Annotated in this window: 42 protein-coding genes; 23 read left to right on the top strand and 19 right to left on the bottom strand. The window is 62.5% G+C overall.

From position 1 onward, the window contains the following. From ACVOMF_RS08990 to ACVOMF_RS08965, 6 genes are all read left to right on the top strand, one after another. The coding region (locus ACVOMF_RS08990; protein WP_481508969.1) for a cadherin domain-containing protein at positions 1-2,053 on the top strand (2,053 nt) is incomplete at its 5' end. 115 nt (positions 2,054-2,168) lie between these two features. Beyond that, the gene (locus ACVOMF_RS08985) at positions 2,169-2,984 is read left to right on the top strand and encodes an OmpA family protein (protein ID WP_481508968.1); all 816 of its coding nucleotides are present in this window, start codon (positions 2,169-2,171) and stop codon (positions 2,982-2,984) included. Positions 2,985-3,178: 194 nt separating this feature from the next. Continuing rightward, the gene (locus ACVOMF_RS08980) at positions 3,179-4,567 is read left to right on the top strand and encodes a TolC family outer membrane protein (RefSeq protein WP_481508967.1); all 1,389 of its coding nucleotides are present in this window, start codon (positions 3,179-3,181) and stop codon (positions 4,565-4,567) included. Continuing rightward, a complete protein-coding gene (locus ACVOMF_RS08975) occupies positions 4,564-6,846 on the top strand; it encodes a type I secretion system permease/ATPase (RefSeq protein WP_481508966.1) in 2,283 nt (760 codons plus the stop codon). The genes ACVOMF_RS08980 and ACVOMF_RS08975 overlap by 4 nt, the downstream gene beginning before the upstream one ends. Next, entirely contained in the window at positions 6,843-8,027 is a 1,185-nt protein-coding gene (locus ACVOMF_RS08970; RefSeq protein ID WP_481508965.1) for a beta-barrel domain-containing protein, read from the top strand. Before ACVOMF_RS08975 ends, ACVOMF_RS08970 begins: the two co-directional genes overlap by 4 nt. A gap of 572 nt (positions 8,028-8,599) precedes the next feature. Next, a complete protein-coding gene (locus ACVOMF_RS08965) occupies positions 8,600-10,000 on the top strand; it encodes a sensor histidine kinase (RefSeq protein ID WP_481508964.1) in 1,401 nt (466 codons plus the stop codon). 393 nt (positions 10,001-10,393) lie between these two features. Here the strand turns inward: ACVOMF_RS08965 and ACVOMF_RS08960 are convergent, their stop codons facing one another. Further along, positions 10,394-11,344: a LysR family transcriptional regulator gene (locus ACVOMF_RS08960; protein WP_481508963.1), complete on the bottom strand. Its 951-nt coding sequence runs from the start codon at positions 11,342-11,344 to the stop codon at positions 10,394-10,396. Between the two features lie 103 nt (positions 11,345-11,447). Between ACVOMF_RS08960 and ACVOMF_RS08955 the strand changes: the two genes are divergently transcribed. Then, positions 11,448-12,665 (top strand): FAD-dependent monooxygenase, encoded by a 1,218-nt coding sequence (locus tag ACVOMF_RS08955; RefSeq protein WP_481508962.1) that lies wholly within the window; start codon positions 11,448-11,450, stop codon positions 12,663-12,665. Between the two features lie 156 nt (positions 12,666-12,821). Here ACVOMF_RS08955 and ACVOMF_RS08950 read toward each other — a convergent pair whose 3' ends face one another. From ACVOMF_RS08950 to ACVOMF_RS08910, 9 genes are all read right to left on the bottom strand, one after another. Beyond that, positions 12,822-13,331 carry a lipocalin family protein gene (locus ACVOMF_RS08950; RefSeq protein WP_481508971.1) on the bottom strand — a complete coding sequence of 170 codons (510 nt, stop codon included), beginning with the start codon at positions 13,329-13,331 and terminating at the stop codon, positions 12,822-12,824. 38 nt (positions 13,332-13,369) lie between these two features. Then, a complete protein-coding gene (locus tag ACVOMF_RS08945; RefSeq protein WP_481508961.1) occupies positions 13,370-14,446 on the bottom strand; it encodes an SAM-dependent methyltransferase in 1,077 nt (358 codons plus the stop codon). After that, positions 14,443-15,228, bottom strand: a complete 786-nt coding sequence (locus ACVOMF_RS08940; RefSeq protein WP_481508960.1) for a DUF1295 domain-containing protein — start codon at positions 15,226-15,228, stop codon at positions 14,443-14,445. Before ACVOMF_RS08940 ends, ACVOMF_RS08945 begins: the two co-directional genes overlap by 4 nt. After that, entirely contained in the window at positions 15,225-15,773 is a 549-nt protein-coding gene (locus ACVOMF_RS08935; protein WP_481508959.1) for a DUF2878 domain-containing protein, read from the bottom strand. The genes ACVOMF_RS08940 and ACVOMF_RS08935 overlap by 4 nt, the downstream gene beginning before the upstream one ends. Position 15,774: 1 nt before the next feature. Further along, positions 15,775-17,034: a class I SAM-dependent methyltransferase gene (locus ACVOMF_RS08930; RefSeq protein ID WP_481508958.1), complete on the bottom strand. Its 1,260-nt coding sequence runs from the start codon at positions 17,032-17,034 to the stop codon at positions 15,775-15,777. After that, entirely contained in the window at positions 17,031-17,798 is a 768-nt protein-coding gene (locus ACVOMF_RS08925; RefSeq protein WP_481508957.1) for a DUF1365 domain-containing protein, read from the bottom strand. The genes ACVOMF_RS08930 and ACVOMF_RS08925 overlap by 4 nt, the downstream gene beginning before the upstream one ends. Continuing rightward, a complete protein-coding gene (locus ACVOMF_RS08920; RefSeq protein WP_481508956.1) occupies positions 17,795-19,072 on the bottom strand; it encodes an NAD(P)/FAD-dependent oxidoreductase in 1,278 nt (425 codons plus the stop codon). The genes ACVOMF_RS08925 and ACVOMF_RS08920 overlap by 4 nt, the downstream gene beginning before the upstream one ends. Before the next feature lies 1 nt (position 19,073). Continuing rightward, positions 19,074-20,030 carry an acyl-CoA desaturase gene (locus ACVOMF_RS08915; protein ID WP_481508955.1) on the bottom strand — a complete coding sequence of 319 codons (957 nt, stop codon included), beginning with the start codon at positions 20,028-20,030 and terminating at the stop codon, positions 19,074-19,076. A gap of 77 nt (positions 20,031-20,107) precedes the next feature. Beyond that, a complete protein-coding gene (locus ACVOMF_RS08910) occupies positions 20,108-20,881 on the bottom strand; it encodes a hypothetical protein (RefSeq protein ID WP_481508954.1) in 774 nt (257 codons plus the stop codon). A 132-nt stretch (positions 20,882-21,013) separates the two neighbouring features. On the opposite strand from ACVOMF_RS08910, the gene ACVOMF_RS08905 reads away from it, so the two are divergent. From ACVOMF_RS08905 to ACVOMF_RS08895, 3 genes are read left to right on the top strand one after another with little or no spacing between them, the layout of a single operon-like run. Then, the gene (locus ACVOMF_RS08905; RefSeq protein ID WP_282266405.1) at positions 21,014-21,637 is read left to right on the top strand and encodes a sigma-70 family RNA polymerase sigma factor; all 624 of its coding nucleotides are present in this window, start codon (positions 21,014-21,016) and stop codon (positions 21,635-21,637) included. Next, positions 21,634-22,308 carry a ChrR family anti-sigma-E factor gene (locus tag ACVOMF_RS08900; RefSeq protein ID WP_481508953.1) on the top strand — a complete coding sequence of 225 codons (675 nt, stop codon included), beginning with the start codon at positions 21,634-21,636 and terminating at the stop codon, positions 22,306-22,308. Before ACVOMF_RS08905 ends, ACVOMF_RS08900 begins: the two co-directional genes overlap by 4 nt. Positions 22,309-22,328: 20 nt before the next feature. After that, positions 22,329-23,012 carry a Rossmann-fold NAD(P)-binding domain-containing protein gene (locus tag ACVOMF_RS08895; protein WP_481508952.1) on the top strand — a complete coding sequence of 228 codons (684 nt, stop codon included), beginning with the start codon at positions 22,329-22,331 and terminating at the stop codon, positions 23,010-23,012. A gap of 39 nt (positions 23,013-23,051) precedes the next feature. Here ACVOMF_RS08895 and ACVOMF_RS08890 read toward each other — a convergent pair whose 3' ends face one another. Both ACVOMF_RS08890 and ACVOMF_RS08885 read right to left on the bottom strand, forming a co-directional pair. Beyond that, positions 23,052-23,537: a TspO/MBR family protein gene (locus tag ACVOMF_RS08890; protein ID WP_481508951.1), complete on the bottom strand. Its 486-nt coding sequence runs from the start codon at positions 23,535-23,537 to the stop codon at positions 23,052-23,054. A 208-nt stretch (positions 23,538-23,745) separates the two neighbouring features. Continuing rightward, positions 23,746-25,281: a TerC family protein gene (locus ACVOMF_RS08885; RefSeq protein ID WP_481508950.1), complete on the bottom strand. Its 1,536-nt coding sequence runs from the start codon at positions 25,279-25,281 to the stop codon at positions 23,746-23,748. A 440-nt stretch (positions 25,282-25,721) separates the two neighbouring features. Here ACVOMF_RS08885 and ACVOMF_RS08880 point away from each other — a divergent pair, with 440 nt between their 5' ends. Next, a complete protein-coding gene (locus tag ACVOMF_RS08880) occupies positions 25,722-26,987 on the top strand; it encodes a glutamate carboxypeptidase (protein ID WP_481508949.1) in 1,266 nt (421 codons plus the stop codon). An 80-nt stretch (positions 26,988-27,067) separates the two neighbouring features. On the opposite strand, the gene ACVOMF_RS08875 is transcribed toward ACVOMF_RS08880, so the two are convergent. Genes ACVOMF_RS08875 through ACVOMF_RS08860 form a run of 4 tightly spaced genes read right to left on the bottom strand, consistent with a single transcriptional unit; the run spans position 27,068 to position 29,962 of the window. Further along, on the bottom strand, positions 27,068-27,826 hold the full coding sequence (locus ACVOMF_RS08875) for an ABC transporter permease (RefSeq protein WP_481508948.1): 759 nt from the start codon (positions 27,824-27,826) through the stop codon (positions 27,068-27,070). 2 nt (positions 27,827-27,828) lie between these two features. Further along, on the bottom strand, positions 27,829-28,590 hold the full coding sequence (locus ACVOMF_RS08870; RefSeq protein ID WP_481508947.1) for an ABC transporter ATP-binding protein: 762 nt from the start codon (positions 28,588-28,590) through the stop codon (positions 27,829-27,831). Further along, complete coding sequence (locus ACVOMF_RS08865) at positions 28,580-29,428, bottom strand: SAM-dependent methyltransferase (RefSeq protein WP_481508946.1); 849 nt, start codon at positions 29,426-29,428, stop codon at positions 28,580-28,582. Before ACVOMF_RS08865 ends, ACVOMF_RS08870 begins: the two co-directional genes overlap by 11 nt. A gap of 42 nt (positions 29,429-29,470) precedes the next feature. Beyond that, the gene (locus tag ACVOMF_RS08860; protein WP_481508945.1) at positions 29,471-29,962 is read right to left on the bottom strand and encodes a hypothetical protein; all 492 of its coding nucleotides are present in this window, start codon (positions 29,960-29,962) and stop codon (positions 29,471-29,473) included. A gap of 166 nt (positions 29,963-30,128) precedes the next feature. Here ACVOMF_RS08860 and ACVOMF_RS08855 point away from each other — a divergent pair, with 166 nt between their 5' ends. Continuing rightward, entirely contained in the window at positions 30,129-30,479 is a 351-nt protein-coding gene (locus tag ACVOMF_RS08855) for a helix-turn-helix domain-containing protein (protein WP_481508944.1), read from the top strand. 198 nt (positions 30,480-30,677) lie between these two features. Here the strand turns inward: ACVOMF_RS08855 and ACVOMF_RS08850 are convergent, their stop codons facing one another. Beyond that, entirely contained in the window at positions 30,678-31,109 is a 432-nt protein-coding gene (locus ACVOMF_RS08850) for a CBS domain-containing protein (protein WP_481508943.1), read from the bottom strand. Between the two features lie 591 nt (positions 31,110-31,700). Beyond that, a complete protein-coding gene (locus ACVOMF_RS08845) occupies positions 31,701-32,546 on the bottom strand; it encodes a universal stress protein (protein ID WP_481508942.1) in 846 nt (281 codons plus the stop codon). Between the two features lie 151 nt (positions 32,547-32,697). Here ACVOMF_RS08845 and ACVOMF_RS08840 point away from each other — a divergent pair, with 151 nt between their 5' ends. Both ACVOMF_RS08840 and ACVOMF_RS08835 read left to right on the top strand, forming a co-directional pair. Next, the gene (locus tag ACVOMF_RS08840) at positions 32,698-33,318 is read left to right on the top strand and encodes a TetR/AcrR family transcriptional regulator (RefSeq protein ID WP_481508941.1); all 621 of its coding nucleotides are present in this window, start codon (positions 32,698-32,700) and stop codon (positions 33,316-33,318) included. Between the two features lie 191 nt (positions 33,319-33,509). Next, positions 33,510-33,836: a hypothetical protein gene (locus ACVOMF_RS08835; RefSeq protein ID WP_481508940.1), complete on the top strand. Its 327-nt coding sequence runs from the start codon at positions 33,510-33,512 to the stop codon at positions 33,834-33,836. Between the two features lie 44 nt (positions 33,837-33,880). On the opposite strand, the gene ACVOMF_RS08830 is transcribed toward ACVOMF_RS08835, so the two are convergent. Beyond that, positions 33,881-34,285 (bottom strand): ribonucleotide reductase subunit alpha, encoded by a 405-nt coding sequence (locus ACVOMF_RS08830; protein WP_481508939.1) that lies wholly within the window; start codon positions 34,283-34,285, stop codon positions 33,881-33,883. 195 nt (positions 34,286-34,480) lie between these two features. Here ACVOMF_RS08830 and moaA point away from each other — a divergent pair, with 195 nt between their 5' ends. The 9 genes from moaA to ACVOMF_RS08785 all read left to right on the top strand — a co-directional run. Then, the gene (moaA, locus tag ACVOMF_RS08825; RefSeq protein ID WP_481508938.1) at positions 34,481-35,461 is read left to right on the top strand and encodes a GTP 3',8-cyclase MoaA; all 981 of its coding nucleotides are present in this window, start codon (positions 34,481-34,483) and stop codon (positions 35,459-35,461) included. 8 nt (positions 35,462-35,469) lie between these two features. Beyond that, the gene (gene moaCB, locus ACVOMF_RS08820; RefSeq protein WP_481508970.1) at positions 35,470-36,468 is read left to right on the top strand and encodes a bifunctional molybdenum cofactor biosynthesis protein MoaC/MoaB; all 999 of its coding nucleotides are present in this window, start codon (positions 35,470-35,472) and stop codon (positions 36,466-36,468) included. Continuing rightward, the gene (locus tag ACVOMF_RS08815; RefSeq protein ID WP_481508937.1) at positions 36,465-37,727 is read left to right on the top strand and encodes a molybdopterin molybdotransferase MoeA; all 1,263 of its coding nucleotides are present in this window, start codon (positions 36,465-36,467) and stop codon (positions 37,725-37,727) included. The genes moaCB and ACVOMF_RS08815 overlap by 4 nt, the downstream gene beginning before the upstream one ends. Continuing rightward, a complete protein-coding gene (locus tag ACVOMF_RS08810; RefSeq protein ID WP_481508936.1) occupies positions 37,724-37,984 on the top strand; it encodes a MoaD/ThiS family protein in 261 nt (86 codons plus the stop codon). Before ACVOMF_RS08815 ends, ACVOMF_RS08810 begins: the two co-directional genes overlap by 4 nt. Before the next feature lies 1 nt (position 37,985). Beyond that, positions 37,986-38,486, top strand: a complete 501-nt coding sequence (locus ACVOMF_RS08805) for a molybdenum cofactor biosynthesis protein MoaE (RefSeq protein WP_481508935.1) — start codon at positions 37,986-37,988, stop codon at positions 38,484-38,486. Next, complete coding sequence (mobA, locus tag ACVOMF_RS08800) at positions 38,458-39,030, top strand: molybdenum cofactor guanylyltransferase (protein WP_481508934.1); 573 nt, start codon at positions 38,458-38,460, stop codon at positions 39,028-39,030. The genes ACVOMF_RS08805 and mobA overlap by 29 nt, the downstream gene beginning before the upstream one ends. Next, on the top strand, positions 39,027-39,398 hold the full coding sequence (locus ACVOMF_RS08795; RefSeq protein ID WP_481508933.1) for a DUF7009 family protein: 372 nt from the start codon (positions 39,027-39,029) through the stop codon (positions 39,396-39,398). Before mobA ends, ACVOMF_RS08795 begins: the two co-directional genes overlap by 4 nt. Before the next feature lie 148 nt (positions 39,399-39,546). After that, on the top strand, positions 39,547-40,965 hold the full coding sequence (locus ACVOMF_RS08790; protein WP_481508932.1) for a NarK family nitrate/nitrite MFS transporter: 1,419 nt from the start codon (positions 39,547-39,549) through the stop codon (positions 40,963-40,965). A gap of 69 nt (positions 40,966-41,034) precedes the next feature. Continuing rightward, positions 41,035-44,445: nitrate reductase subunit alpha (locus tag ACVOMF_RS08785; RefSeq protein ID WP_481508931.1), on the top strand; the 3,411-nt coding region annotated here is incomplete at its 3' end.

Below are 44,445 nucleotides of genomic sequence, written 5' to 3'. Positions count from 1 at the left end.
CTTCACCCCGCCGGGCACCGATGGTGCAGGCAACCCGACGCCGGCCAGCTACACGGTCAGCTACAACGAGAACACCGCAGCAGGCGTCGAGCTGGGCCAGGTCCAGGCCGGTGACGTGGATGGCGACAACGTGACCTTCGCGATCAGCGCGGGTAACGACAACGGCTGGTACGCGATCGATCCGGCCACGGGTGTGATCACGCTGACGCCGGCCGGTGCCGCCTCGCTGGCAAACGACTACGAGAGCACGGGCAACAGCCACCAGATCACGGTGGTGGCCAGCGACGGCAATGGCGGCACGACCACCATCACCGTCACGCTCAACGAGCTGGACGTGGATGACAGTTCGCCGCTCATCATTGACGCTCAGGCGGCGGTGTATGAGGAGGGACTGCCGGGTGGCTTCCCGGACGGAAACAACAGTCCGACCACCGCGACCGGTCAGGTCGACATCAACGACCCCGATACCGTAGGCGGTCCGCTGACGGTTACTTTGGCTGGCCCGGTTGGCCTGACCTCTGGTGGCGAGGTGGTGACTTGGAGTGGTACCGGTTCCGTGGGCGATCCGTTGATCGGCACGGCAGGTGGCGAGGAGGTTATCAATGCGACCATCGACAACGAGGGCAACTACACGGTCACCTTGCTGAAACCGCTTGATCACTCGGGCAGCGAGGACCAGGCCCTGGATATCGACCTGACGGTAACCGCTGACGATGGCGTCAATCCTCCAGCTACTGGCACCCTGACGGTGACGGTGCACGACGATGCACCTGTTGCCAACCCGGGTTCGGTGGACGTGGTGCTGCCTGAGCAGGACACCAACGTCATGTTGATCCTGGATATCTCAAGCAGCATGACCGCTAGCAGGGTTGCCGGCATGAAGGCGGCAGTAACCGAACTGCTCGATACCTATGCAGGGCTCGGAAATGTCGCGGTACAGATCGTGGTGTTCGGCACCGCTGCAGGCACCCAGGCCTGGGGGACTTCATGGGGTGACATCGACGCGGCGAAGGCATATGTCAATGGCATCAACGCAAACAGCCCTGGAACCAACTATGACGCTGCCCTGCTCAAAGCGATGGACGCATTCGATGATCCAGGCAAGATCGCTGGAGGCAAGAATGTCTCCTACTTCCTGACGGATGGTGAGCCAAATCAGAACAGCAACTGGGGCATTCCTGGTTCAGCTGGAAACGGCATCAATGATGCGGAAGAGGCCGCATGGAAAGACTTCCTGGAAGCCAACCAGATCCTCTCCCAGGTATTTGGCATGGAGGTTCCGACGGGTCAGCAGGCCAATGCACGCGGCAACATGGACCGCATCGCCTATGACGGTATCAACAACGAAGACACCGATTCCGTCTTTGTGAATGATATCGACGACCTGCCGCCCATCCTGCGCGACTCAGCCATTGATGCTTCCAAGGGTGCAGTGGTGGATATGGACGGCACTCTGGGCGGGAACTCTGGTCTTGGTGCCGATGGCGGCGGATTGCTCGACATCACCGTCAACGGCCGGACCTACCATGACGACGGAAGCGTGACGGGTGGTGCTGCCAACGGCTTGTTCGATGCGGCGACCAACACCTGGAACATCCTCACCGAAGGTCCAAATGGCTCCGTCAATACCGGAGGCCGGCTGATCGTCAACATGGAGACGGGGGAGTACAGCTACACCCCGCCGATCATCGATTCGGGCACTCGGGTCGAGGACATCGGCTTCACACTGATCGACAACGATGGCGACACGGCGTCGTCGACGTTGACCATCACGGTCCATCCGGTGGGCACCGTCCTTCCGAATAGTGCAGATGGCGGAACGTCATTCGCCTTCCATGGTGACGAAAGCATCACGGGAGTGACGGGCGAACAAGCGCATGCCTTGCCGGCGTTGAGCGATCTGGTCGTGTCGTACGGGAGTGGAAGCCTGGATGCATCGCTGCCTGGCGGCGACATGCAGACCTTCTCCGGTCCGCTTACGCCGGTCGCGATGCCATTGCCCCTGGTGCATCCGCTGGATGAGCTGTACCAGCATCATCAAGCGATGGTGTGACGCATCTGGAGCCGGGTTGGCCAGCGGCCCATCCGGCTCCATCGGAATTGATGGCGCGGTACGCGCCCCGCAAGGGCTGGACGTTCCCGCTTTCCTGAAGAATCGAGGTCAAGAAATGAACAAGAAACTCCTGACAAGCATGCTGGCGGTTGCACTGTTGGCTCCGTTTGCGAGCCATGCCCAAAGTCGCAGCAGCGCGGCGGATATCAATCCGAACGGGCTGGATTACAGTGACGTGACGATGGAAGTCCCCGACTACGACGAACCATTCCAGCGCGACGGACGGCGCGTTCCAACTGCTCAGATCCTGAGCGTGAAGCCGGGGATCAACGAAGGGCAGGTACGCGAGCTGCTGGGTGCGCCGCTGTCCACCGAGAGCGGTGAGCGGGGGTCTGAATGGAACTACAACCTCAAGCTAGACGTGGCTGATGAAGATTTCATCGTTTGCCAATACAAGGTGGTGTTCGAAGCCGACGGAACAACCGTGCGGGAGACCTCCTGGCGGCGTTACCAGTGCAGACTGGCGATGGCGGCATTGGCCCCGCAGACGAAGCCAGCGACGCCTGAACGGATCGATCTGTCGGGCGATTTCCTGTTCGACTTCGATAAGGACCTGCTCAGTGTCGAGGGCACGCAGGTTCTCGACGGCGTAGCCGCCAAGCTGCTTGGAAACAACAGCAAGGCCGACATCGTTGGCCATACCGACCGGCTTGGTAGCGCTGCCTACAACCAGCGATTGTCCGAGCAGCGTGCGCAAGCGGTGGCTGCGTACCTGGTGGATCGTGGCATCGCCGTCGACAGAATTACCGCGTCTGGACGTGGTTTGGCTGAGCAGGTCAAACAGTGCGAAGGGGAGCGTTCCACCCCCGAGCTGCGCGCCTGCCTCAAGCCCAACCGCCGCGTCGCCATCACCATTGCACCGGTCGATTGACCGAGATTGGAACGGGGATGGAAGCACGCAGATCCTTCCTTGTTGCGGGCCGCCACAGCGGCCCGCTCTTTTTGTGTTGGATGTCGAATCCGACGGCTGTTGATGGCGGCGCCCGAATCGGGAAGTTGCCGGGCGGACGTCGGCGTTCGGTGTGTTCATCAGCCAATCCTCGACTGTAAAAACAAGTATCTGAAATGAAGAATCTCTTTATGGATCGCCATGCGTTGGCTCGATGGGTGGCAGTCCTGCTTGTCGTCCTGACCAACGCCGCACCGGCAGCGGAGCTGACGCGTTCTGTCACGCCGGGGCAGCAGGACTTGGCGGGCCCATCGCTACCGATGGTGCTGGAGCTTGGCCAGGCAGTGGAAATGGCCGTGAGCTGGCATCCGAGCATACGCAATGCCGCGGGCTACCTGATGGAGTCGGACGAAGCGATCCGGGTGGCGCGCGCCGGCTACTACCCGCAACTGCGTGCAGGGCTGGGCTCGGACTGGCGCAACCGCGCTCTGTCGGGATACGACAGTCGCAGCGTTCATCAGCTGACCGTCTCCGCCTCCCAGATGCTCTACGACTTCGGCAAGGTCTCCAGCGATGTTGATCGTGCACGAGCCGACCGCGAGGGTTCACAGGCGAGAGTCCTGATGGCGATCGATCAGCTTGTGCAGGAAACCGCGCACGCGTGGATCGAAGTCAGTCGTTACGAGGCGCTGTTGGAACTCGCCAAAGCACAGCGTTCGGGTGTGGGGTCGATCGCTGATCTGGCACGCGAGCGTCGCGCGAAGGGAGCCAGTCCGTTGTCTGATGAACTGCAGGCTCAAGCACGTGAAGAAGCTGCATCCGCCAATCTTCTGGACGTCACCGCTCAGTTGGAACGTTGGCGTCTGCAACTGCGGCAGCTCACCGGTGCGCCACGATTGCCCGTAACGGAAGGCCTGGCGGACACGCAACTCGCAGGTGCCTGCGACACCGTTGGGGGCGATGCCGGGCCGCAGTCAGTGCCGGCGGTACTGATCGCTCAGGCGCAACTTCGCGCGGCGCAGGCGGATGTGGAAAATGCTCGCGCACAGAGCCGGCCGACCTTGTCCGTGGATGGCGCTGCAAGCCGCGGCCTGAATGCTGACTCACGCATCAACAGGCCCTACGACGCGTCGATCTCGCTGAACGTGACGGCACCTCTTTACCAAGGTGGCGGTAACGCCGCGCGGCGACGGGCATCTGGCCATTCGCTGTCAGCGGCAGAGGCGGCACTGGAGCATGTTCGGTTGCAGGCCAGTCAGGAACTGACAGACGCGCGGTCACGCGCGAAGGGTTATGCAGGCCGCAGAAGCGTGTTGGACGAGCGTACCGGCAGCATCGAACATACGCGGGACCTGTACCGGCAACAGTACCTTGATCTGGGAACACGTTCCTTGTTGGACCTGCTCAATGCTGAGCAGGAGTTCCATGGTGCGAAGGTGGAAAGCGTGAACAACATGCTCGATCTGCAGCGCATGCAGGTGGATTGCCTGGCTGCAGGTGGAGGTCTGCGTCGTGCTTTCCGTCTGGATGGCCACACGCTGGCTGGCGTGGAGCTGACCCCATGAGCGTTTCCGCAGGAGCCGGGGCAAACGTCCCGCAAGACATGAACGGCTGGGTCGATGCGATCCTGTGCGTGGCGAATCACTACCGCATCGATTGCTCGTCTGAAGCGATTCGTATTGCCGCGGCATGGGATGGCAAGGTCGGTGAGCGGCGGCCGGTGGAGCAGCGCGTGCCGCAGCTGGCACGCCAGGTTGGACTGGCGTTGCGCTGGGTGGCGCCGGAACCCAGCCGCCTGACCCCATGGCGCCTGCCTTTGATGGTGCAGTTGAACGACGGACAGGTCGGTGTTGTGACGGCCATGACGGCGACGGGGTTCACCCTGGAGCTTGGTGGCGATAACGGCCTGCTCACCACATTGGATGCTGCGACGCTGGGCTCGGCGGTGGTCCGCATGGCAGTGGCACGCCCGATGCGCTCGGTGCCGGACAGTCGCGTCGATGAGTACATCAAGCCGTTCGAACCGGGCTGGTTGCGCCAACTGGTATTGGCCGACATGCGGCCATACTGGCACATTCTTCTGGCATCGCTGGTCACCAATGTTCTCGGTATCGCCAGCATCCTGTTCTCGATGCAGGTGTACGACCGGGTTGTACCGGCCCAGTCGATGCCAACGCTGTACGTGCTGTTCGGCGGAGTGCTGCTTTCAATGGTGTTCGCTTACGTGTTGCGGCAGGCACGTACGCGGATCACCGATGTATTGGGAAAGCGTGCTGATCTGCGTGTGTCGGACAAGGTGTTTGGCCACGCACTTCGCGTGCGTAACGCTGCCCGGCCAAAATCGACGGGTACGTTCATATCCCAGCTGCGCGAGTTGGAGTCCGTGCGTGACATGCTGACCTCCACGACCATCGCTGCCGTGGCCGACGTACCATTCTTCCTGCTTTTCTGCGTGATGTTCTGGTACATCGCCGGTAGCCTGGTGTGGATTCCGGTGTTGGCAGCGGTGTTCATGGTGTTGCCGGGAATCCTGTTGCAGAAGCGCCTGCGCGCACTGGCACAGGAGGGCATGCGCGAGTCGTCGCTGCGCAATGCGATGTTGGTCGAGGCGGTGCAGGGGATAGAAGACATAAAGCTGCTGCAGGCAGAGTCCAGATTCCAGACGCATTGGAACCATTACAACGAGATCAATGCCGATACCGGCATGAAGCTGCGCGACCTGACAAGCACACTGAGCAACTGGTCCCAGATCGTCCAGACCGGTGTGTTCACCGTCGTGGTGTTCGTGGGGGCACCCATGGTGATGGAGGGCGACATCACTACCGGCGTGCTTGTGGCTGCCTCGATGCTATCAAGCCGCATGTTGGGCCCGCTTGCCAGCCTGACCCAGATCCTCAGCCGCTGGCAGCAGGCGCGCATTGCGAAGGAAGCATTGGATAACCTGCTGCGGATGCCGGTGGACACCCCGGACCACGGCAAACGCATCCATCGCGCGTCGCTGGCTGGCAGCTACGTGTTCACCAATGCGCTATTCAGCCATGACGGCCAGCAGCCGGCACTGAAGATTGGGGGGCTGAGAGTCCGGCCCGGCGAACGGATCGCGATCCTTGGTCGCAATGGTGCTGGCAAATCGACGTTGCTGCGGGCGTTGTCCGGAATGATGGAGCCCCAGTCCGGTCATGTACTGCTGGACGATACGCCGCTCTCACATATCGATCCTGCGGATGTCCGAAGGGATGTTGGTTTCCTCTCACAGGAGTCCCGTCTGTTCCATGGAACCTTGCGCGAGAACCTGATGATGGGGGCGCCAACAGCGACCGATGAGGAACTGATGATGGCGCTGCGCGCAGGCGGCGCGTGGTCGTACGTCCGCGCCCTGGCCGATGGCCTGGACCACATGGTGCTGGAAGGAGGCCTGGGCCTGTCCGGTGGCCAACGCCAGAGCCTGATGCTGGCACGGTTGCTGGTGCGAAATCCGAACGTGCTACTGCTGGATGAGCCCAGCGCGTCGCTGGATGAGGCGGCCGAACAAGGGGTCATCCAGACACTGGCAGGAATGCCTGAGGCCACGACGATGGTCATTGCCACGCATCGCATGGCGATGCTGCAACTGGTGGAACGCGTGTTGGTGGTCGACAACGGCCAGGTGCTGCTGGATGGGCCTCGCGATGAGGTCATCGAGAAGCTGCGCGGCAAAGCTGTGGGAACCACCAGGGCCTCGCGAGCCAAACCCGCGTACAAGCTCTCGGTGGGGAACGTCAGGATGAGGACCCGGGATGAACAGGTTGCCCAGGGTAGCGAAGGCGCGGATGGCAGCGACGCACCGGAGGAGGGGAAGGCATGAGCGCATGGAAGGCCGATAACCTGTCAGGTAGCGACGAGGTCCGCGCTACGGGTTCCTCCAGGGTAGTGCTATGGATCAGCGGGTTTCTGTTGCTGTTCCTGGCCTGGGCGTGGTGGTTTGAGATCGATGAAGTCTCAAGCGGTACGGGCAAGGTCATCCCGATTTCGCGTGAGCAGATGATTCAATCACTGGAAGGCGGCATCCTGGCTGAGTTGAACGTGGCCGAGGGCGACATCGTCGAGAAAGACCAGGTGCTGGCGCAACTGGATCCTACTCGCGGCGAATCCAGTGTCGAGGAAACAGCGGCGAAGTATCGCGCTGCATTGGCGAGTTCGGTCCGTCTGCAGGCGGAAGTGGAGGGTGCGACGGTCTTGCACTTCCCTGAAGAGCTGGCCTCCGCGCACTCGGAGCTGATTGCCAGCGAAGGCGCATTGTTCAGGTCAAGGCGTGCCAGCCTGGCCGAGTCGCTTGGGGGGCTGCAACGTTCGCTGGACTTGGTGAGCCGCGAACTGCACATCACCGAGTCGCTGCTGGCAACGGGTGCAGCCAGCAGTGTGGAGTTGCTGCGCCTGCAGCGACAGAGTTCAGAGCTGCGTTTGAAGATTGCCGAGGTGCGCTCGGAGTACATGGTGCGCAGCCGCGAGGAACTGGCGAAGGCGAATGCTGAGGTTGAGTCGTTGTCCTCGGTGGTCCGCGGACGCGCTGATTCGTTGACGCGACTGACGCTGCGTTCCCCGGTACGCGGCGTGGTGAAGGATGTCGAGGTAACTACCATTGGTGGCGTGGTGCCGCCAAATGGACAGGCGATGGTGATCGTGCCGTTGGGTGATCAATTGTTGGTTGAAACCAAGGTCTCGCCGCGCGACATTGCTTTCATTCATCCCGGGCAGGAGGCCTTGGTGAAGATCACCGCCTACGACTATGCCATCTACGGTGGGCTCTCCGGCAAGGTTGTCACCATTTCGCCAGATACCATCCGCGATGAGGTCAAACCCGAGGTCGTCTACTACCGTGTGTTCATCCGGACTGATAGCGATGCGCTGCGAAACAAAGCAGGGAAAGAGTTTCCGATCGTGCCGGGCATGATAGCCACGGCAGATATTCGCACCGGTAGCAAAACCATATGGCAGTACCTTGTCAAACCGTTGAATCGTGCTGGCGAGGCGCTGCGTGAGCGTTGATCGCGCAACCATCGTGGCATGGCAACCATGCCTGGGAACGGCACGGTGGGAATATGAGTGGGGAACCCGGCATGTCCATGTCTCTATCTGGGGGCCTCGACGGCAGCGAACTGTTGAAGCCAACCGCGTGCAGATAGTTGTATCAACTGATCGGGCAACCTTGAATGCCTTCTGAAAAGCTGCGCCGTTTGGCTGAACTCATCGACGGTTTCGAGAAGGACGTACCGCTGTTGTCTTCCTGCCAGCGGCATGACCGGCTCACCACCATACTGCGATTCACCATGCGAGTCGGGGTAGTTGGTGATACCCGTGTTGATTACGAGATTGATCGCCTTCTGCTACGGGCATGCAATGCAGCGTTGTCGCCAACGAACTCAGACACTATCGTCGTGTAGGTGGCCAGGATCGACAGGATGCTGCAACGCTTGTGTTGCCCGCGGAGTAAGGTGCTGGCAGACAAACTTACTCCCTTGCAGGAACGGCGGGCACCCAGACGCCGGCTGACTGTTACATTTTAGAAGTTGGAACGTGCGAGCCGACGATGAATACGATTGGGTCAAGGAGGCAGAAGGGTGGATGACAATGTCGCGACGTCCAAGACGAGTCAGCCGGCCAAGGGACTGGGCTCATGGCATCAAGTGTTGAAGTGGTTGCGGAGCGTGCCGATTGCCGACGCGGTCGATCGTAGAAATGCGGCAATGCTTCAGCTTATTTCTTTTCTGCTGGCGGCATTGCCCGCGGGAGCTTGGTGCTATCGGGCTTTCCTGGTGGATATTCCATGGAGGCCGGGTGAGATCGCCAACATGGCGCTGTCCTTGTCGGTGAGCTTCATTTCCGCAATTAGCTTTGTGCTGGTACGCAAGGGAAGATTCAAGGCGGCCTCATACGCACTGTTGTGTGTTTTCGTTGCGACGATCATTCCTGCGTACTTGATCTCGGGTTTTGGCGCACAGCGCTTTGAACAACCGGTGTTGGCAATCTGGATGGCGATTGCTGCGTTGGTTGTGGGGCGTGCGGCGCTATGGACGATGTTCTTCAGTATTGCGCTCGCATTCGCCTTGGGCATAGGTATCGACATCGGGAGGCAGGGCAGCGCGGTCGAGCTCGCTGGCGATGCGGCCTTCAGTACCGCGATGTTCCTGATGATCTCGGTGGTGCTGGATCGGACCTCAGTCGCTCTCCGCGAAAGCCTCCAGGAGGCGAAGGCGCGCGGAGATGCATTGGTTGCGTCCAATCTGCGACTGACCGAGGAGATGGCGGAGCGGGAGCGCACGTTCACTCAGCTGATTCAAGCTCAGAAAATGGAAGCGGTCGGAAGGCTTGCCAGTGGCGTTGCGCATGACTTCGGGAATGTTCTGGCAGTAGCCAGTGGCTACGTACATATCGGACTGCATTCCCGGGATGAAGCGAAGATGCAGGAATCCCTGATGGGTGCGGATCTGGCGATGAAGCGTGCAACATTGCTGAATCGTCGGCTGCTATCGTTGGTCCGGCAGGAGGAAGGGGCGGAAGAGTGGTTCGATCCCGGAGAAGCGTTGAAGGCGCTGTTGCCGATGATTCGGCAATTGATGGGCGCGCGGGTGGAGATAGAAGTCGCAGCGGATGAGGGACTGCCGGCCGTGTTGTTCGACCGACTGCAGTTCGATCTCATGATCCTGAATGTCGCTGCCAATGCGGATCATGCGATGCCTGATGGCGGGGAATTCTTCCTTCGCGCGTACATGGATGACAATCGGTTGGTGTTGGGATTGGCAGACTCTGGAGAGGGCATGGAGGGGGAGGTGCTGGCACAAGCATTCGATCCGTTCTTCACCACCAAGCCGCGCGGAGAAGGGAGTGGACTTGGTCTTTCTGTCGTTCGTGATCTTGTCGAACGGGCTGGTGGTAGCGTGAACGCAGAAAGTCGGTTGGGCATTGGGACAACGATTTTCGTCCGCTTTCCTGATTACCTGTTGGAGCCGAGTCAGGCCTGACATCGGTCCAACAGGGATTTCGAGATTCGAGCGGGCAAGGGTTCGTCACGGTGAGCAACCGTTTGCGCAACAGACGCATTCTGAATTCCCTGCGCTATGGTCGGGGTGCCACCGCCTGGAGGCCATTCGGTTGGTTCGCTCATCTGGTCTGGCGGTAGCTTTGGTGGAGGCGAAGCCTTGCCGACGGCCATCTGCGCCCCGTGATCCGCATTCAGGCGTGGAATGCCGAGTGAGCCGCATACCCCTCCCAAATAGCTGTCGGAGACCTGAGACGGTTCCGCAAGCTTGCGTAGCGGAGCATTCCAGACCGCAGCGTAGGATTCTTTGAAAAGTAGTGCGCTCACTGTCCGGAGGAACTGGGAAATTCTCCATGCCCCACTGTCTAATTGGAATTCAACTTGAACTGCTTCCGATCCCTTGCAATCGGCTCTGCATGAGTTCCAGCAACGCCCGAACCCGCGCGGTGACCGAATGACGGTGACTGTAGGCGCCAAGCAACTGCAGTGGTGCAGGATTCAGATCCAGCTGCACTTCCTGCAATCGGCCCGCGGCAAGATCTTCCTGGCATGGGTAGGCAGCAACGATTGCGAAGCCGAGGCCCTGACGCGCGGCCGCTACCGCAAGTTCCCCACTGTTGACGCGATAGCGGCTACGGACAGGGACCTTCACGATTTCGCCCGTAGTGTCGAGAAACTGCCATGGCTGGCCCTTCAGAGCGCTCAAGGTGGTAATGCAAGGCAAGGACTTGAGTTCGCGCACGTGGCGCGGCATCCCGGTCTGGGCCAGTAAAGCGGGCGCTGCAACCACAATGCTGGGCAAGGTCGCCAGTTCGCGGGTGATAAACGCGCTGTCATCCTGACGACCCCGGTGGAAGACGATGGAGAGGTCCATGTCTTCCCGCAACACTTCCACGCCGGTTGGACGCGTGTCGCATTCCAGTTCAATACCGGGATGAAGACTGCAGAACTCGGCAAGGATCGGAGCCAGCAGCCTCGGCGCTTCATTTGGCATGCACATCCTGAGAGGCCCCTTCAATTCGCGCTGTACTGCGCCGAGCTCCTCCTCCGTGGCGAGCAAAGTGTCGAGTAGCGGTTTGGCGCGCTCGTAAAGCAGCCTCCCGGCTTCGGTCATGCGCAGATGGCGGGTGCTGCGCTCCAGCAAGCGAACTCCCAGTCTTCGCTCCAACGAGGCGACGTGACGACTGACGTTGGACGATGGCAGGGCCAGCAGGCGCGCTGCGCCGGAAAAGCTCTGCTCATCTACTACGGCCACGTAGACGCGGACGGTATTCAGGTCGAGGGTGCTGCGCATGATTATCCCGTTTTGGGTATGAAAGCTGTTCATGCAGGCATGCTAGTTCGCAAAATTGGCAGGGTCTAGGATGCACTCCCGCCCGATGGATGCCCTTCAACGGCGTGTCTGGGCGAATTGAACAGGAGTGACCGGAATGGAAATTGGAATACTTGGTGGCGGAATCGCAGGCTTGAGCGTGGCGCTCGCCCTGCATAAGCAGGGACACACCCTTCGCCTATATGAGCGGCGGTCCGGGCCGGCGACGATGGGAGCTGGGGTGACACTTTGGCCAAACGCTGGCTTCGTGCTGCAGGAGTTGGGGCTGCTGGAGGATGTCGGGGCCGTGGGCGGTCGGCCGTTGTCAGTGAACCGCAAAGACCCCGCTGGTGACTCGTTGGGGGGCCTGGATATCACGCTGCTGGACCAGATCATGGGATACCCGACCCATACGATCCTGCGGCGGGATTTGCAGGCGGTACTGCTGGCGCATGTCGCGCGGGCAGGTATCCCGGTGGAGTTTGGGTATCGAGCGGCAGCGATTGAGTTGGATGCCAGCGGGAGGGCCGTGGCGTGGTTCGAGAACGGGAAGAGTATCCGTCCAGATCTGCTGATCGGCGCCGATGGCCGTATGGACTCGGTGGCGCGCAGGTTCGTTGCAGGCGACAACGCGCCAATCTATCAGGGGTTCGTGAACTGGATTGGCGTTGCACGAGGGAATGATGCGCTGGTGAGCGAGATCGGGATCCAGGATTACTGGGGGTCTGGCGATCGATTCGGTTGCGTCGCGATCCGGAAAAATCTGGTGTACTGGGCGGCCGCGCAGGCGCGGTCATTGCCTCAGGCGACACCCGCGACGGATATGCGCAAAGAGGTCATGGATATTTTTGCAGGATGGCCCGAGCCTGTCGCCCGCCTCATCGAGGCCACGCCGGCGCACTCCATCCAACTGATTGCCGTGCACGACCTGGAGCCGCTGCAGACATGGAGCCGAGCAAATGTACTGCTTGTCGGAGACGCGGCGCACGCGCCGCTGCCAACCTCGGGCCAGGGCGCCTGTCAGGCATTGGAAGATGCCTGGCATCTGGCGCGGTGCCTGGAAGGGAGCGGTGGTCCCCTTGATGAAGCATTGCTGCGATTCGCTGCGGTACGAGGACCCAAGACAAAAAAATTGGCAGAGCAGGGCCGGATGTTCGCGCACGGCCTTTTCGCACAAGACCCCGAGGCCTGCCGCGTTCGCAATGAACGCGCCAAGGCATCGGATGCAGTGCGTGATGCGCAGGCAATGGCGGCAGGATGGTCGCAGGGTTTGCCGATGGGGAGCTGCGCTGGCAGCGTGCCGGTGAACGGCGTCGATAGTCTGTATCGCCTGTGAGGGTGCCAACCGCAGGAAACTGCTGCAGAGTTCAAGCGTGGTGTGGATGAGCAGGCAAGCCATCCGGGTGTGAGCTGCGCCCATAGTGTGGGACTATTGGTTTCCAGCGTCACGGGAAGCAATTTTTTACGTTTCCTGATGAAAGCCGCTGCGAGATCACCGCACCGACTGTGGCACCCGTCGCAGCTTGCTGATGTCATAGCCCATGGCCTTGATGCGCTCCACCGCGTTCTGATAGTCCGCTTCCGAAACCTGCGGGGTGCGCGCCATGTACCAGACGTAGTCGCGTTTGCTGCGGGCGACGATGGTCTGGCTGTAGCCCTCGTCCACCCAGGCGATGATGTATTCGGCCTGGATCGGCCAGATGAACTGCATGCCCCAGACTGCGCCCTTGCCTTCGGCTTCGACCTTGCCGATGGGGTGCATTGATTTCAGCGGCGCCTGGAAACTGCCTTTGCGGTAGGTGAAGGTGATCTGGATACGACCGTCGGGCCGCGGTGCATAACTTTCAACCGCATCGAAGGCTTCGCGTTCCGGTCGCGACGGAATATGCGCGATCACATACCAGTCGCCCATGAAGCGCGGCACATCGACCGATGCGGGGCGCGGGATCGGGCGCGTGTCGAGGTTGCTGCAGCCAGCGCCGAACAAGGCGATGGACAGCATCGACAGCAGCGGGAGGGTTCGCATGCGCGTGTCCTTCTTCAGCGGGGCCGGAACAGGTAGTGCGCCACCAGCCATTGCTGGCCGTCGTCGTAACCGAACAGCTCGGCGCAGGCCATCCAGAACATGCGCCAGCGCTGCCACCAGATACGTGCCGCGGCATCACTGCCGTAGGTCTGCGCCAGCAGCGGCATGAGCTGCTCGCGGGCGGCATCCTGGCGCTGCAGCCAATGGTTGGCGGTGCGTTGATAGTGGCGGCCATCCAGCAGCCAGCGCTGCTGCAGCTGCATGTCACGCTGGAAATGCAGCAGGGTATCGGCAGCCGGCATCAGCCCGCCGGTGAAAAAATGACGCCCCATCCAGTTGTCCTCGCCCATCGTGTCGAACGGATACATATGCGTGCGATGGGCAAAGATATGCACGAACAAGGCGCCATCCGGCTTCAGCCAGCGCGAAATGCGACCGAGCAGGCGCTCGTAGTTGCGTATGTGTTCGAACATCTCCACCGATACACAACGGTCGAAGGTGGCGCTCGGCAGCTGCAGCTGATTGACGTCGATGGTCAGTACCTCGACGTTGGCGAAGCCGCGCGCCTTGCACTGGGCCAGGATGTGCTGGCGCTGGCTATGCGAGTTGGAGACTGCAGTGATGTGTGCGCCAGGATAGCGTTCGGCCATCCACAAGGTCAGCGAGCCCCAGCCGCAACCCAGTTCAAGGATGTGCTGGCCGTTGGCGAGCCCGGCGCGTTGCCCGTACAGCTCCAGCATGGCGTCCTCGGCTTGATCCAAGGTCTCAGTGCCGGTGTCGTAGTAGCAGCTGCTGTACTTCAAACGATGGCCAAGGCAGGCCTGGAAGAAAGCAGCAGGTATTTCGTAGTGCTGGCGGTTGGCAGCATCCACATGCAGGGCGAGTGGACTGCTGGACAACTCGGCGATGCGCCGGCTGAACCGCTCCGATTGCGCTTGCAGGCCTTCCTCCGATTCCTCCTCCAGTCGCTGTGCGCACAGACGGCGGATACCCCAGCGCAGTGCAGCATCCGGTAGCCAACCGCGCTCTGCCCAGCCGGTCAGGCCGGGATCGGCATGGATGGCGGAATCCAGTTGCGTGGCTGCATTCATGGCGATTGCTCCTTGGCAGTGCGAGGAAACCAGGGGAAGAACATCGGGGTGTTGCGCTGGTATGCGCGGTAATCCTCACCGCGGCTGCGTAACGCCTGCTTCTCGGTGAACGGCACGCCGCTCAGGTAGCGCAGGAACAGGTACATCAGCACCGGGCCGGCCCATGCCAGCCACCACAGTGGCGAGCCAATGGCCAGCAGCACGTAGCTGAACCAGTGCAGCCATTCGAAGAAATAGTTCGGATGCCGCGAGTAGCGCCACAGACCCTGCCTGCACGTGCGGCCCTTGTTGGCTGGCACGGTACGGAAGCGCGCAAGCTGACGGTCGGCAACGGACTCGCCGAGCACGCTCAACAACCAGACCAAGCCGGCTGCGATCACCCAACCATAGCCACCGGCGCGCGGATTGCTCGCCACGGCTACAAACGGCAGGGCGAACAGAACTATCAGCAATGCCTGCGCAATGAAGAAGCCGAAGATCTTGCCTTGATGGCCTTGCCAATGCTCGCGCAGATACGTGTAGCGACCATCTTCGGACTCGTGTCGCACGCGCTGCCATAGATGCAGGGCGAGACGGCTTCCCCACAATCCACCGAGCACGGCCAAGCTGATGCGCGACAACACTGCACCATCGCCCAGCCATGCGAGCAATAAAGCGGCAGCCGCCAGTCCTTTGGCCCAGAGCACATCGACGATGCCGATGTTGCGATGGCGGCGCTGCCAGGCCCAGCCCCAGAGCATGATCACCACGGCGTACAACAGCACCCAGCCCAGATTGCTCATGTGGAAGCACCTGTTGGTTGACCTTGTGCAGGACTGCGGCTCCAGCGGCGCGCGCTCGTGACCAGCAGCGTCAGCGCCACGCTCCAGCCAATGCCAAGCAGCAGCAAACCCTGCCAAGCGGGGGCGGGAAAATGCACGACGTCAAAGCCGCGTGCAGCGGATAGATAGGCCAGCGGTGCCAGCAGCAGCCCGAACGTTGCTGGCAGCGCCCAATGCCGTTGCAGGAAGGCCATCGACGAGGTCAGCGTCATTGCAAACGCGGCCCATAGCGCCATGATCCACGGCGGCGGTGCCCAGCCGAACGGCGCAGCGGCGTAGCCGACACGACCGCTTGCCGCTGCAAGCCCATCGACCAGCCAGGCGCAGACCAGCGCGAGCAGCAGCAAGCGCAACTCGACCCGTGGCTGCGCGGCGCTGTAAAGCTGGCTGGCGATGTAGAGCGCTGAAGCAAGCAGCGCCGGCCACTGCCAGCCGCGTCCGGCACCGGCCACGGCACACAGCCAGACCAGTTGGTTGCCCAGCAGGTTGAGCAGGGTCCGGCGCATGTCAGCTGATCTGCCCGGCGTTGGCTGCCGGTTGATATCCGGGGCGGGCCAGCAACAGGTGCGATACGCCGATCGAACGTTCCAGGAAGCCGCCCTCGCAGTACGCAAGATAGAACTCCCAGAGCCGGCAGAAGCGCGCGTCGAAGCCTTGTGCGTGTACTGCAGGCAACTGCGCCATGAAGCGCTGGCGCCAGGCGCGCAGGGTCAAGGCGTAGGAGTAGCCGAAGTCGTGCTGGGCCACCAGCTGCAGATCGCTGGCCCGCGTCTTCGCCGTCATGATGGCGCTGATCGAAGGGATGAAGCTGCCGGGGAATACGAAGCGCTTGATGTAGTCCACGCTGCGCCGTGCCTGCTCGTAGCGATGGTCTTCAATGGTGATCGCCTGCAGAAGCGCAATGCCATCGGGCTTGAGCAGGCGCTGCAGCGTGGCCATGTAGGTGTCCAGATATTCGGCTCCGATGGCCTCGATCATCTCGATTGAAACCAGCTTGTCGTACTGGCCATCAAGATCACGGTAGTCCTGCATCAGCAGGGTTATCCGGTCCTGCAGCCCGGCCTCGCGCGCGCGTTGCGCGGCCAGTGCGTGCTGCTCCGCAGAGATCGTGGTGGTGGTGACATGGCAGCCGTAGTGCTTCGCCGCGTGCAGGGCGAAGCCGCCCCAGCCGGTGCCGATCTCGATCACGCGATCTCCTGCTTGCAACTGCAATTGCTGACAGATGCGGTCGAGCTTGCGCTGCGAGGCTTGCTCCAACGAGGTGTTCTGGTCGGCAAACAGAGCCGACGAATACATCAGGTCCGGCGACAGGAACAGCGCGAAGAAATCGTTGCCCAGGTCATAGTGCGCAGCGATGTTGCGGCGGCTGCCTTCGCGGCTATTGCGGCGCAGCCGGTTCCAGCCGCGCAGCAGCCAGCCGCCGATACGTGCTGGACCGCGTTCCATGCCATCGAGCAGGTCGCGGTTGCGCACCAGGATGCGCACCAGCGTGACCAGGTCATCGCAACGCCAGTCGCCGTTGATATAGCTCTCGCCAGCGCCAACGCTGCCTTGTGCGGCCACCTTGCGGTAGAACGCTGGATCATCGATGGTCACCGTTGCCTGCAGTTGTGCTGCAGCATCGCCGAGCACCACCTCGCCGAGCACGTCGTGCACACGCAGACAGCCCTCACGCAATGGTGCGAGTTCGGCCAGCAGCCGGCGGCGCAGCAGTGCATCCAGCACACTGGGCTGTGGCAGGGCCACCGAGGAAGTCATCTGGTTCATCGCGTTTTCTCGGGGAGGGAAGGATGGTCATGGACCGGGTTGCGCTTGAGCCACAGCCGCAGTGCCTGCCAGTGGATGGCGGCGACCACCTGCAGCGTCATCAGCGGGTAGCAGGCCAGCACCCGCGCCAAGCCGGCGCCATTGAGCGGGTGGCGCTGCATGGACTGGGTGGCGTCGAACTGGCGCAGGCCTTCGCGCCAGACCTGCATATGCACCTGCAGGTCGTCGCCGGGCGCGCTGAGGCGCCAGTCGTAGCGGCAATCCATCGCCATGAACGGCGAAACATGGAAGCACTTGTCGAACTGCCAGCGCAGTGCGCGGCCTTTGCTGAGCGCGGTGGCCGCGGGCAGTACATAGGCGTGGCGTTCTTTCCACGGCGTGTTGGTGATCTCCGCCACGATGCAGTCCAGGGTGATGCCATCGGCCTGGTAGCAGTAGTAGAAGCTGACCGGATTGAACACGTGGCCGGCAACGCGCAGATGCGTGAGCAGGCGCACCGGTCCGGCCGGCCGATGGCCAAGCACGGTGGCTGCATGGGCCCGCACCGCATCTGCCAATGGCAGCGTGGGATCGCCGAAGTAGTCACTGCGGCGGAACTCAGCCAGGTTGCGACGGTTCACCGACCACAGCCAGCGCCCGGCAAAGATCTGCTCCAGTTCGTCCAGGTCCAGCAGCAGCTGGGCGATTGGGTAACGGAAAGCATGCGGGTGCGGCAGGTGCCGACGATGCACCACTTGGCCGATGTAGATGGCGCTTGCAGTCATGTTGCCAGCTCCGCCTGTGGGCGCGGGGAAGCTTTCGGTCTGCGCTCAACCATCGCATCAACCACGCGGCGTGCACTGCGGATACCGTCCTCATGGAAGCCCCAGCCCCAATAGGCACCCACAAACCAGGTACGGCGGCGGCCCTGCACTTCGGCCCAGCGCTGTTGCGCGGCGATGGCAGCGTGGTTGTGTACCGGGTGTGCGTACTGCATGCGGCGCAGCACCTTGGCCGGATCGATCTGCGCGCTGTTGTTGAGTGTCACCACCAGTGGCGTGTGACTTGGCAGGCCCTGCAGCAGGTTCATGCAGTAGCTGACCGTGCATGGCGCGCCAGAACCCCGCGGCACGTGCGCATTCCATGCTGCCCACGCCTTGCGGTTGCGTGGCAGCAGTGATGCATCGGTATGCAGTACCACTTCATTGCGCTGGTAGCCGATGGCGTCCAGCACATCGTGTTCGAGTGGGCTGGCATCGCAGAGCAGCTTCAGCGTCTGGTCGCTGTGACAGGCCATGATCACTTCATCGAAGCTCTCAACACCCGTAGTGCTGTGAACCCGTACTTCCCAAGGTGTGCGTTCGACCTTCAGTACAGGGCACGCAAGCCGCTCTCGTACCTGCCAGCGCGCCCGTAGGGCGTCGACGTAGCGGGCAGAGCCGCCCTTCACAACCCGCCACGGCGCGCGTCCCGTCATCTGCAGCATCTGGTGGTTGGCCATGAACTGGACCAGGTAGCGCGCCGGGAAGTCCAGCACCGTGGCGGTCGGCGAGGACCACAGCGCCGATGCCATCGGCAGCAGGTGTTCCTCGACGAAGGCTTCGCCGTAATGCCGGCTGCGCAGGTACTCGCCCAGCGTGGGACCGGCGCCGCCATCCAGCAGCGCCGGTGCCTCACGGTAGAAGCGGCGCAGGTCGCGCAACATGCCCCAGAAGCGTGGCGACAGCAGGTTGCGCCGCTGGCAGAACAGGCCATCGAGCGATGTCGCGTTGTATTCCACGCCGCTGCGCTCGCTGCGCATCGAAAAACTCATCGTGGTCGGTTGCGATTCCACCCCAAGCTCATCGAACAGTGCGCTCAGCAGCGGGTAGTGCTGCGGGTTGAAGACGATGAAGCCGGTATCCACCGCCATCCGCACCCCGTCGACCTGCAGATCATGGGTGTGGGTGTGTCCGCCAAGATAGTTGTTCGCTTCGAACAAGGTGACGTCATGCGCGCCATCCAGCCACCAGGCGCTGGCCAGCCCGGCAATTCCTGAACCAATGACGGCAATACGCATGTCAGTTCCTCGCCTTGGCCAGCACCCAGGCCGGGATCGGCTTGAGCTCCTTGACCAGGCCCAGCATCGCCATCACCCGCAGGCCATACCAGGTCAGGTCGATCTCCCACCACCGGAATCCCTGGCGCACCGTGCCGGGGAAGAAATGGTGGTTGTTGTGCCAGCCCTCACCGAACGTGAGCAGCGCCAGCCAGAAGTTGTTGCGGCTGTCATCACGGGTGTCGAAGCGGCGGCGGCCAAAACGATGGGCCAAGGAATTGATGGTGACGGTGGCGTGGAACAACACCACGGTGGAGATGAAGAATCCCCAGACCAGCAATTGCATGCCGGAGGTCTGCAGGGCCGGTGCCCAGCGTTCAAGCGCCGCGCCCAATGCATAAAGGGAGGCAGCGAGCAGCAGCGGTACCACGGTGTCGAAGCGGTCCAGCCAGCGTAGTTCCGGAAAACGGGCAAGATCCGGAACGCGCTGCAGGTCGGTGGCGAAGGCTTCGCGGGTCAGGAACCAACCGACGTGGCTGCGCCAGAACCCTTTCTGCTGCGGAGAATGTGGGTCCAGCGGCTGGTCGGCGTGCCGGTGGTGGTGCCGGTGGTGCGCCGCCCACCACAGTGGCCCGCGTTGCACGCTGGACGCACCGACAAGGGCGAACAGGAACTGCACCGCGCGCGATGTCTGGAAGGTGCGGTGGGAAAAGTAGCGGTGATAGAACGCGGTGATCGCGAACATCCGCACGGCATACAGGGCCACCGCGATGCCAATCGCCGTCCACGACACACCCACCCAGATCACCCCCAGGCAGCCGATGTGCAGCAGCGCGAAGGGCAGGGCGCGCATCCAATCGATGCTATCGCCTGGTTGCGCTTCGCCGGCGACATCAGCGCTACCGGCGGTGTCGAACCAGCGCTGGAGCGTACGCAGCAGGGCCACACGTCGGCGGGGAAGAGGCGCTGCGGATGCCATGGCGCGTATCTCGAGAGGTTTTCTACCCTTCTCTACGGCGCGCGGCGCTGATTGGATGCAGCGTAATGAAGATTCCATCAGGATCCGCCCCGCGTGGCGGCACAGCGCGACACCAGCGCCTGCTGCAGCTCGGCCTGCCAATGCGCCGGCGGACGCTCCACTGCCTTCTGTGCGAAGCGCACCGTCACCACCGGGTAGTCACCGCGGGCATCGCGCAGGTTGCTGGTACCGTGGAACTCCAGCAGGCGCCGATCGGCATCGGCGTAGACCAGCGCCAAACGCGGCGCGACCACCCCGTACCAGGCATCCAGCTGCACCTGGATCGACTGGGCATCCAGCCCTTGCCAGCGGATGCTGCCGACACGCTGCACCTGCACCGGGTAGTAGCGCTGGCGGCTGGAGACCAGGAACTGCAGGTTGAGCCGCTCGCCCTGCATCAACTGCTGCCAGTGCGCGCGCACGGCGGCGTCGAACCCGGCATCGATCACCGCATCGGCCGGAAGCGGAAGCCGCTGCGCCCGCGTTTTCGCCGTCGCGTCCTCTTTCCAGTTCAGTTGTACAACGCCTCCCGTCGCAGCAACGCTGGCGGCCTGGCCACTACGGCGATCCTCCCAGCGATAGCTGGGGGCCTGGGCGGAACCGTTGACCTGCATGTGCTTGCGCGCGAAGGGCAGGCCGTCGGGGCACAGGTATTGGACCCAGCGCTCGGCTGCGTCCCCGGCGCCGCGTTGCCAATGCACCTCGCGGTAGGCCACTGCCCCGTCGCGGGTCGTGGCAACGCCTTCACCGCGTAGCAGCGGCGCGGCCGACGCCATGATGGGCAGGAACAGCAACAGGCAGGCCATGCGCATGGGGGCATCCCGGAATGAGCTCTCCCTGCCTACGGGCGAGGCCAGCCGCTGGATGCAGGCACGGCGCTGCATCCAAACGCCGCCACCACGCGTAGGAAGGACACCACATTCACTGCAGCCCTGCCCACGCAGATGTACCCTGATCCCCGCAACCTCCCTTCCCCCTTAGACACCGCCCGGATCGTGTCCAGTTCACAGCAGCTGAGCAAAGAGCCAATGAACTGGGCCGGTGACATGGACGGTGTGGCGCGGCTGCGCGATCGCGACTGCTTCATGCGCATCTACGACCACTTCATGCCGCGCCTGTGCGTCTACCTGCGTGGCCTGGGTGCCCCGGAGGCGGTGGCCGAGGAACTGGCGCAGGAGTGCCTGCTGCGCTTGTGGCTGCGGGCCGCGGAATTCGATCCAGCACAGGGTGCGCTGAGTACCTGGCTGTACCGCATCGCGCGCAACCTGCATATCGATCGTGTCCGTCACGAGCGCAGCTGGACGCTGGTGCAGGCGGCGGTGGAGAACGCGGCCGCGGCCGATGTGCTTGATCGCAGCAGCGCCGAGCAGTTCGCCGATCATGCGAGGTTGCGCCAGCGCATCAACGAGTTGTCGGCGGTGCAGGCGCGGCTGGTACGGATGTCCTATTTCGAAGCAAAGAGCCACGGCGAGATCGCGCAGGCGTTGGGAATGCCCTTGGGTACGGTCAAATCACATCTGCGGCGGGCCTTCCTGCTGCTGCAGTCCAAGGTCGGGGGGGCGTCATGAATCCGCACCACCACCTGCATGAGTCCACCTTGATGAGTTACGCCGCCGGCGCGCTGCAGGCGCCGTTGAGCATTGTTGCCGGTGCCCACCTTGAACAGTGCCCGCACTGTCGCCAGCGCCTGCGTGATGCCGAAGCGTTTGGCTCGGCGTTGCTGGAACAGACCCAGCCCGTGCTCGACGATGCGCGGCGCGACACACTGCGCGCCGCCATGCTGGCCCAGCTAATGGACGTGGACCCGCCCGCGGTGCCGGCACCGGCGCGGCAGGCGCCGCCGGAGCGACCACAGGCCGACCCGGAGTATCTGCCGGCATCGCTGCATCCGTATTTCGGCGACTCGCTGGCGAGCCTGCGCTGGCGCTGGATGGCGCCGGGCGTGCATTGCATCCGTGCACGGCAGATGCCGTCGCTGATCATGTTGAAGATCGCGCCGGGCAAATGCCTGCCCATGCACAGCCATGGCCGCAGTGAACTCACCCAGGTCCTGCGTGGTTCGTACAACGACGCGCTGGGGCTGTTCGCTCCCGGCGATGTGGCGGACCTGGATGCCGAGGTGGAACACCAGCCGGTGACCGCGCCCGGTGTGCCGTGCATCTGTGTTTCGGCGCTGGATGCACCGCTGGTATTCAGTGGCTGGTTGGCACGCAAGGTGCAGCGCTTCGTCAAACTCTAGTTCGTACGGAGGGGCCAACGGTGAACGATGGCGGGCGCCTGAAGATCGTGTTGACCGGAGCCAGTGGGCTGGTTGGTCAAGGCGTCGCGTTGGCCTGCGCTGGCTCCGTGCATGTAAGGCGCACGGTCGCGCTGGTGCGACACGCTGGCGGCCTGGTGACGGCAACCGAGGAGTTGGTGCTGGAAGATTTCCTGCAGGCCCATCGTCGCCAGGCTGACCTGGTTGGCTTCGACGCCTGCTTCTATTGCGCCGGCGCCCCGCCCTTGGGCACAGCGGAAGACGTGTACCGGCGGGTCACGCTGGACACCACACTGGCAGTTGCGCAGACCTGGTTCGCAGCCAATCCACAGGGAATGTTCCTGTATGTATCGGGTGCGCACGCCAATCCAGAAAGCCACTTCATGCCCCTGCGCATCAAAGGCGAAACGGAGCGGGCACTGGTCCAACTGCCTGGACGTACGGTGATGCTGCGGCCGGGTGGCGTACGGCCGGTCGCTGGCACCGGCAGCCGGCATGCGCTGTTGAAGCCGCTGTATGTGGTTGGCGGACCAATGATGCAGCTGGCAACAGCTGTCCTGCCGTCGGTGTTTACCAGCAACCTGGTTCTGGGCCGCGCGATGATCGCGTTGGCACGCATGCGTGATCCGCCTGCCGAGGTGGAATGCTCGCAGATCAATCAGCTCGGGGATGCCGACGCAGCCTAGGCCTGCTGCGGCAGCACGCCGACGCACGGGCTTTACCGTTTACAGCAGCCCGGGATTCGCCTGCCAGACCGCGTAGTTGAGCACGCTGGCAAAGCCCACCCAGGCAAGATAGGGCAGCAACATGCAGGCTGCGGCCTTGTGGATGCGCCAGAACGCAATCAGCGTGGCGACGATCAACACCAATAACAGCAGGATATCAGCGAAAGCCAACGCGCCCTGCTTCCAGCCGAAGAACAGCCAGCTCCACAGCGTGTTGAGGCCGAGCTGCAGCAGGTACAGCGTCAGGGCCGGTGTCGCCGCACGCCAGCCGCGCTCTCGCCAGACGAGGAATGCCGCCAGCGCCATCAGCGCATACAAGGCGGTCCACACCGGCCCGAACAGGCTCGCCGGTGGCGCCCATGCGGGTAGTACAAGGTCGGCGTAGAAACTGGCGGCGGAGATGGAGGCGCGGGCACCAAGCGCAGCGGCGAGGAAGGTGACCAGGAACCAGCCAGAGAAGCCAAGGAGCTGTCTAGGTATCTGCATGGCGGTTGCTCGTCCTTTCCGGCGTGATCAGATGCCGCTTCTACGCAGCAGTGCAGGGTTTGGATGCAGTGACGACAGCCTAATGATGCTGATCGGTGCCTGGATCACCCCGGCAGGCCGATCCACCTGCCTTGCATCCTGGCCTGAATCGGGACGGCTTTCAGGACGCGCACGGCTGCATGTGGCAGCCGTGGCGCCCCGGCGCTGATTACTGCTTGTCGATCGCGGAGATCCGTGTCTTGCCGATTCGCCTGCCTTCCAGATCAATCATCTGCAGGCGCCAGCCAGTCGACTCAACGGTATCGCCAGCCACCGGCAGCCGCTCCAGCGCATGCAGGAACAAGCCGGACAAGCTGACATACATCGGGCTTCGTTCCAGCGTGATGCCGGTGATGCGCTCCACGTCCTCTATCGACATGGAGGCATCGACGATCCAGCTGCCATCCACCTGTTCGGCGCCGAAGTCGGCGTCGCGGGTATCGGCAAGATCGCCTGCAATCGCCGCCAGCAGATCGTTGGCGGTGACCAGGCCCTGCACGCTGCCGTACTCGTCGACCACCACCGCCAATGGAATCGGATGCTGCTTGATCCGCTCCAGCGCACGCAGCGCGGTCGTGCCTTCCGGCAGGGTCAGCGGCTCGCGCAGGTAGTCGGCTAACACCAAGGGCTTGCCGGCGAGCACGCCCGCCAGCAGGTCGCGGCTCTGCACTACGCCTTGCAGGTTATCCAGCTCGCCATCGGCCACCAGCAGGCGGGTATGCGGCGAGGCCATCAGCTGCGCGGTGGTGTGCTCCGGGCCCTTGCCCAGATCGATCCACTGGATATCGGCACGCACCGTCATCACGCTTGCGACCGAACGGTCGGCCAGGGCCAGCACGCCGCGGATCATGTCGTGCTCGGATGCGGCCAGGCCCGATGGCAGTTGATCTTCCAGCTCGGGGTTGTCGCCGGCAGCAGTCTGTGCGGGACGCGAGCCAAGCAGCTTGAGCACCGCATTGGCGGTGCGCTGCCGGAATGAGAAGTTTCGTGCATGCTTCTCGCGGTTGAACTGCGTCCACTGGTTGAAGCCCTCGATCAGGATCGAGAAGGCGATGGCTGCGTACAGATAACCTTTTGGAATCTTGAAGCCCAGGCCTTCGGCCACCAGGCTGAAGCCGATCATCAACAGGAAGCCAAGGCACAGGATAACCACGGTCGGATGGCGGTTGACGAAACTGGTGAGCGGCTTGCTGGCCAGCATCATCACGGCCATCGCAATGGTCACCGCGGCGAACATCACGCCAAGGTTGTCGACCATGCCGACCGCGGTGATCACCGAGTCCAGCGAGAACACCGCATCGAGGATGACGATCTGCGTCACCACCAGGCCGAAGCTGGCGTACACCTTGTTGTCGCCGGTTTCATGCGAGCGCCCTTCAAGCCGCTCGTGCAGTTCCATCGTCGCCTTGAACAACAGGAACAGGCCGCCGACCAGCAGGATCAGGTCGCGGCCAGAGAACGCGTGGTCGAATACGGAGAACAGCGGCGTGGTGAGCCGCATGATCCAGGACAGCGTTGCCAGCAGGCCCAGCCGCATCAACAGCGCCAGGCTCAAACCGATCAGGCGGGCCTTGTCACGCTGGTGGGGAGGAAGCTTGTCCGCAAGGATCGCGATGAAGACGAGGTTGTCGATGCCGAGGATGATTTCGAGAACGACAAGTGTGGAAAGACCCATCCAGATTGTTGGGTCGGATAACCATTCCATGCAGTGTTGGGGTAGCGAAGGGACTTCGATCATCGCACGCTGCGACTCCCTGCTTTGCTTAAACGCGCTGACTTCTGTTGTTGTTCATTTTCATGTTCATTCGTGCACGGGGCACCGCGCTGTCACGGAGCGAGTGACCAAGGCAGCCGCAGGCAGTAGGTCGTCACCTGCCAGATCGCGTCGCGTGTGGTTGTCATGGGCTCCGGCCCTTCTTGGACCGGCTCCAGGTAGCGCTTGGCGATGCCACCAGGAATTCACCTGCTGCTGATAGGCTAGGGCTGCAGTAAACGACGCGCTGGTCACCGTAGGCCGTCGTGCTTTGCTGGCCGGTTCGGGTGCAATGGCAACCGCCCTGACCCGGTGCTGCAGAGCGCGATCTGACCGGAAAGTTATTGGTGGCGGGGCATTTCCCGCCGAGATCGTGATCAAAGGAGTGGCACATGCGGTTTGCACGTACAGCGGTTCTCAGCGGATTTGTGCTGGCAGGGACATTCGGAGTTCACGCGCAGGCAGCACAGCTTGATGCGCAGCTGCGGGCAGCCGCCACCGCCCAGCAGCCGGCCGTGATCGAGACACTACGCGAGCTGGTGACGGTGGAGTCCGGCTCTACCGATCACGAGGGCGTGGCCAAGCTGATGAGCTACCTGGACAAGCGGCTGGTTGCATTGGATGCCAAGGTGGAGCGGATTGCCTCCGCTACCGGCGGGCCAGATCTGGTTCGTGGCACCTTGACCGGCACCGGCAAGTTGAAGGTGATGTTGATCGCACATGCCGATACCGTTTACGACCGCGGCATTCTTGAGAAAGAGCCGTTCCACCAGAAGGGCAACCTGCTGTACGGCCCCGGTATCGCCGATGACAAGGGCGGCATCGCGGTGATCCTGCATTCGCTGGCCCTGCTCAAGGCGCGCGGTTGGAACGATTACGCGACGGTCACCGTGTTGTTCAACCCGGATGAGGAGATCGGCTCGCCGGGCTCGGGCGAAACCATTGCTACCCTGGCGGCCGAACACGATGTGGTGCTGTCCTTCGAGCCGTCGCCGGCCAAGGCTGTGATTGAAAACGAGGGCGTGCTGCTGAGCGCGGCGGGCACCTCGCAGGTTCGGATGACGGTGCAGGGGCTGTCCGCGCACGCCGGCGCCGCGCCGGAACAAGGCCGCAACGCATTGGTCGAGCTGGCCCACCAGATAATCCAGACCAAGGATGTGGCCGCCGGCGTGCCCGGAGCGCAGCTGAACTGGACCACCGCCACCGCCGGCACCGCCCGCAACCAGATTCCCGAACGCGCAGAGGCCGGCGGCGACGCGCGGGTGATGCAGGCCGACAGCAATGCCAATCTGCTGGCGGCGTTGCAGGCAAAGGTCAAGGAGAGCCATGCGGTGCCTGGTACAACCACTACGGTGACGCTGGAGCCTCTACGGCCGATCTACGTGGCGGGTGAACGCGGCCGCGAACTGGCGGATCTGGCACAGCAGATCTATTCCGAACTGGACGGTCGCAAACTGATGATGCATCCCACCACCAACGGCGGTACCGATGCCGGCTTTGCGGGGCGCTCCGGTCATGCAGCAGTGCTGGAAGGCCTGGGGCTGGCCGGCTGGGGTTACCACGCCCGCGATGAATACATCGAAATCGATTCCATCCCGCCACGCCTGTACCTGGCATCGCGGATGCTGATCGAACTTGCCAAGCGTGCGCCGCACTGAATGAGCAGTTTGCAGTTGGCGGCGTTCTATCGTTCTGGTGACGCATGGTTTCCTCTGCTTCGCATCGACGCCATACATCGCTAGGACGCATCGATTCTTGTGAACGCATGCACGCAAAAACTCAGGGAGAGCGTAAGCAGCGCAACATAGACGGCTAGCGAGGTGGGCAGCGAAAAGCTGCCCGCCTGCCCCATTGCATGGCGGATAAGATCCACCAGGTATGTCAATGGATTGAGTCCAGAAAGGCATGCAAGAAGGCCGTGGCGATCGCTTGGTGGGAACGGAAACAGTGCTCCTGACAGGAAGATCAGTGGCATGAGAACGAAACTGATGATGACCTGGATGGCCTGGAAATCATCAATTACCGCGCCACACAGGGCTCCGACGACCGCAAGAAGGAAGCCAACCGCAAAAACGGCAAGCTCGGTTCTCAGTACGATCAGAATGTCTGGCCATTGCGCCAGGGTCAGGTACGCCAACGCCAACACCAGCGAGGCTTGCAGCGCGGAGGTTGTGGCTGCGCCAAGGCAGCGACCAACCACCAATTGCCAACGCGGTGTCGGAGCGATCAGTGTTTCCTTCAAAAAGCCGAATTTCCGGTCCCAAAGCACCGAGAAACCACTGATGAACGACGCGGTGATCACCGCCATCGCCACCACTCCTGGTGACATGAATCGCGAGTAGCTGCCGTGGCCTGCAGCCTGGAACACCTGATCCAGGCCGATGCCCATTGTCACCAGATACATAACAGGTTGAGCGAGACCGCTCACTATCTTCCAGCGACTTCGGCTGAACTTTTTCACGTCGCGCAGCCACAGGCCATAGATCGGTTTGAACATGATCAGGAAGGATCCCCGCTCACCATCCGCAGATAGGCATCAGGAAGTCCCGATGCGCCATCGGTCTCGCTCACGGCATGGACAGACCCGCTGGCGAGCAAACGGCCGGAATTGATAACTGCCACGCTATCCGCGTAGGCCTCTGCCTCTTCGAGATAGTGCGTTGTGAATACGACGGTCAATGCCTCCGTTGCTGCGAGGTACTTCAGGTGTTCCCACATCGTATTGCGGACCAAGGTATCCAAGCCCACGCTGGGCTCATCCAGATAGAGAATCCGCGGCTGATGCAGCAGCGCACGCGCGATCTCAATGCGTCGCTTCTCCCCACCGGACAATGCCTTGACGACATGGTGGGTGTGCGCTGCCATTCCCATCAACTCCAATAATTCGTTTGCGCGACGCCTGGCATCAGCGAGCTGCATCGATTGGATAAGCGCATGCAGATGCAGGTTTTCGCCAACTGTAAGTTCTTCGTCCAGCGAATGGTTCTGGAACACAACGCCGATGTGACGACGGGCGCCCGCAGCGTCCTTGACAACATCATGCCCGGCCACGGTGATCCGGCCCCTGCTTGGGCGTGTCAACGTCGACATCAGGCGGATGGTCGTTGTTTTCCCGGCCCCGTTGGGGCCGAGCAAGGCATAGATGCTCCCGGTAGCGACGGTCAGGGATAGATCGAAAACAGCCGCCTTTTTTCCGTAGTGCTTCTCGACGCGATCGAACGCGATGATAGGCGGGGCAGGGTGGCGCTCGTCACGCAGCACGATTGGTCGCAACTCCACGATAGAGTTTCAGGAACACAGAGTGGGCTGATTGACCGTTCTGGTTTGGCTCGATACCTATCGCGGCAGCGACCTCACGATCGACGGGGAGCGTGGTCGAAGGGGGAATGACCAGCGTGGAAATTCCGTTCACGGGTGCATCCTGCAAGTCTGCAATACGGATGATATCCACACGTGGTTTCCATGCAGGCGAGAAGGACGCCTCATACAGGATCGCGTCGTGGTCTTGGGGGTAGTACTGTAGAAGTCGCTGCTGCAGCTTCTGCATTCCGTCTGACGGAGCGCTCGCTTTGGGGGTGTACTTCAGGTCGCCGATTACCCCAACCTGCCACAGGATCAGCATGCATGACGTAAAAACCGGAATGGGCCTGACCATGAAGCTGGTTGCTTCGTACGAGTGGCAGCCGACGGACGGATCCAGCCCAAGGTCGGACACGATGCAGTCTTCTGCGGATACGCCGGACAGCATGCGAGCTGCGTATCCCTCGCTGCGCGCGACATGGATTGACTTGTGCGATGGGTAGGCGAAAACGCCGGGGTGCCCATAGAAGGCAGCAACCACGCGTCTCCCGTTGCGCACCTCGCCGATGATCCGCTCAACCATGTTGTCGTAGGTGATGATTCGTTGCTGGCCGGCAATATATAGCGGATGAAGATCTTCGGAGTTTTCATTCAGACTGAGGACAAACTTCCTGGCGAAAGGATCCGGAACCAGATAGAACACTTTGTCGGCGCGCTTGATCGCTTCGACCGTCTCCAGGGTTATCTGTCCCGGGGCCTGAATTCCGGTTCCAACGACATACAACGATCCGTTTGACATGTTTTCTTCCTCGTTGGAGTTCGGGGGCGGATGCGCTTCGGCTTACAGGACGATGATGTCGGTAGTCACGGTCTCAAGTACCAGAACGATCAACGCCAGTGCGACCTCGGTTGCATGGATTCTTCCAAGGAACGTGTTCGCGGTTGGCTCGGAGAGCATGGATCTAGCTTCGTCGCTGAGATCGCACTCCTGCAGGAATGCATCCTTGTCTTCATCAAGACGCTCGCGTGCATCAAAATCGAGCGCGAAGCCCATCAGGAACTCAGAGACCTCGTTGGCCGGTATATGAAATGGTAGTGGACTGGTTACTTCATCGACTCTCATCGGAGCTTCCTCTGGATGGGTTGGCGCGCTTGAAAACGGCGGAGGCTTTGTTTGCGCGGCGTGCTTCTGGCGAAGAGCCCTACCGAAGGCATCCAGGTCTGCGGTGGCGGTTGTTCGGTGGGCGTCGCCGATGCCGTGGCTAGTAACGGCTTTCACCAGAATTCGATCAAGCGTCGTGCTGGGCCCTGCACAGCAGAATGCGGGGTACATGATCTTTTCTCTTCAGGTACAGATTGCCCTGTCGCCCATGATCGCGGATGGATGAGGTTTCATTTGGCGGCTGATTTGGCGCTGTGGCGCCTGTGGCATTGACGGCTGTGCAGCGACTGCTGAGAATCCTTGGACGGATCTGGATCAATCCATTCGGAGGTCTATGGTGGACGAAATCCCCAATACGCTCGCAGCCCGAATTCGCTGGGCAAGGGTGAGCGGCGGACTCTCCCAGACAGACCTTGCCAGCGTACTCGGCATCAATCGTTCGACGGTGGCGCACTGGGAGCGAGACGGTGGCTACTCACCGACCATCGATCATCTGCGCGGTATCAGCGTGGCTGTGGGCGTGACTGTTTCATGGCTCATGGATGGTGACAGCCTTCCTTCCACGCCCGTCGGCTTCAGCCAGCGGCCGAATCTCGAAGGAAAGATGCTGGAGCTATCAAGGCATCTTCCAGTTTCATTTCTCGTGAATATCGTTGCACTCATGGAGGCAGCTGAGAGCTACCTTTGAGTGTTCGCTATTCGGTTCTTGCCGTGGATTGGCCGCAGAAAGCTGAAACAGGATTGGATTGCGATCCAATCGACGTGTCAGGCGCTGGCTCAGGGCGCACCTCTGGTCGCCTATCTCGTGCTGTGATCTGGCGCGCGCAGTGAACTGATGCCTGCGATCGATGGATGCGCAGGCTCAGCTTGATCTTCTGCGTATAACTCAGTGTGCGGCAGTGTAGATGTCCTGCAGCACGGCTTTCTCAAGCTCCAGCTCACTGAGCAGGTTCTTGACGATATCGCCGAGGCTGAGGATGCCGACCAGCCTGGAGCCTTCGGTGACCATCAGGTGGCGGTGGCGCGAGTAGGTCATCAATGCCATGGCTTGCTTGAGGCTCGCATCGGGGGCGATGCCCTCCAATCCGGTGGAGGGAAGGGAGGAGATGACGCGGCGTCCTGCCTGCGGGCCATCATCGGCCAGGGTGCGCACGATGTCTTTCTCGGAAATGATGCTTACCGGTGCGTCGTCCTTCATCACCACCAATGCAGCGATCTTGTTCGCGCTCATCTTGTGCGCGGCGGCGCCGATGGTGTCTTCCACATCGATGGTGACTACGGTTTGCTTCTTTGACTGCAGGAGTTCGCGGACGTTCATTGATGTTTCCTGGTGCAGGTTACTCAAACGGGATAGTTCGCCTTGCTACCTGTGTGGTGGTAGCGGTACTGCCGCGATGTCCTCGGCACTTTCGATTCTACGAGTGGAAAAGCCGCGATGTATTTGCGTATTTGGGATGGTTTGTCGCGGATTTACGGGTGATTCATTCCATGTTTGTTTAGACAGAACGGTTGCGTATGACGCTGTGCAGGTGTCGTTGCCGTGTGCGTGCAGCGATGTGCTCCCATGCCTTGATTCGAAGGTTTGTCCGCGCATGTGCGGGTAGCGCCACGACGCGTGTCATGGCGCAGATTGGATACAGGCGTGACGGGCTACGCTCTTGAGAACCATGACCCTGCCGCGTCCACTGTCATCCGCGAAAAGCCGGGAGGCGGGGCTCTACCGCCTCCCGGCGCGGACGTCATCACGACATTCGCGCAGTCCAAGGGACTGCAGGACTCCACGGCCGGGGGAGAGACCGGGAGGCATCTCTGCTGAAGGAGAGTCAGCAGGAGATTGGTTTGGCCCGACACGCACGCTTGATCATGTGTGTCAGGCGATTGGTTGATGCAGGAAGCGTGCGCGTCGCGGCTACTGTGAAACGAACAGTGGGACTGGAACCTCCGCCAGCAGGGTCCGGGTCACGCCGCCGAACAGCGTTTCACTGAGTTTGGGCCGGCTATACGCGCCAAACACCACCATATCGCAATGCGCATTCTGCGCATGCGCAACGATCACGTCGGCGATGGGAACACCTGCGGAGGTGACGCATTGCAGATCAACGCTCACATGATGGCGGGCGAGATAGGCGGCCATGTCGGCGCCCGGTTCGTCGCCGTGCAACTCTGCGTTACGTTCGGCATCGATGATCAGCAAGGTGACTTCTTCGGCCTTGATGAGCATCGGCATCGCATCGGCAATGGCACGGCGTGATTGTCGGCTGCCGTTCCATGCGACCAATGCCTTTTTCCCGATGGGTTTGTCCCCCCAGTCACGCGGCACGATCAGGATGGGGATGCCGGACTGTTGCAGGATCTGCGGTGCGGACCAGGTCAGTGGCGAGGCCGGGATGTTCGGATGACTCACCACCAGCAGGTCGCAGTACAGCGCATGCAGTGAGGACTCACTGCTTGACTCGGCATGGGAGATTATCCGCAGCTCGCCACTTACCGCATGGCGATTCAGTGCGTCGTTCAAATTTTGACCGAGCTGAAGTGCACGCGCGGCCATCACCGACTGGTGGCGGACGATCACTTCATGCAGTGCCTCACCCTTGGCAAAACCTGCCTGCAGGGTGGCCGGTTGCTGGGGTAGTGCGGTAATGCCGATCAAATGCGAAGCATGGCCGCCGGCAAGCCGGGTTGCCGTGTCCAGGATCTGTTGACCGGATTCGCTGGCGTCGAACAACACCGCAATGTCTTTCAGCAGGGTGGTCATGGGCGTGCTCCGTTGTGCTCGGCTCGGGGGCTGGATGGCCGTCCGGGCCTGCGATCAAAACTAGAATGATCGTTCTAGTTAGAATGATCGTACTACAGCGAATGCCCGCGGTCATGCATCAATCCGATCCAGACATCTCCAGGTTCACTCCATGAATGCGAGCAGCAGCGCTCCGGTGGGACAGGAAAAGGGTGAGGCGCGCCGCCAGCAGGTACTGGACGCGGCCAGCGCCTGTTTCCGGCGCAATGGCTTCCACGGCACCAGCATTGCCAAGATCTCGAAGGCGGCCGGGATGAGCCCGGGGCACATCTACCACTACTTCGAGAACAAGGAAGCCATCGTCGAGGCCATTGCCAAGCGCGAGGAACAGAACCTCTCCGAGCTGGCCCGCAAGCTGCAGGAAGACGAGAGCGGCGGCAGTCTGGCAACCCGGGTTGCCAGGCAGGCGAGCGATTCGGTGGACCGCTGCCTGGACCCTGCCTACCTGGAGCTGCAACTGGAGCTCGCCGCCGAAGCCGCACGCAATCCTGCCATCCGCCGCATCCTGCGCCAATCGGACAAGGTGGTGACCGGCGAGTTCATGGCGCTGTCCAATCGGGTCGGGCTGCCAGCCGGGATGGACGCGGCCGAGGTGGAGCTGCGGATGAACATGATTTCGGCGATCTTCAACGGCGTGATGGTGCGCGGTGCGGTGGGGGCGGAGGTCGACCGAAAGCAGGTAAGCCGTTTGGTCGAGAAGTTGGTGCGCTGCCTGCTGGAAGATGCGGATTGAAGAGGCGTGACCAGGTGCTCCGGACGAGTGCCGCCCGTGAACCTGGCGGAGCGACATCCGCTGCAAGCGCGGCGAGCCGGGTGATCACGCAAGGCGATAGCATCTACTGCAACGACTGCCAGCGGATTTGACCCGCCCGCTCGGCAGGCGCAAGCTCGGGCACAGTGCTGCGCAACTCAGGAGTCCCGATCATGACTGCTGTCGGTTCGATGAGTACCCCGGGCGACAAGTCGCCGCCTTCACATTTGTGGCGTGTGTTCTGGCTGCAGGGGGTGATTCCCAGCAACCTGTTATGGGCCGCGGCGCTATGGGCGCTGATGCAAGGAAAGACCAGCTTGCTGCTCGGGCTGTTCGCCGTATTGCTGCTCTATACCGGTTGGATCATCCCCACGGTATGGCGGGCCGCGCCCAGCGCGCACAACCCCAACTATGGCTTGGCCGCACGCGGCCTCACCGTGGCGTGGGGGCTGAACACCGTGCTGTTGATCTTCTTCCTGTTGCTGCAGCTTGCGACCTGAGCGGGCTGCAGGCTGGCGACGCTGCGTGCTGCCGGAAGCGCGGGCTAGTAGAACTGCACCGGCGCGCCGTCGCGGTCAAACGCGGCGAAGCGGCTGATCTGGCCATCGTTGATGGCATTGACCATCAGTCGCAGCGGTTGTGCGGCTTCATCACTGGAGGGAGCAATGCCAGCGCGGCCATCCAGCGAGGCGACGAACACCAGGTCCCAGGCCAGGCCGGTGTTGGCCGACTCGGCAGCCAGTGCAGCGAACGAGGCGATTTCCTGCGGCGCCTTGTCCACGCACAGCACCGGGCTCAGGGTGCCGCCTTCACCGCTGTCATGGCGCGAATGTTGATCAGCGGTTGGGGATTCAGGCAGGTCGGCTTTGACGAAGACGAACAACAGGCGCTGTGGCTCGTTCTGCTCCAGTGCGGCACGCAGCAGGTCGTCGAAATCACTCAGCATCATGGTCGTTTTCACAAGGAGGAAGCCATCGGGTGGTCATGCTGCCACAGCTGGGTCAGGTCCGGCGAAGGTCCGGATTGATTTAAGTCATGCCATCGACGCAATGCCCCGCGTAGGCTGACAACCTGTCAACAAAGGCGAGGGCATCCCGGCATGCCGGGCGAGCGTGCAAACGTGGAGTCAGAAGGTGAAACAGCCATGAGCCAACTCACCGACGGCTTCGGTCGCAGCTTTCCATACCTGCGTCTGTCGCTGACCGAGGCCTGCAACTTCCGTTGCAGCTATTGCCTGCCCGACGGATACCAGGCCGACGGCCGCCCGCAGTTCATGGCGGTGGATGAGATCGAGCGGCTGGTGCGGGGTTTTGCCGCGTTGGGCATGCACAAGATCCGCCTGACCGGCGGCGAGCCCAGCCTGCGCAAGGATCTGCAGCAGATCATCGCCACCGTGGCCAAGGTGCCGGGCATCCGCAAGGTGGCCATCACCACCAACGGCTGCCTGCTGCCACGGCATCTGCCGGGCTGGCACCGCGCTGGCCTGACCGCGCTCAACGTCAGCATGGACAGCCTGCAGTGCGAGCGCTTCCACGCCATCACCGGCCACGACCGCCTGCCCGAGATCATGCAAGGTCTCAACCTGGCGCAGGCCCTGGGCCTGCAGTCGATCAAACTCAATGCGGTGCTGCTGCGCGGCCTCAACGATGACGAGTTGCCGGCGTGGATGGAATTCCTGCGCGAGCGCCCGATCAGCGTGCGTTTCATCGAGCTGATGCGCACCGGCGACAACCGCGAGTTCTACGAGCGCCATCACCTGCGTGCCGATGTGATCATCGAACAGCTGCTGGCTGCCGGTTGGAGTGAGCGCAAGCGCGCCGCCGATGCCGGCCCGGCACGTGAGTTCAGCCACCCGGATCATCGCGGCAGCGTTGGCATCATCGCCCCGTACTCAAAGGACTTCTGCAAAGGCTGCAACCGTCTGCGGGTTACTGCGCGCGGTGATCTGCGCCTGTGCCTGTTCGGCGACTTCGGCGTGGCATTGCGTCCGCTGCTGCAGTCCGACGATGACCAGGATGCGCTGCTGGCGCGCATCACCACCCAGCTTGGGCTCAAGGCAGCCGGGCATGGACTGCACTTCGGCCAGACCGGGCTTACCCCGCATCTGGCCTCGATTGGAGGATGAAACAGGCAATGAGTGGGCAGATAAGTGCGGCATTCCACATGGCCGATGTACGCGACAAACGCATCACCCGCCGCCGCGCGGTGGCGGTAGGTGAGCTGATCGCCGGGCCGATTGCCTACCCGTTGATCGTCGAGCGGCGGCTGCCCAAGGGCGACGCGCTGGTGATGGCTGAGATTGCCGGCCTGCAAGGGGCCAAAATGGCCTCGGCATTGATGCCGATGTGCCATCCGTTGCCGTTGGAGCTGGTGCGCGTCTATTGCGCGCCGGTGCCGGAACGGCGGGCGATCCGGGTCTGGTGCGAGTGCGCCAGCGAAGCGCGTACCGGCGTCGAGATGGAAGCGCTGGCCGGCGTCAATGCAGCCCTGCTGACCTTGTACGACCTGAGCAAACCGGTCGAGCCGGCATTGGAAATCAGTGGTATCCGCCTGCTGTTCAAGGAAGGCGGCAAGAGTGGCGTGTGGACGCACCCGCAAGGCATGGATACGGGAGAACTTGAACGTTTCCGGCCTCGCCCGCCCAAGACCTTGGGCGCTGCGCGCTGCGCGGTGATCACCCTCAGTGACCGCGCCAGCCGTGGCGATTACATCGACGAATCCGGGCCGGTGCTGGTCAAGGGCTTGCAGGCGCTGGGCGGCGACGTGGTCAGCAATGAAATCCTGGCAGATGGCATCGAGCCCCTGGTCGCGCGTCTGCGCGCGCTGGCTGCCGATGGTGTGCGCCTCTGCCTGTGCACTGGCGGCACTGGACTGGGCCCGCGTGATCTGACGCCCGAGGCCTTGCAGGCATTGGGTGGACGCCCGGTGCCCGGACTGGCACAGATGCTGCGCGGGCTCAGTGCCCAGTACACACCGATGGCCTGGCTGAGCCGCGCTGAAGTCGTGCAGTTGGATGATCTGCTGGTCATCGCCCTGCCAGGCAGCCCACGTGCCGCCGCGCAATGCATGAATATTCTTACCCCCGTGCTCGGCCATGCCTTGGCGATGATGGATGGGGGCTCGCACGCATGATCAGTTATGCGCAGGCCTTGCAGCAGTTGCTGGCGGCGGCACCGGCGGCACACAGCGAACAGGTGTCCATCGATGCTGCCGCCGACCGGATATTGGCTGCATCGATAAGCAGCGCACAGGACCTGCCGCCGTTCGACAACGCCGCGATGGATGGCTTCGCGCTGTGCGCGAACGGGCAACCGGTGGTGGCGGGCAGCGTGCTGCAGGTGCAGGGTTGGCAGGCCGCAGGCGATACCGCTGCTGCGGACGGCGATTCCGCGCAGGCCTGGGAAATCATGACCGGCGCGCGCATGCCGTCCGGTCTGGACAGCGTGGTGCCGATTGAACAGGTTGAGGTGCTGGATGCCGTGGATGGCCGTCCCACCCGGGTGCGCCTGCAGGCAATAGTGAAACCCGGCCAGCACGTTCGCCTGCGCGGCCAGGACGTGGAACTGGGCGAAACCGTGCTGGCTGCGGGAGCTCTGCTGGACGTCAATGCGATTACCTTGCTGCATGCACTCGGCATTGCCAGCGTGCAGGTACAGCATCAGCCGCAGGTTGCGGTGATCAGTACCGGCAAGGAACTGATCAGCGATGCGACTGCGGAACTGCAGTCCGGACAGATACGCGACAGCAACCGCCCGTTCCTGGTCAGCCGCCTGCGCGCTGCGGGTGCGGAGGTGGTCTGGAACGGCGTGGTCAGTGATGACGTTGCCGCCTTTGATGCTGCGCTGGATGCAGCGCTGGCTGCAGGTGCGCGCGTGGTGCTGAGCACCGGCGCGGTATCGCAGGGGCGCTACGATTTCATTCCCGATGCGCTGCGTGCGCGCGGTGCCGAGATACTCTTCCACAAGGTCGCGATCCGTCCGGGAAAACCGCTGCTGTTCGCGCGCCTTGCCGACGGCACGCTGTACTTCGGTCTGCCCGGTAACCCGATTTCCGCTGCGGTGGGCCTGCGCTTCTTCGTTGAGCCGGTATTGCGAAAGATGCTGGGCCTGGCCGAAGAGACCGTTCTGCAGTTGCCACTGCAGGCCGATGTACGCAAGCCACCGGGCCTGCGTTTCCATGCACGCGCACGCGTGCAGGCCGATGCCAGCGGGCAGTTGCGAGTGAGCGTGCTGGCCGGGCAGGAATCATTCCGCCTCAAGACCATGCTGCGCGCCAACGCGTGGGTGGTGCTGGAGGGCGACGGCGATCTGGCCACGGCCGGCAGTCTAGTACGTGTACAGGGCTGGGGCCACCGTGAGCCAGTGCAGCTCAGCCCGCAGGAGATGTCATGAAAGAGATAGTGGTGCAGCTGTTTGGCGCGTTCTCGGAGCTGGACCCGCAGCGCGAGATCAGCGTGCCTGTCGAGGGCGGGCAGGTCATCGACCTGCGCAGGGCGCTGCGTGCATTGCTGCAGCAGCGCTTCCCCCAGTTCCGTGCCGGCCTGGTCGATTACTCGGCCTTTGCCGATGAGCAACGCGTCCTGCGCGATAACGATTCGCTGCCCGGCGACGGGCGGGTGGCCATCCTGCCACCGGTAAGTGGAGGCTGAGATGAGCTTCGAGAGCGTATGGAAAGTGGTGGACCGTGCCGATGCGGCGATTGATCCGAGCGAAGGCATCGCCGCCGTGTCCGATCCGGGCTTCGGTGGCATTGATGTCTTTATCGGCAAGGTGCGTGACCTGAACCAGGGGCGGCCGGTACTCGGCATCACCTACGACTTGTTCGAGCCGCTGGTCATCAACGAATTCCAGCGGCAGATCGCCGAGATCACTGCCGACTTCGGCCCCCGCATCAAGTTGTATGTAGCACATGCCAAGGGTCGGCTGGCGGTAGGCGACGTCGCCGTGGTCGTTGCAGCGGGCAGCCCGCACCGTGATGAGGCCTTCCGTGCCTGCCGGCAGTTGATCGAGGGCGTGAAGCACCGCTCGCCGATCTGGAAGCAGGAGCATTACCAGGACGGCGACAGCGAGTGGAGCGAAGGCTGCAGCCTGTGCCAGCCCGACACCGAGCACGCGCATATCGATGGACATGTCCACGATCACTCCCACTGAGTCGGCGCCGGTTGCCGGCATCGTGCTGGCCGGTGGACTGTCCAGCCGCATGGGCCAGGACAAGGCCTTGCTGCGTTGGCGCGGGAGCACGCTGCTCGAACACAGTTGTGCGCTGCTGCGTGCGCTTGGCGCCCAGCCGGTGAAGGTGAGTGGCGATTATCCGGGCTTCGATTCGGTGCCCGATGCGGTGCCGCGCTGCGGCCCGCTGGGTGGGCTCTACAGCGTGGTGGAAGCGCTGGCTGACGGACCGGCATGGGTGGTGCCGGTCGATATGCCGCTGCTGGATGTGACACTGCTGCGACAGCTGCGCGATCCCGGTGCACCTTGTGTGACCTATTCAGGGGAACCGGTGCCGATGTACTTGAACATCGACGGGACTTGCCGCAGTCTGCTGTTTGAAATGGTCACGGGTACAGACGGGCCACGCTCGCTACGGATGTTCCAACGCCGCCTCGGTGGCCTGGAACTGCCGCTGCCAGCCGGTGCCGAAGCCCGCCTTGTGAACTGCAATACCCCCCGCCAGTGGGAGGAAGTTGCGTCATGAAAGTCCAGATCCAGTCGCAGTCGCTACGGCTGCGCATTGATGAAAGCGAGCTGGCACAGCTGCTCGCTGGTGAGGTGCTGGAGAACCAGACCTGGCTTGGCACGCCCGGAGCCCTGTCGCAGCGCTTGCAGCTGCACGACACGGCGGAGGCGCTGCTGGATGGCGATACCCACGCATTTATGATCACGCTGCCGCGTGAAGACGTGTTGGCGCTGCAGGCACGTCTGCCATGCCGTGACGGTTTGAGTTTCGTGCTGCCGACGCAGGCATTGCCGCTGCAGCTTCAGTTCGATGTGGATGTACGTGACAGCGTGCGTCAACGTGGCGTGCAGCGCCGCAATCCGGCCGACGCCGTAAGCATCAGTTGATATTTGTCAGGTAGTCGGCGCGAGAGCGCCGTTGGATTGATCAAGATCAAGACTGCCCCAGGGGGCGCCGGGCCTAATGACGCCGTGGCGACTGGGCAAGCAACCGCACAGCAAACCAGCGCCGTATCACACAGCCTTGGAGCGATGCATGAGTGCCAGTCGCGATGTCGTAAAGCAGAGCAATGCCGGGCCCGGTCGCGTGATCAGCGATTGGAAACCCGAGGACCCCGATTATTGGGAACGAACCGGCAAGAAGGTCGCCACCCGCAACCTGGTGATATCGATTCCGTCGTTGCTGCTGGCGTTCTCGGTATGGGTGCTGTTCTCGGCAGTGACCATCAGCCTGCCCAAGATCGGTTTCGCCTTCACCACTGACCAGCTGTTCTGGCTGGTGGCCCTGCCCAGCCTGTCCGGTGCGACGCTGCGCATCTTCTACTCCTTTGTCATCCCGATCTTCGGCGGCCGCCGCTGGACCGCGCTGTCGACTGCATCCTTGCTGCTGCCGACCTTGTGGCTGGGCTTCGCGGTGCAGAACCCGGCCACGCCGTACTGGGTATTCGTGTTGATCGCCATCCTGTGTGGTTTCGGCGGTGCGAACTTCTCCTCGTCGATGTCCAACATCTCCTTCTTCTATCCCAAGCAGCGCCAGGGCATGGCGCTGGGTTTGAATGCAGGCCTGGGCAACGTCGGCGTATCGGTATCGCAGGCGGTGGTGCCGCTGGTGATCAGCGTCGGCGTGTTTGGCGCGATGGGTGGTGCACCGCAGGCCGTGGCCGACGGCGGCGCCCCCTTGTTCGTGCAGAACGCCGGTTTCATCTGGGTACCGTTCATCGCCTTCTTCGCGATCGCCGCCTGGTTCGGCATGAATGACCTGACCAGCGCCCGCTCCTCGTTCTCCGAGCAGGCGGTGATCTTCCGCCGCAAGCACAACTGGCTGATGTGCTGGTTGTACATCGGCACCTTCGGTTCCTATATCGGCTTTTCCGCCGGCTTCCCGATGCTGGTCAAGAGCCAGTTCCCGGATGTGAATCCACTGGCCTATGCCTTCATCGGCCCGCTGCTGGGCGCGCTGATGCGCTCGGTCGGCGGCAGCATGGCGGATCGCTGGGGCGGCGCGCGCCTGACCTTCTGGGTGTTCGCGCTGATGATCGCGGCGGTGTTCGGCGTGCTGCATTTCCTGCCCAGCAATGGCCAGGGCGGCAACTTCGTCGGCTTCCTGCTCTCATTCATGGCCTTGTTCGTGCTCAGCGGCATCGGCAACGGCACCACGTTCCGGATGATCCCGGTGATCTTCCGCACCCTGCACGAGCGCCTGTCGGCCAATGAGGGCGCCGAAGGCAAGAAGGCCGCGGCCCATCAGGCCAGCATCGAATCCGCTGCCGTTGTCGGCTTCTCCGGTGCCATCGGCGCCTACGGTGGCTTCTTCATTCCCAAGAGTTACGGCTCTTCCATCACCTTGACCGGCAGCCCGGATATGGCGCTGTACGGCTTCATTGCGTTCTACATCACCTGCCTGGCGGTTACCTGGTGGTGGTACTACCGGCGCGGGGCCGAAACCCCCTGCTGAGAAAGCAATGCACCGCAGCCAGATTTCACACATAGCCACGATGCAGCAGTTTGCGAACGGAGATTCACCATGAGCTATTTCCTTGATCGCTTGCAGTTCTTCAAGCGGGACCCACAACCCTTTGCCGATGGCCACGGGTTCAGCAAGAGCGAAGGGCGGGACTGGGAAAACAGTTATCGCGCCCGCTGGCAGTACGACAAGATCGTACGTTCCACCCACGGCGTGAACTGCACTGGCTCCTGCAGCTGGAAGATCTACGTCAAGAACGGCCTGGTCACCTGGGAAACCCAGCAGACCGACTACCCGCGCACCCGCCCGGACCTGCCCAATCACGAACCACGCGGCTGCCCGCGCGGTGCCAGCTATTCCTGGTACCTGTACAGCGCCAACCGGCTCAAGTACCCGCTGATCCGCGGCACGCTGCTGCGCATGTGGCGGCAGGCACGCAAGACCATGTCGCCGGTCGAGGCCTGGGCCAGCATCGTGCAGGACCCGGCCAAGTCGCGTGAGTACAAGCGTCGCCGCGGCATGGGCGGTTTCGTGCGGCTGAACTGGGACGAGGCCAACGAGATCATCGCCGCCTCCAACCTCTACACCACCAAGGAATACGGCCCCGACCGCATCGTCGGTTTCTCGCCGATTCCGGCGATGTCGATGGTGTCCTACGCGGCCGGTGCGCGCTATCTGTCGCTGCTCGGTGGTGCCTGCCTGTCGTTCTACGACTGGTACTGCGATCTGCCGCCAGCCTCGCCGCAGGTATGGGGCGAGCAGACCGACGTGCCGGAATCGGCCGATTGGTACAACAGCCGCTACATCATCGCCTGGGGCTCGAACGTGCCGCAGACGCGTACGCCGGATGCGCACTTCTTCACCGAGGCGCGTTACAACGGCACCAAGACGGTGGCGATCTGCCCCGACTACTCGGAGCTGGCCAAGCTCACCGACCATTGGCTGCATCCCAAGCAGGGCACCGATGCGGCGCTGGCATTCGCCTTCGGCCACGTGATCCTGCGCGAGTTCCACGTCGACACGCCCTCGCAGTACTTCCAGGACTACTGCCGCCAATACTCGGACATGCCGATGCTGGTGCGCATCGAGCGCCGCGCCGATGGCCGGCTGGTGTCGGGCCACTTCCTGCGTGCCAGTGAGCTGGGTGGGCTGGGCGAGAGCAACAACCCGGAATGGAAGACGCTGGCGTTCGACGAGAACAGCGGCGACATCACCGTGCCGAATGGCTCGGTCGGTTTCCGCTGGGGCGAGAAGGGCAAGTGGAACATCGAAGAAAAAGCCAGCGATGGCCATGACACGCGCCTGCGCCTGAGCCTGGCCGATATCCACGACGGCATCGAGGCGGTGAGCTTCCCATACTTCGGTGGCATCGAGAGCGACGGCTGGACCGCCGCACCGGCCGAGGAAGTGCTGGAGCGCAATATCCCGCTGCGCCGCCTGCAACTGGCTGATGGTGGCGAAGCGCTGGTGGCCACGGTCTACGACCTGCTGCTTGCACAGTACGGTGTTGATCGCGGCTTCGGCGGCGGCAATGTTGCCAAGAGCTTCGATGACAATGTGCCGGGCACGCCGGCGTGGCAGGAACGCATCACCGGCGTGTCACGCGCCGAGGTGATCGAGATCGCCCGTGAGTTCGCCCGCACCGCCGACAAGACCCATGGTCGCAGCATGATCATCGTCGGCGCCGGCATGAACCACTGGTTCCACAACGACATGAACTACCGCGGCCTGATCAACATGCTGGTCATGTGCGGCTGCGTGGGGCAGACCGGTGGTGGCTGGGCGCATTACGTGGGCCAGGAAAAACTGCGCCCGCAGACCGGCTGGCAGCCGCTGGCCTTCGGCCTGGACTGGAGCCGCCCACCGCGACAGATGAACGGCACTTCGTTCTTCTACTTCAATACCGGGCAGTGGCGTTACGAGAAGCTGCAGGTGGACGAACTGCTGTCGCCGCTGGCCGATGCCTCCAAGTACAGCGGCAGCCTGGCCGACCTCAACCTGCGCGCGGTGCGCATGGGCTGGCTGCCGAGTGCACCGCAGCTGGACCGCAATCCGCTGCAACTGGTGCGCGAGGCCGAGCAGGCTGGCGTCGCACCGGCCGATTACGCGCTGTCCAAGTTCAAGGATGGCTCGCTGGACTTCGCCTTCGCCGATCCGGATGCGGCACAGAACCATCCGCGCATGATGTTCATCTGGCGCTCCAACCTGCTCGGTTCCTCCGGCAAGGGCCACGAGTACATGCTGCGGCATCTGCTTGGCACGCGTCATGGCCTGCAGGGCAAGGACCTGGGCGAGATGGGCGCGGTCAAGCCCGAGGACGTGAAGTGGCGTGACGAAGCACCGGAAGGCAAGCTCGACCTGCTAGTGACGCTGGATTTCCGCATGTGCACCACCGCGCTGTACTCGGACATCGTGCTGCCGACTGCCACCTGGTACGAGAAGGACGACCTCAACACCTCGGACATGCATCCCTTCATCCACCCGCTGTCCAAGGCGGTGGACCCGGCCTGGGAATCGCGCAGTGATTGGGAAATCTTCAAGGGTGTCGCGCGTACGCTCAGCGACATGGCGCCGGGCGTGCTCGGTGTCGAGAAGGACCTGGTGCTGGTGCCGACCCTGCACGACACGCCCAACGAACTGGGCATGCCGTTCGGCGTCGCCGACTGGAAGAAGGGCCAGTGCGAAGCCATCCCCGGCAAGACCATGCCGAGCATGGCGGTGGTCGAACGCGACTACCCCAACCTCTACCGCAAGTTCACCTCGCTGGGTCCGCTGCTGGACAAGCTCGGCAACGGCGGCAAGGGCATGAGCTGGGATACCAAGCACGAGGTGGAATTCCTCGGCAAGCTCAACCACACCGTGCTGGACGAAGGCATCAGCCAGGGCCGGCCGGCGATTGATACCGCCATCGACGCCTGCGAAGTGATCCTGCACCTGGCACCGGAAACCAATGGCCATGTCGCGGTCAAGGCCTGGGAGTCGCTGGGTACCTTCACCGGCCGCGAGCACACGCATCTGGCCGTGGGCAAGGAGCACGAGGCGATCCGCTTCCGTGACATCCAGGCGCAGCCGCGCAAGATCATTTCCTCGCCGATCTGGTCCGGGCTGGAAGACGACAACGTCAGCTACAACGCTGGCTACACCAATGTGCACGAGCTGATCCCGTGGCGCACCGTCACCGGCCGCCAGCAGTTCTACCAGGACCACGAGTGGATGATCGACTTCGGTGAGGCCTTCATGAGCTACCGGCCGCCGGTCAACACACGCACGGTGGAGCCGCTGCTCAACAAGCGCCAGAACGGCAACAAGGAGATCGTGCTGAACTGGATCACCCCGCACCAGAAGTGGGGCATCCACAGCACCTACAGCGACAATCTGATCATGCAGACGCTGTCGCGTGGCGGCCCCATCGTCTGGTTGAGCGAGGACGACGCGCGCAATGCCGGCATCGAGGACAACGACTGGATCGAG

It is taken from the genome of Stenotrophomonas sp. STEN022, assembly GCF_056760155.1.
Note: the sequence above shows the minus strand (reverse complement) of the source record. Positions and strands in the feature narration are given on the sequence as shown.

What these genes read in the sequence shown, in the direction of transcription:
- ACVOMF_RS08985 (WP_481508968.1), top strand. Translation starts at nt 2,169, where the DNA reads ATGAACAAGAAACTCCTGACAAGCATGCTGGCGGTTGCACTGTTGGCT.
- ACVOMF_RS08980 (WP_481508967.1), top strand. Translation starts at nt 3,179, where the DNA reads ATGAAGAATCTCTTTATGGATCGCCATGCGTTGGCTCGATGGGTGGCA.
- ACVOMF_RS08975 (WP_481508966.1), top strand. Translation starts at nt 4,564, where the DNA reads ATGAGCGTTTCCGCAGGAGCCGGGGCAAACGTCCCGCAAGACATGAAC.
- ACVOMF_RS08970 (WP_481508965.1), top strand. Translation starts at nt 6,843, where the DNA reads ATGAGCGCATGGAAGGCCGATAACCTGTCAGGTAGCGACGAGGTCCGC.
- ACVOMF_RS08960 (WP_481508963.1), bottom strand. Translation starts at nt 11,344, where the DNA reads ATGAACAGCTTTCATACCCAAAACGGGATAATCATGCGCAGCACCCTC.
- ACVOMF_RS08955 (WP_481508962.1), top strand. Translation starts at nt 11,448, where the DNA reads ATGGAAATTGGAATACTTGGTGGCGGAATCGCAGGCTTGAGCGTGGCG.
- ACVOMF_RS08950 (WP_481508971.1), bottom strand. Translation starts at nt 13,331, where the DNA reads ATGCTGTCCATCGCCTTGTTCGGCGCTGGCTGCAGCAACCTCGACACG.
- ACVOMF_RS08945 (WP_481508961.1), bottom strand. Translation starts at nt 14,446, where the DNA reads ATGAATGCAGCCACGCAACTGGATTCCGCCATCCATGCCGATCCCGGC.
- ACVOMF_RS08940 (WP_481508960.1), bottom strand. Translation starts at nt 15,228, where the DNA reads ATGAGCAATCTGGGCTGGGTGCTGTTGTACGCCGTGGTGATCATGCTC.
- ACVOMF_RS08935 (WP_481508959.1), bottom strand. Translation starts at nt 15,773, where the DNA reads ATGCGCCGGACCCTGCTCAACCTGCTGGGCAACCAACTGGTCTGGCTG.
- ACVOMF_RS08930 (WP_481508958.1), bottom strand. Translation starts at nt 17,034, where the DNA reads ATGAACCAGATGACTTCCTCGGTGGCCCTGCCACAGCCCAGTGTGCTG.
- ACVOMF_RS08925 (WP_481508957.1), bottom strand. Translation starts at nt 17,798, where the DNA reads ATGACTGCAAGCGCCATCTACATCGGCCAAGTGGTGCATCGTCGGCAC.
- ACVOMF_RS08920 (WP_481508956.1), bottom strand. Translation starts at nt 19,072, where the DNA reads ATGCGTATTGCCGTCATTGGTTCAGGAATTGCCGGGCTGGCCAGCGCC.
- ACVOMF_RS08915 (WP_481508955.1), bottom strand. Translation starts at nt 20,030, where the DNA reads ATGGCATCCGCAGCGCCTCTTCCCCGCCGACGTGTGGCCCTGCTGCGT.
- ACVOMF_RS08910 (WP_481508954.1), bottom strand. Translation starts at nt 20,881, where the DNA reads ATGCGCATGGCCTGCCTGTTGCTGTTCCTGCCCATCATGGCGTCGGCC.
- ACVOMF_RS08905 (WP_282266405.1), top strand. Translation starts at nt 21,014, where the DNA reads ATGTACCCTGATCCCCGCAACCTCCCTTCCCCCTTAGACACCGCCCGG.
- ACVOMF_RS08900 (WP_481508953.1), top strand. Translation starts at nt 21,634, where the DNA reads ATGAATCCGCACCACCACCTGCATGAGTCCACCTTGATGAGTTACGCC.
- ACVOMF_RS08890 (WP_481508951.1), bottom strand. Translation starts at nt 23,537, where the DNA reads ATGCAGATACCTAGACAGCTCCTTGGCTTCTCTGGCTGGTTCCTGGTC.
- ACVOMF_RS08885 (WP_481508950.1), bottom strand. Translation starts at nt 25,281, where the DNA reads ATGGAATGGTTATCCGACCCAACAATCTGGATGGGTCTTTCCACACTT.
- ACVOMF_RS08880 (WP_481508949.1), top strand. Translation starts at nt 25,722, where the DNA reads ATGCGGTTTGCACGTACAGCGGTTCTCAGCGGATTTGTGCTGGCAGGG.
- ACVOMF_RS08875 (WP_481508948.1), bottom strand. Translation starts at nt 27,826, where the DNA reads ATGTTCAAACCGATCTATGGCCTGTGGCTGCGCGACGTGAAAAAGTTC.
- ACVOMF_RS08865 (WP_481508946.1), bottom strand. Translation starts at nt 29,428, where the DNA reads ATGTCAAACGGATCGTTGTATGTCGTTGGAACCGGAATTCAGGCCCCG.
- ACVOMF_RS08860 (WP_481508945.1), bottom strand. Translation starts at nt 29,962, where the DNA reads ATGTACCCCGCATTCTGCTGTGCAGGGCCCAGCACGACGCTTGATCGA.
- ACVOMF_RS08850 (WP_481508943.1), bottom strand. Translation starts at nt 31,109, where the DNA reads ATGAACGTCCGCGAACTCCTGCAGTCAAAGAAGCAAACCGTAGTCACC.
- ACVOMF_RS08845 (WP_481508942.1), bottom strand. Translation starts at nt 32,546, where the DNA reads ATGACCACCCTGCTGAAAGACATTGCGGTGTTGTTCGACGCCAGCGAA.
- ACVOMF_RS08840 (WP_481508941.1), top strand. Translation starts at nt 32,698, where the DNA reads ATGAATGCGAGCAGCAGCGCTCCGGTGGGACAGGAAAAGGGTGAGGCG.
- ACVOMF_RS08835 (WP_481508940.1), top strand. Translation starts at nt 33,510, where the DNA reads ATGACTGCTGTCGGTTCGATGAGTACCCCGGGCGACAAGTCGCCGCCT.
- ACVOMF_RS08830 (WP_481508939.1), bottom strand. Translation starts at nt 34,285, where the DNA reads ATGATGCTGAGTGATTTCGACGACCTGCTGCGTGCCGCACTGGAGCAG.
- moaA (WP_481508938.1), top strand. Translation starts at nt 34,481, where the DNA reads ATGAGCCAACTCACCGACGGCTTCGGTCGCAGCTTTCCATACCTGCGT.
- moaCB (WP_481508970.1), top strand. Translation starts at nt 35,470, where the DNA reads ATGAGTGGGCAGATAAGTGCGGCATTCCACATGGCCGATGTACGCGAC.
- ACVOMF_RS08815 (WP_481508937.1), top strand. Translation starts at nt 36,465, where the DNA reads ATGATCAGTTATGCGCAGGCCTTGCAGCAGTTGCTGGCGGCGGCACCG.
- ACVOMF_RS08810 (WP_481508936.1), top strand. Translation starts at nt 37,724, where the DNA reads ATGAAAGAGATAGTGGTGCAGCTGTTTGGCGCGTTCTCGGAGCTGGAC.
- ACVOMF_RS08805 (WP_481508935.1), top strand. Translation starts at nt 37,986, where the DNA reads ATGAGCTTCGAGAGCGTATGGAAAGTGGTGGACCGTGCCGATGCGGCG.
- mobA (WP_481508934.1), top strand. Translation starts at nt 38,458, where the DNA reads ATGGACATGTCCACGATCACTCCCACTGAGTCGGCGCCGGTTGCCGGC.
- ACVOMF_RS08795 (WP_481508933.1), top strand. Translation starts at nt 39,027, where the DNA reads ATGAAAGTCCAGATCCAGTCGCAGTCGCTACGGCTGCGCATTGATGAA.
- ACVOMF_RS08790 (WP_481508932.1), top strand. Translation starts at nt 39,547, where the DNA reads ATGAGTGCCAGTCGCGATGTCGTAAAGCAGAGCAATGCCGGGCCCGGT.